53 protein-coding genes and 1 riboswitch (2 of these 54 running past the window's edge) are annotated in these 57671 nt (G+C 49.1%); of the genes, 8 read left to right on the top strand and 45 right to left on the bottom strand.

What is annotated here, in order from left to right; translation table 11 throughout:
* On the top strand, positions 1-224 hold the 3' portion of the coding sequence (locus DYE26_RS30150; protein WP_036620222.1) for a sensor histidine kinase. 1525 nt of this gene lie to the left of the window's left edge; only the last 224 of its 1749 coding nucleotides appear in the window; its start codon lies beyond the left edge, outside the window; its stop codon occupies positions 222-224.
* Positions 221-1852, top strand: a complete 1632-nt coding sequence (locus DYE26_RS30145; protein WP_036620219.1) for a response regulator transcription factor — start codon at positions 221-223, stop codon at positions 1850-1852. Before DYE26_RS30150 ends, DYE26_RS30145 begins: the two co-directional genes overlap by 4 nt.
* A gap of 845 nt (positions 1853-2697) precedes the next feature.
* Here the strand turns inward: DYE26_RS30145 and DYE26_RS30135 are convergent.
* The gene (locus DYE26_RS30135) at positions 2698-3195 is read right to left on the bottom strand and encodes a PTS sugar transporter subunit IIA (protein ID WP_036620218.1); all 498 of its coding nucleotides are present in this window, start codon (positions 3193-3195) and stop codon (positions 2698-2700) included.
* Positions 3196-3285: 90 nt separating this feature from the next.
* On the opposite strand from DYE26_RS30135, the gene DYE26_RS30130 reads away from it, so the two are divergent.
* Positions 3286-3993: a GntR family transcriptional regulator gene (locus tag DYE26_RS30130; protein ID WP_036620216.1), complete on the top strand. Its 708-nt coding sequence runs from the start codon at positions 3286-3288 to the stop codon at positions 3991-3993.
* Positions 3994-4006: 13 nt separating this feature from the next.
* Here DYE26_RS30130 and DYE26_RS30125 read toward each other — a convergent pair whose 3' ends face one another.
* Positions 4007-5206, bottom strand: a complete 1200-nt coding sequence (locus tag DYE26_RS30125) for an enolase C-terminal domain-like protein (protein WP_036620214.1) — start codon at positions 5204-5206, stop codon at positions 4007-4009.
* Between the two features lie 252 nt (positions 5207-5458).
* Here DYE26_RS30125 and DYE26_RS30120 point away from each other — a divergent pair, with 252 nt between their 5' ends.
* Complete coding sequence (locus tag DYE26_RS30120) at positions 5459-6835, top strand: PTS transporter subunit EIIC (protein WP_036620212.1); 1377 nt, start codon at positions 5459-5461, stop codon at positions 6833-6835.
* A gap of 418 nt (positions 6836-7253) precedes the next feature.
* Here the strand turns inward: DYE26_RS30120 and DYE26_RS30115 are convergent, their stop codons facing one another.
* The 25 genes from DYE26_RS30115 to DYE26_RS29990 form a co-directional block, all read right to left on the bottom strand.
* Positions 7254-8006: a hypothetical protein gene (locus DYE26_RS30115; protein WP_036620210.1), complete on the bottom strand. Its 753-nt coding sequence runs from the start codon at positions 8004-8006 to the stop codon at positions 7254-7256.
* Between the two features lie 49 nt (positions 8007-8055).
* Positions 8056-8517: a GNAT family N-acetyltransferase gene (locus DYE26_RS30110; RefSeq protein ID WP_082207692.1), complete on the bottom strand. Its 462-nt coding sequence runs from the start codon at positions 8515-8517 to the stop codon at positions 8056-8058.
* Between the two features lie 9 nt (positions 8518-8526).
* Positions 8527-8988: an 8-oxo-dGTP diphosphatase gene (locus DYE26_RS30105; RefSeq protein ID WP_036620208.1), complete on the bottom strand. Its 462-nt coding sequence runs from the start codon at positions 8986-8988 to the stop codon at positions 8527-8529.
* A 38-nt stretch (positions 8989-9026) separates the two neighbouring features.
* Positions 9027-9560, bottom strand: coding sequence for an AAA family ATPase (locus DYE26_RS30100; protein ID WP_036620206.1), 534 nt, complete (start codon positions 9558-9560; stop codon positions 9027-9029).
* 42 nt (positions 9561-9602) lie between these two features.
* Complete coding sequence (locus DYE26_RS30095; RefSeq protein WP_082207691.1) at positions 9603-9767, bottom strand: alanine acetyltransferase; 165 nt, start codon at positions 9765-9767, stop codon at positions 9603-9605.
* 4 nt (positions 9768-9771) lie between these two features.
* Positions 9772-10254 carry a tetratricopeptide repeat protein gene (locus DYE26_RS30090; protein ID WP_036620204.1) on the bottom strand — a complete coding sequence of 161 codons (483 nt, stop codon included), beginning with the start codon at positions 10252-10254 and terminating at the stop codon, positions 9772-9774.
* Between the two features lie 45 nt (positions 10255-10299).
* Positions 10300-10722, bottom strand: coding sequence for a hypothetical protein (locus DYE26_RS30085; RefSeq protein ID WP_036620201.1), 423 nt, complete (start codon positions 10720-10722; stop codon positions 10300-10302).
* Positions 10723-10735: 13 nt separating this feature from the next.
* Complete coding sequence (locus tag DYE26_RS30080) at positions 10736-11299, bottom strand: hypothetical protein (protein ID WP_155619621.1); 564 nt, start codon at positions 11297-11299, stop codon at positions 10736-10738.
* A complete protein-coding gene (locus DYE26_RS30075) occupies positions 11290-11859 on the bottom strand; it encodes a histidine phosphatase family protein (protein WP_036620199.1) in 570 nt (189 codons plus the stop codon). The genes DYE26_RS30080 and DYE26_RS30075 overlap by 10 nt, the downstream gene beginning before the upstream one ends.
* Positions 11860-11911: 52 nt before the next feature.
* Positions 11912-12211, bottom strand: a complete 300-nt coding sequence (locus DYE26_RS30070) for a GNAT family N-acetyltransferase (protein WP_082207690.1) — start codon at positions 12209-12211, stop codon at positions 11912-11914.
* A gap of 69 nt (positions 12212-12280) precedes the next feature.
* Positions 12281-12610, bottom strand: coding sequence for a hypothetical protein (locus DYE26_RS30065; RefSeq protein WP_051985295.1), 330 nt, complete (start codon positions 12608-12610; stop codon positions 12281-12283).
* Positions 12611-12658: 48 nt separating this feature from the next.
* Positions 12659-13009 (bottom strand): VOC family protein, encoded by a 351-nt coding sequence (locus tag DYE26_RS30060; RefSeq protein WP_036620197.1) that lies wholly within the window; start codon positions 13007-13009, stop codon positions 12659-12661.
* A 375-nt stretch (positions 13010-13384) separates the two neighbouring features.
* A complete protein-coding gene (locus DYE26_RS30050) occupies positions 13385-13852 on the bottom strand; it encodes a hypothetical protein (RefSeq protein ID WP_051985294.1) in 468 nt (155 codons plus the stop codon).
* 387 nt (positions 13853-14239) lie between these two features.
* Entirely contained in the window at positions 14240-14887 is a 648-nt protein-coding gene (locus tag DYE26_RS30045) for a FusB/FusC family EF-G-binding protein (protein WP_036620192.1), read from the bottom strand.
* 506 nt (positions 14888-15393) lie between these two features.
* Entirely contained in the window at positions 15394-15720 is a 327-nt protein-coding gene (locus tag DYE26_RS30040) for a DUF6933 domain-containing protein (RefSeq protein WP_051985293.1), read from the bottom strand.
* 205 nt (positions 15721-15925) lie between these two features.
* Positions 15926-16132: a hypothetical protein gene (locus DYE26_RS30035; RefSeq protein ID WP_127463431.1), complete on the bottom strand. Its 207-nt coding sequence runs from the start codon at positions 16130-16132 to the stop codon at positions 15926-15928.
* 583 nt (positions 16133-16715) lie between these two features.
* Positions 16716-17771, bottom strand: coding sequence for an NAD(P)-dependent alcohol dehydrogenase (locus DYE26_RS30030; protein WP_036620190.1), 1056 nt, complete (start codon positions 17769-17771; stop codon positions 16716-16718).
* Between the two features lie 41 nt (positions 17772-17812).
* Positions 17813-19435: a glycoside hydrolase family 43 protein gene (locus tag DYE26_RS30025; RefSeq protein WP_036620188.1), complete on the bottom strand. Its 1623-nt coding sequence runs from the start codon at positions 19433-19435 to the stop codon at positions 17813-17815.
* A 24-nt stretch (positions 19436-19459) separates the two neighbouring features.
* Positions 19460-22915 (bottom strand): glycoside hydrolase family 2 TIM barrel-domain containing protein, encoded by a 3456-nt coding sequence (locus DYE26_RS30020; protein WP_036620186.1) that lies wholly within the window; start codon positions 22913-22915, stop codon positions 19460-19462.
* Between the two features lie 41 nt (positions 22916-22956).
* The gene (locus DYE26_RS30015) at positions 22957-25029 is read right to left on the bottom strand and encodes an alpha-glucuronidase family glycosyl hydrolase (RefSeq protein WP_036620184.1); all 2073 of its coding nucleotides are present in this window, start codon (positions 25027-25029) and stop codon (positions 22957-22959) included.
* A gap of 19 nt (positions 25030-25048) precedes the next feature.
* Positions 25049-26587 carry an extracellular solute-binding protein gene (locus DYE26_RS30010; RefSeq protein WP_036620183.1) on the bottom strand — a complete coding sequence of 513 codons (1539 nt, stop codon included), beginning with the start codon at positions 26585-26587 and terminating at the stop codon, positions 25049-25051.
* A 257-nt stretch (positions 26588-26844) separates the two neighbouring features.
* On the bottom strand, positions 26845-27699 hold the full coding sequence (locus DYE26_RS30005; protein ID WP_036620182.1) for a carbohydrate ABC transporter permease: 855 nt from the start codon (positions 27697-27699) through the stop codon (positions 26845-26847).
* 16 nt (positions 27700-27715) lie between these two features.
* A complete protein-coding gene (locus DYE26_RS30000) occupies positions 27716-28669 on the bottom strand; it encodes an ABC transporter permease (RefSeq protein ID WP_036620181.1) in 954 nt (317 codons plus the stop codon).
* Positions 28670-28726: 57 nt separating this feature from the next.
* Entirely contained in the window at positions 28727-29482 is a 756-nt protein-coding gene (locus DYE26_RS29995) for a response regulator transcription factor (protein WP_036620180.1), read from the bottom strand.
* On the bottom strand, positions 29475-31277 hold the full coding sequence (locus tag DYE26_RS29990) for a sensor histidine kinase (RefSeq protein ID WP_036620179.1): 1803 nt from the start codon (positions 31275-31277) through the stop codon (positions 29475-29477). The genes DYE26_RS29995 and DYE26_RS29990 overlap by 8 nt, the downstream gene beginning before the upstream one ends.
* 338 nt (positions 31278-31615) lie before the next feature.
* Between DYE26_RS29990 and DYE26_RS34740 the strand changes: the two genes are divergently transcribed.
* Both DYE26_RS34740 and DYE26_RS29980 read left to right on the top strand, forming a co-directional pair.
* Positions 31616-31990 (top strand): hypothetical protein, encoded by a 375-nt coding sequence (locus DYE26_RS34740; RefSeq protein WP_082207688.1) that lies wholly within the window; start codon positions 31616-31618, stop codon positions 31988-31990.
* Positions 31991-32411: 421 nt separating this feature from the next.
* Complete coding sequence (locus tag DYE26_RS29980) at positions 32412-33677, top strand: MFS transporter (protein ID WP_036620177.1); 1266 nt, start codon at positions 32412-32414, stop codon at positions 33675-33677.
* A gap of 237 nt (positions 33678-33914) precedes the next feature.
* Here DYE26_RS29980 and DYE26_RS33220 read toward each other — a convergent pair whose 3' ends face one another.
* From DYE26_RS33220 to kdpF, 17 genes are all read right to left on the bottom strand, one after another.
* Positions 33915-34298, bottom strand: coding sequence for a hypothetical protein (locus tag DYE26_RS33220; RefSeq protein ID WP_127463432.1), 384 nt, complete (start codon positions 34296-34298; stop codon positions 33915-33917).
* A gap of 8 nt (positions 34299-34306) precedes the next feature.
* Positions 34307-34645 (bottom strand): DUF3024 domain-containing protein, encoded by a 339-nt coding sequence (locus DYE26_RS29975; RefSeq protein WP_082207687.1) that lies wholly within the window; start codon positions 34643-34645, stop codon positions 34307-34309.
* A gap of 298 nt (positions 34646-34943) precedes the next feature.
* Entirely contained in the window at positions 34944-35120 is a 177-nt protein-coding gene (locus tag DYE26_RS34620; RefSeq protein ID WP_255310070.1) for a nucleotidyltransferase family protein, read from the bottom strand.
* A gap of 73 nt (positions 35121-35193) precedes the next feature.
* Positions 35194-35460: a nucleotidyltransferase family protein gene (locus DYE26_RS34615; protein ID WP_051985291.1), complete on the bottom strand. Its 267-nt coding sequence runs from the start codon at positions 35458-35460 to the stop codon at positions 35194-35196.
* A gap of 359 nt (positions 35461-35819) precedes the next feature.
* On the bottom strand, positions 35820-35984 hold the full coding sequence (locus DYE26_RS33680) for a hypothetical protein (protein WP_164815234.1): 165 nt from the start codon (positions 35982-35984) through the stop codon (positions 35820-35822).
* Positions 35985-36079: 95 nt separating this feature from the next.
* The gene (locus DYE26_RS29955) at positions 36080-36325 is read right to left on the bottom strand and encodes a hypothetical protein (RefSeq protein ID WP_036620169.1); all 246 of its coding nucleotides are present in this window, start codon (positions 36323-36325) and stop codon (positions 36080-36082) included.
* Between the two features lie 277 nt (positions 36326-36602).
* Positions 36603-37226, bottom strand: a complete 624-nt coding sequence (locus DYE26_RS29950) for a P-loop nucleotide/nucleoside kinase family protein (protein WP_036620167.1) — start codon at positions 37224-37226, stop codon at positions 36603-36605.
* Positions 37227-37231: 5 nt separating this feature from the next.
* The gene (locus DYE26_RS29945; RefSeq protein ID WP_036620166.1) at positions 37232-38098 is read right to left on the bottom strand and encodes a class II fructose-bisphosphate aldolase; all 867 of its coding nucleotides are present in this window, start codon (positions 38096-38098) and stop codon (positions 37232-37234) included.
* A gap of 20 nt (positions 38099-38118) precedes the next feature.
* A complete protein-coding gene (locus DYE26_RS29940) occupies positions 38119-38517 on the bottom strand; it encodes a hypothetical protein (RefSeq protein ID WP_036620164.1) in 399 nt (132 codons plus the stop codon).
* Positions 38518-38550: 33 nt separating this feature from the next.
* On the bottom strand, positions 38551-39840 hold the full coding sequence (locus tag DYE26_RS29935; protein WP_036620162.1) for a PTS sugar transporter subunit IIC: 1290 nt from the start codon (positions 39838-39840) through the stop codon (positions 38551-38553).
* 27 nt (positions 39841-39867) lie between these two features.
* Complete coding sequence (locus DYE26_RS29930) at positions 39868-40176, bottom strand: PTS sugar transporter subunit IIB (RefSeq protein ID WP_036620156.1); 309 nt, start codon at positions 40174-40176, stop codon at positions 39868-39870.
* Positions 40177-40198: 22 nt separating this feature from the next.
* On the bottom strand, positions 40199-42313 hold the full coding sequence (locus DYE26_RS29925) for a BglG family transcription antiterminator (protein ID WP_036620155.1): 2115 nt from the start codon (positions 42311-42313) through the stop codon (positions 40199-40201).
* A 183-nt stretch (positions 42314-42496) separates the two neighbouring features.
* A complete protein-coding gene (locus DYE26_RS29920) occupies positions 42497-44833 on the bottom strand; it encodes a histidine kinase (protein WP_036620154.1) in 2337 nt (778 codons plus the stop codon).
* Positions 44834-44899: 66 nt separating this feature from the next.
* Entirely contained in the window at positions 44900-45514 is a 615-nt protein-coding gene (kdpC, locus tag DYE26_RS29915; RefSeq protein WP_036620153.1) for a potassium-transporting ATPase subunit KdpC, read from the bottom strand.
* A gap of 47 nt (positions 45515-45561) precedes the next feature.
* Positions 45562-47595 carry a potassium-transporting ATPase subunit KdpB gene (gene kdpB, locus DYE26_RS29910; protein ID WP_036620151.1) on the bottom strand — a complete coding sequence of 678 codons (2034 nt, stop codon included), beginning with the start codon at positions 47593-47595 and terminating at the stop codon, positions 45562-45564.
* 24 nt (positions 47596-47619) lie between these two features.
* Positions 47620-49299 (bottom strand): potassium-transporting ATPase subunit KdpA, encoded by a 1680-nt coding sequence (gene kdpA / locus DYE26_RS29905; protein WP_036620150.1) that lies wholly within the window; start codon positions 49297-49299, stop codon positions 47620-47622.
* A 76-nt stretch (positions 49300-49375) separates the two neighbouring features.
* Positions 49376-49453 (bottom strand): K(+)-transporting ATPase subunit F, encoded by a 78-nt coding sequence (gene kdpF, locus DYE26_RS35025; protein WP_082208019.1) that lies wholly within the window; start codon positions 49451-49453, stop codon positions 49376-49378.
* A gap of 255 nt (positions 49454-49708) precedes the next feature.
* Positions 49709-49874: riboswitch (cyclic di-AMP (ydaO/yuaA leader) on the bottom strand.
* A 363-nt stretch (positions 49875-50237) separates the two neighbouring features.
* Here kdpF and DYE26_RS29895 point away from each other — a divergent pair.
* Complete coding sequence (locus DYE26_RS29895; protein WP_036620149.1) at positions 50238-51791, top strand: ATP-binding protein; 1554 nt, start codon at positions 50238-50240, stop codon at positions 51789-51791.
* Positions 51778-52479 (top strand): response regulator, encoded by a 702-nt coding sequence (locus DYE26_RS29890; protein WP_036620148.1) that lies wholly within the window; start codon positions 51778-51780, stop codon positions 52477-52479. The genes DYE26_RS29895 and DYE26_RS29890 overlap by 14 nt, the downstream gene beginning before the upstream one ends.
* An 83-nt stretch (positions 52480-52562) precedes the next feature.
* Here DYE26_RS29890 and DYE26_RS29885 read toward each other — a convergent pair whose 3' ends face one another.
* Positions 52563-57671: the 3' portion of an S-layer homology domain-containing protein gene (locus DYE26_RS29885; protein ID WP_036620147.1), read on the bottom strand. The gene runs 810 nt beyond the window's last position; the window shows 5109 of its 5919 coding nt (coding positions 811-5919); the start codon falls outside the window, past its right edge; it ends in the stop codon at positions 52563-52565.

Genomic DNA, 57671 nt, shown 5'->3' with positions numbered 1-57671 from the left:
CCGGGTTCCCGCCGGATATTCTGGAGAAATTGCAAAGCGGGGTTTCCTTGGAACAAACGGCGGGCACCCGTATCGGGATCATGAACACGCTGCAGAGACTGGACTCCCTTTACGATAAACAAGCGGCAGTATCGTTCTTCAACAAGGAGGACGGCGGCGCCTGCGTAATTTTATCCCTCCCGGCCAACGTGGCGGCGGGAACGAACAGGAGTGTGGCCTTATGAACGCGTTGGTTGTGGACGACGACTATTATGTCGTTACTGCCTTGGAGAAGAAAATCGACTGGGGGGCGCTGGGCATCGAAACCGTATATACGGCGAACAACGTGGCCCAGGCGCGGGAAATTTTGCAAGAGCACCCAGTGCAAATTCTCATTTCCGACATCGAAATGCCGCAGGGCAGCGGGCTGGAACTGCTGGCGTGGATCCGGGAGGAGCAATACGCCGTTCAGGCCATTTTTCTGACCAATTACGCCGATTTCAACTATGCGCAAAAAGCGATCGAACTGCAGAGCTTCGAATATTTTCTCAAGCCGATCGAGTTCGACAAGCTGATGCTGATCATTCAGAAGGCGGCGGCCCGGGCGAAGGAGCAGCAGAACCAGGAAAAAGCGATTCAGGAGGGATACTTCTGGCAGAAAAACCAGGCCAAAATCGTCGAGTATTTCTGGCGCAAGCTGGTAAGCTTAAGCGTACCCGCACCCGTCAAGCCGGCGGCCGTGGCCCAGGCGATGGAGGAGCAGCCTCTCTCCTACCGTATGACCGATCTCTTTCAGCCGGTGTTGATCCAGCTGTTTCCCTTTAGCGGCAGCATGGGCCGGGAGGAGAAAGGGCTGTTCGATTTCGCCCTGCTTAATGTGCTGTATGAGCTGCTGCAGGATGATCCGCGTTTTTCCGTCGAAACTATTTTGGAATACAAAGACTACAACTGGATCGCCATCCTGAAATGGAACCGGCCGCCGGAAACGGCGGCGCTGGAGCGGTTGTGCGCTTGCTTGATTCAACGGGCCGGCCAATATCTGAAATGCGACGCTTGCTGCTGCCTTGGGTTGTCCGGGAAGTTGGAGGGTATCGGCCCGGTCCTGCATCAACTTGTGGCGATGAACGAAAATCTGGCCAAAACCCGCAATCAAATCTACCTGGCCGAACGCGATTATGCGCCAAGCAGGCCGGAATATGCTCCGCCGGATTTAGCGCGTTTGGAGCAGCTGCTTGACCAAAATGATCCCGCCGCGTTTCTGGAGGAAACGTCCCGGTATCTCCGGGACCGGCTGAATCACAGGAAGCTGGACACCGCCAGCCTGAGTTTGTTCCGGCTCGATATCGTGCAGCTGGTGTATGCTTTTCTTAAGATGAAAGGCATCGAAGCGCATAAATTGTACGCCGGGCGGGCCAATGATCAATTGCTGGCGCAATCCCTGCACTCGCTTGAGGACATGGAGGAATATGTGAAGTATTTGGTCAACACCGCCATGGCCTACCGCAATTTCGCCGCCGAGCCGAAAACCGTGGCCGAGGAAATCAAGCAGTATATTCACGCCCATTACGGGGATGAGCTGACCCGGAGCGACCTGGCGGAAGTCGTCTACCTTAACCCGGATTACCTGGCCCGGCTGTTCAAGAAAGAAACGGGCGTTTCGCTGGGAAGCTATGTCATCCAGGTCCGCATTTCGGCAGCCAAGCAGCTGCTCAAAACGACCAATCTGTCCGTTTATGCGGTGGCGAACAAGGTGGGCTACGCCAACTACTCGTATTTTTCCAAGCTGTTTAAGCAAGAAGTGGGGGTTACGCCAAATGAGTACAAGAAGAAGCCCCGGGGTTCGGAGCTGCAAGCGGCGGCGGAGCGGGGGTGATGTGCGCGCAAGAAACGTCTACCGGCGTACTTTCAAGGAAGCCGGGCAAGGCCGCTTGACAGGGAGGGCCGGTAACCGATCGTGGCAAGAAATATCGGCAGATCAATATCTGCTGTCCGGACGCTTTGCACGATTATCCCGTTTGATCCGGAAGCAGATAGGAAGGTAAATTCAGGAGAAGAAAATAGGTTTGGGAGCAGCAGACATGTTCGAGATCATTAGTTCCAGATCGTTAGACAGGTTTGTGAGAAGGAGGTTTGGAGAAGTGAAGCAGACCTGACGGGAGAAATGGGGCGAGACACCGGGAAAAATGATTGGGCCGTGATTAGCCCCCTCTCCCCCCTGAACAAGAGGGATAATCGTGCAAAGCAGCATGCAGGGATACCAAGACACGAACGCTATAGAATGAAAATTTAGAGAAAATGAAATGCACTGATTTGCACTTAAGCAAGTGTTTGGCTACATATCCGGATAAGTAAATGCATATTTTACGCAGATTCCTTGTACTCATAAATACAAAAACCCACCCTCGGTTCGAAAACCTTGGAGTGGGTTTTGACTTGCTATACTTCAAATGTGCTTTCAAAGTAGGGGCCTCTGACTTGATTTGCGTAGTTTTTAATCACTTTCCGGATGGGAGCGGGCAAAAGATGATGTAATTCCATATCATCGATAGGAATCCAATAAAATTAAATTCAACATGCCCTCCCGGCAAGAATTATTATCCATCCCGATACAATGAGCAACCAGCAAATAATTATGGGATAAGATAATTCCTCTCGCTAACACATGGTATTTTTCAGCCTCACCCATGTTCATCCCGCCCCATCCCTTCCAGGGTTAATTTAGAAATGAATCCGCAGAACCGTTTCCTCCAGCGAACCTTGAGCGATATCAATCTGTTCGATGCTCTTGACGGCCTCTTGTCCCGCGGGAACGACAACGGGCGTAATGACGGAGTATCCCTCCCGGCGGATCAAATCGATATCGAACTCAAGCAGGAGCTGTCCTTTTTTCACCCGATCGCCGCTCTTTACATGGGCTTTAAATCCCTCTCCTTTCAGCGCCACGGTATTCATGCCGACATGAATTAACAGTTGAACTCCGGATTCATGCTCAAGCAAAACGGCGTGTTTGCTTTTCTCCATGATATGGGCGATTTTGCCCGCAAATGGAGCGGCAACCTTGCCCGAATCGGGAAGAATGGCGAACCCTTCGCCCATCGCTTTGCTGGAAAAAGCTTCATCCTCCACTTGATCCAAAGGTATGATTTTCCCCGGCAGAGGGGATGGAATATCCAGGTACGGCAGGTTTTCCTCTTTTTTCTTGCGTTTAAAAAACATCTGTTTTACCTCCTGATCTAATCTATGAATCTGAGTTATACTTGAGGGGAAATCAACAGCCTTGATTCATGCGTTTAGGAGGAGCCCTTCATGAACAAGAAAGAATTTGTCATTAACGATTTGCTGAGCAAAATCTACCAGAACTATTATCCCGATTGGAAACTGCCAACCGAGCGGGAACTGGCGGCACAATACAAGGTTTCCAGATATACGATCCAAGAATCGATTAAAAAGCTTAAAGACATGGGCATGGTGAATGTCATTCAAGGCTCGGGTATTTTTTTGAATAAAAATCTGCAAACCAGTCCGTTAATTTACAATTCTTTGACCGAAAACCCCTACTCTAGTATAAAATCCAAAGTCATCGAATTGCAAAAACAACCGGCCAGTCCCGAAGACCAGCAAATTTTCGGAATTACCGGCAATGATGAAGTATGGGTGTACTGCAGGTTAAGAATCGTGAATTATCGCGCCATGCAAATTGAGAGATCCAGATTGCCGGTCGCGCTGTTCCCCACCCTTACGCCTCAGGATGCCGAACAATCGATCCAATCGTATGTGTTAAAGCACAAATATACCATCTCCCACTATCTCAACACTTACGAGGCCATCGCGCTAAATAAAGAACAAGCCATGCTCTTGCAGCAAAAAAGAAAAAGCCCGGCCATGAAAATCTCAAGCCGCGGCATCTTAAGCAACGGCAAAATTTTTGAAACCAGCGAAATTGTCGCCATCGATTATAGATGCACCTATTTTACGGCGTTTAACAATGAGCATCATAAAAGAAGAACGCAATAAGAACGGGCGCTCATCAAGGTGTCACGATCGTCCCGTCCGGTATTCTCGCCTGCGTCCATTCATGCATTCTATACTCGACGGGATATTTTCCGACCATCGGTTCATTGAAATCCACTCCGATACCCGGCAAATCGATCGGATAGATATAACCGTCTCTGGCATCAAAAATCGGCGAAAAAAGGCTGCGCGTACGCTCCTTGATCGGAATATTTTCCTGGATGGCCGCGCTGTGCAGGTGTATATTAAGATGCGTATTGACAGCGGCGCCAATCGGAGATATATCCGACGGAGTGTGCCAAGCGATCCGGACGCCGAAAGCCTCACATAAGGCTCCGAGCTTCAGCGCGGGCGTAATTCCGCCGATTTGCGAGACATGGCAGCGAAGAAAATCGATCTGCCGGTTGACAATCAGGCTTTTCCATTCCAAAGGATTGTTAAACAATTCCCCGGTGGCAATCGGCGTTGAAGTTTGCGTCCGAATCTGGCTCAGCCATTCGTTCTGATCGGGCGGCAACAGGTCCTCGATAAAGTAAGGCTTGTACCGCTCAACTTCCTTGGCAAATTGCACCGCTTGGTTAGGAAAAAGGCGCTCATGCACATCATGCAAAATGTGGAACTGATTGCCGTATTTTTGCCTTAGCAATGAAAACATCTTTATCGTTGTTTCCATATACTCGTCTTGATCAAAATAAGACCCTTCCGTGCAATTTTCCGGGACGTGCAGACGTGTCGGATTCCCTCCGTAGAAGCCAAGCTGGCAGCGGATATGTTTATACCCTTGTTCCAAGAGGCCGTCGATCTCTATATACAAGTCTTCGATGTTATCGGCAACCGCATGCGTATAAGCGGGAATCGCGTCCCTGGATTTTCCGCCAAACAGCTGGTATAAAGGCATGCCGGCAAGCTTCCCCTTGATATCCCACAAGGCCATATCCACGCCGGAAATGGCATTATTGGTGACCGGTCCATTGCGCCAATACCCGTTAACCATCATCATATGCCATAAATCCTCAATATGATTAGCGTCTTTCCCCACTAGTATGGGTTTGAGGTACTCTTCTACCATCACTTGAACGGCTTTGGGACGCTGTTGAAAAGTCGCGCAGCCATATCCGGTTATGTTTCTATCCGTGGTTACCTTAACAACTACGAGATTATGCCGGTCGGGTTTAACCACAAAACATTCAACATCGGTAATTAGGGAAGGGATCATGCTATTCCTCTTTTCTGTAATTTCTTAGTCCATTGAAACATGTTTAAAGCGGGGAATCAATTTGGTCGGCAAAAAGCGTTCAAAAATAAAATAAACCAGTCCAATTTTAATATTTACATCACAAAAACCTTGTCAAATCAACGTTTATTAGAAAAATTATTGAATTTTGGACTGCTTTTATCCAAAGAATGTTTGTGTTACTATTCAGGTTGTAAACGGAACCAAAACTTATTCCAGACAGGAGAATTTTGCATGAGTAAAGAACAAGTCGTACAGGATATCATTTCCAGGGTCGGCGGGGAGGGCAATATTGACAACGCTTGGCATTGCATGACCAGGCTCCGGTTTACTTTAAAAGATAAAAGCAAAGTGGACATCGAGAAAATCAAAGAGCTGGATCCCGTCTTGGGCGCGCAATTTAACAACGATCAATTCCAGATCGTGCTGGGTCCCAAAGTCAGCGAATATTTTAATGTTCTGGCCGGTGATTTAAAGATTTCCGACAAGGACCCCGCCGAAGCCGGACAAGCCGGAAAGAAACAAGATTTCGTTACGGTATTTATGAATATCGTATCGGGAGTGTTTGGTCCGATCGTGCCTGCGATCGCCGGGGCCGGTATGATCAAAGGGCTGCTTGCCGGATTGTCGGCGCTGGGGATCATATCGGATCAAAGCCAAACCGTGCAAATTATCAACATGATGGCCAGCGGCGTGTTTACCTTTTTACCGTTCTTCCTGGCGGCATCGGCAGCTAAAATTTTTAAAACCAATGAATATTTGGCGATCGCCATCGCCGCCACCATCATGTTCCCAACGATGGTGGACGCGGCCAAAGCCGGCGAAATATCGCAATTTCTTTTTATGGGCTTCATCCCGATCCCTGTTTTTAATTACACAGGTACGGTCATTCCGATTATTTTTGCGGTATGGTTGATGAGTTATGTTCATAAAATCGTAAACAAATTTATCCCGGAAGTGCTCAAAACGGTTGTTACGCCTACTTTGACGCTGTTTATTTCCGGTTTTCTGGCCTTGTCGGTAATCGGTCCCATCGGAATCTATTTGGGGAACGGGTTAGCTTGGGTCGTTCAAGGATTGTTTGATATCTCGCCTATTGTGGCCGGGGTTGTTGTGGGGGCGATTCGTCCGCTGGCCGTATTTACGGGGATGCACCATGCCATGACTCCCATCGCTCTGCAAAATTTCGCCACCCAGGGCTACGATATGCTGATGCCCATGATGTGTATGGCCAACTTCTCCATTGTAGGCGCTACCTTCGCCGTGTACTTCAAAGTCAATACGCCAAAAGAGAAGTCAATTATCGTCTCGGCCGCGATTTCCGGACTGCTGGGCATCACGGAGCCCGCCCTGTTCGGGGTTTTGGCAAAATATAAAAAAGCGTTTCTATCAGCAATCATCGCCAGTTCCGTCGCTTCGGCATTTATCAGTTTCTTTGGCGTCAGATTGTATGGATACGTACTTTCGAGCATCTTTAGCATTCCGGCTTACATCGGGCCATATTTCGTATATGCCATCTCCGGCATGATCATTGCGATTGTCTTGTCATTTACGTTGTGCTACCTGCTCCTAAGAAAAAGCGGTACTGGTACTGCTGCGCAATCCGCTTAATGGATTTCGGCTCGGGGAGAGTGGGGCCGCGGTTGGCTGCGGTTGGACTCCAGTTGGACTGCGGCGGATGTTGCTTGATCGCCTAACATGCAAAAACCGGACACCTTCGTCCGGTTTTTTGGCATTTTAGCCCCGGTGGACCATGGAGCGGATGACAGGCTACTCTAAACGGCAGATCCGGCCGCATGGGCGAGGCTAACGGACAGGAGCGACCTTATTTGCCTGAAAAATCGCCGCTCTGATTTCTAACGGACTGGGGAGGCGCTATTTGCTCGAAAATGGCCGGATACGTGCTCAAAAATGCCGAATAAGGTCTGTGGTGTCCGTTACACTTTGAAAACTGTTGATTTCATCGAAATAGCGGCGCTGGAGTCCGTTAGGATTCGCTTTACGGTTGCACCTGCACACTAGTGTCTCCCTAATCCCCATTTACAGAAACCAAACGTCTTAATGGATGACAATGGGGCGCGTTATTTTCGCAAAATTCAACCATACGGCGGTATTGCTCCAGTTCATTTCTCTCGTGATATCCATTCACTAACCCCCATGCGACAATCAAAGCGGGAATAAGCGGCAGCTTCTGCTGCTTTGCCTCCAAACTATGTAACATTTCGTCATGACATATCCCGGCAAGGATTTGCCCGATTTGTATGTACGCCTCATAGGTATCGATACTTTTTTGAGCCCCCGGAAACGCTGATGTCGTGGCTAAAGCTCTCGCTTGACGGGCTTCGGACAGCCCTAAATGAATGTTGCCGCTAAACAAGTGAATTAAACTCTTAATACTCCGGTCCAATGATTGAAACATCGGCTCTTTGGAGGCCCAATCCACCCTGCTCATCACGTCTTCGGCCTGCTTGTATTCTCCGTATAATACATATGAGATAGCCGTATTGTAAGCCATCAAACATTCCGCTGTTTTCTTTTGAGAATTGGAAGATTTCAATGGTTTTACGATCGTGTCTATTAACCTGGATGGATCTTCATGTTGAAGCGCTTTGGCCACACCATTTTTACTCCTAATTTTAAGTACCATAAATACAATCGCGACAACAACGGGGATCAGGATAATACCAAAATTTCCGCTTGCGAAAATACTATATATGGCTAACAAGCCGATAATAATTGCCGGTATCCAAAGCTTGATCAGATATTTATCATTTGGCTTCAAATCTTAAGTCTCCTCATTAAGGTTTATTGACATCATTTTAGCGCCAGTATCAAATCTCCATCCGCAAACGGATCATATCCCTGCACTGGATCCCGTTTTCATAAATCTCTTCATCATAATGTCTTACAAAAAAATCGCGATCCACCCCAACGATTCGAAAACCGTACTTCTGATACAAGGCCAGCTGTGAAACACTTGAATTGCCCGTGCCGATCTCAACCGTTTTGATGTTCATCTCTTTGGCGATTTGTATGGCGTGCGACAACATTTTTTTACCTAGTCCCTGACCTTGATAGTTCTCTTTCACTGCTATATTTACAATTTCAATCGTATCCGGCCGAGTCCTCAAAATAACGAATACACCAACTACCTCATCCTCTAACGAAGCCGTATAGCAAATACCTCTCGATAAATAATCATCAACTATAGCTTTAGAGGGATCTGCGAGCAACAATAAATCATAGGGCGCGGATAATTTATCTGATAGTTTTTCAATGGATACTTCCATAATATCCTCCTTCTATTGCCATTTCATCTCACTTGCAGCCTTATTCCATAGTCCGAATCCCTCGGAATATTTCTTGTCATTAAACATGGGCAGCCTTTCTCTAAACCCTTCCGCAAGGGGAAGCGAGGGTAACTCCTTAACATCTACCCAACTTAATCGGCCTTCTTCCGTTTCAGCCAATAAATCACCGCTATATTTCTCCGTTCGATAACAAAAAACCAGATACTTATCGCCGGTTTCATCATTAAACCAATGAATGATTCCGCATAGCTCCAAATCACTGATCGATAACCCTGTCTCTTCTTTAACTTCTCTGATTGTAGAATCTATAATACTTTCGCCGTCTTCGATATGTCCGCCCGGAAAAGCTATCCCCTTCCATGACTTAACTCTATTCTGTACTAAAACCTTGCCTTTGTCTTTATCGTAAATCATGCACATATTTGTCATTTCAACTTTGGACAACTTCGTCATCTCCTAAAGAATGCTCGCAAAATCACTTATTTTTCAATTTATTCTTTCCAAATGAGGTTTCCCAAAATTTCATCAACGGTTTCTTCGGGTGTTAAGTTAGAGGAATCTAACCACATTCCGGTTCGCAGAGTTTCCTTCCGCAGTACGTTATCTAATGCTTCTACGGTCCAAATTCCATATCCTTTCTTCGTTCGCGCAGCTTCCCTTTGTGCCACAACTGATTTATTGGGGCAAAGAACAACCACATCCAAAGGACGGTTACGGACAAATGATATAAACTCTTGCAGCATGGGGCCAATGATAACATCTTGAACAATCACGGTAAACCCTGCTTCAAAATAAAGATCGGCAGCTTGGGCCGTTAGCCTATGCCGGAGCAGCAATTGTTCTATTTCACCTTCTTCCGGGTTCGGCGTTACCTCACTGCGGTTATTGACAATCATTTTTCGAAACATATCCCCGCGTAAATGGACCGACTTTCCAAACCGTTCAGCAAGCAGTTGAGCCACCGTCGATTTTCCGCTCGCCATAATCCCCGTAATTAAAATGATCCGAGGATGTTCCGTTATCATATATAACGTCCCCCTATTTCTTTTTAGATTTATGCAATAACGTCATCTTATTTCAATTTCATGAATAACGCCGAACATTCCCGTCATTCCGTCATGTTTATGGAAACCATATTTATTGTAGAATGGCTCTTTACCTTGGGATGCAAATAAGCCTACAAATGATTTTTCCGGTGCATTGTCCTGCAAGTATTCCCTAATGGCTGCCATGATCCTATTCCCACACCTGATCTAACTTGTTTGAATAAAATTGAATGGCTCTCCTATAGGTTTGAATCCCTTTATCGCTGCTTGTTTCAGCCAATAAACTTAATAAAATTTCCATTGCAGCATTGTGTTCCTTAAGATTGTATTTAACCATTGCCAGGAAGACTTGATACTCTTTTGATTCCGGATATTCTTTTATCGCTTCTTCAAATATTTTCTCGGACTGTTGGTACATTCCAAGTGTTCGATACGTACTTCCCAAACCCAATAATGCTCCTTGTCTTTCCTCTCCTTGGAGTCCCAACTCCAAGGCTTTCTGGTAAAACGGGACCGCTTCCCTTTCTTGTCCCGCAGCATCATGTACCCAAGCACACTGGTACCAAACGGACGGATTCTTAGGATCTTGCGCTATCAAATCAAGCAGCAATGACTTGGCTTCTTCCAATTTTCCGCTTTGCCTGAGTTCTATGGCTTTTTCCAACTCGTTCATTAATGTTCATCCTCTACGATTATTTTCCCCTTTAGTCCGGCAAGTTCAAACAATCGTTGCACAGTATCCTGTTTCTTTGCCCTTTTTAACCGCCTCGACATAACCATTAAAGTAAAAAGGGATATTATCTTCTGTTCCATTTAGAATTCTTCCCCTCACTTTATCAAAAGCTAATAATGAAATTGAAAAATCCGGTTCACCCGTAATTAGAATCGGTTGTTTTCGATCTTGCACCCAATAGTACTTCCCGCCGCAGTTCCTTCTAGCAACTTCGAAAATATAACATCCTACCATAGAAGAGACTGAATCCAAATGTTCTTCATCCAATTCAAAATCGCATAGTTCATCAAGAAGATCATCTACATCATGTAGGCTTTCAATGCTAAAATTGAAATTTCCTTTATCTTCAAAATTTTTGGTGAAGCTTTCTGATGTTGATATTATGTCTTGCTCTAATGTATTTGGCATAGATTTCTCCTTTTCACATACCGTTTTTCTTAATGTACTTTTGTATTATTTCTTCATCCCAAAGCTGAACCTCGATATACCTTTCCGGTCCCTTACTGCCATCCTTATTCCATTGCTGGGGATACCCGTACTGTTCAATAATCAAAAATATCTCACGTTTCGTATATACTTGTTCCCGGTATGGCTTCCCATCCAGAAACCTCATGGTTGGAAACAAATCACCATAGGTGAAACTAATAGTATCCTCATCGATATCATCCAATGGGATTATTACTTCTTTGGCCTCGTTATACCAACTTTTAAGCCATTCACATGGACCTAACGTCAAATAATGGGGAAAACGGCTCCTGGGTTTTCCGCCTTTCTGAATAAACATCTTGCGAGCCCTATTCTCTAAATCTCTCCTAACTGTTAAATAATCCTCCGACCTTTGGCTCGCGAATACGCCCTTCTCTTTAAGGTTTCGCATGACATCTTCAGCATCTTCCATACTTAACCCTGACAAATTCCTGAACGGTCCGTGACTTGATTCAAAATAATGATATAAGAACAACTCCACCCGGTTCCTCAATTCCATATTCTCTTTACTTCCATTAAACTGCCCTCTTCAAACTCCATCCGGTAGATATCCGGTTTCGTTGTGCTTAACAAAAAATCGAAATCGTACTTACTGTTGAAATATCTCATCATTAATGTCATGACCAGTCCATGTGTGCCAATTACGATCTTTTTTCCTTGGTTTTCCTCTATTATCTTCTTCAAAACACCAATAGCCCGGTTCATACACATCGCACTGGACTCTCCTCCAGGCAATGAATAGTCGGGATCACCGATCATCTTATTTACTTCGGGATATAATTCCTGATCAGTCATTATCCGATTTTCGTTTGAAAATTCCAATTCCCTTAACTCTTCAAAAAGTAATATTTCTTTATCATAACACTTCGCTAATTCCTCGATGGTTAACACGGCTCTCCTATAAGGACTCGATACAAATACATCTATTCCTTCATTTTTAAGTATTTCCGTGATTCTTTTTGCATCAGACCATCCTTTGTCCGTCAGCCCGCGAGTTCTCTCATTATTTTCCGTTTTTGGGGACTCTCCATGTCTCACCATATAAATATATGTTTTCATACAACCTCCGACTTGAAATATTTGAAATATCTTCTTCACTTAAACGTACCCTTTAAGAAAAATGTTTTCTATATCCTTCAACCTTTTCATCTTTAAATCCTAATTTCTCATAAAAAGCATGTGCTTCTTTTCTATGTCCACCAGACACAAAAATTATATAATAACAGCTTCTTTCCTTAGCTATTGTTTCAATATTTGTCATCAATTTTTTCCCGATTCCTTGTTTACGAACACGATTGGAAACTACGACATTCTCAATTACCATAAAAGGTCTGCATTCCCCTGCTATATCCTGGAAAATAATCCCCATAACTGACCCTACTAATTCATTTTTTTTAAAAGCTCCAAGTATATAATAATTATCGTTACAATCATCCTAATGTCAGTATCGTTTCTGCCAATAAACTTGTTTTCATCTACATTATAATACTGATTGCGCCGACATCGTCAAACAATCATAGTCCACAATATAAAGTTTGTTGTCTGTTACTTTTATGTATCCTTCTGCCTTCCTGAAGCACTCTTCATCGGCTATTTCCGTTTCCGGACCTATGATTACATCTATATTCCATGAATGTTCAATTCCTTCGTTTGTCATTTGGTACACTAATATATTTTCGTTTATCATTTCACTACTAAAATGCTGCAGCAGTTCTACCAACTCCCAGTCTTCATTTACAAAGGACTTGTAATTCTGAGCGTTGACTAACCCTATAAAGCTTGTATCACCGTACTCTAAGTAAATATTCATAAGGGCACCCTCCCTAGTTCTTTGATTTTTAATGCTCAAATGCTCAAATCACCGATGGGCAAGAATATTTACTAATTTCCCAAATGGGTCTCGAACATAAAATCGCCTAACCCCCCAGGGCTCATCCGCAGGCCCATACTCTATTGGAAATCCAGATTCCTTCATTCGTTTATATGCAAAATCGACATCATCAACTTCAATGGATAAATCAGGTGTAGGAGTCTTAGAACCTCCCTCTGAAGCAAAAGAGATTTGTACTTTCATTGCTTCATCAGATCCGTATGTGGCAATCCAACCCTGATCCATTAATAAATTTAGTCCCAATACTTCCTGATAAAAGTACTTAGCTTTTTCAATCTGCTCTGTATGGATGTTGGTCACTATTCTTTTGACTATCATCGTCATTAGCCTCCATTTACATTTATAAGCTTTTTAAATAGTCTGTAGTCCCTGTTAATTCCGACCATCTAGCCGAAAGAAATTTTGCATAGTTTAAAGGGCTGATGCCATAAGTTCCAAGAGAATGCCCGTCGCTCGACCAATTTCATATCTCTCTCCCACCCGAAAGAAGTGAAGTCTTCATTAGCGATAAATGCATTTACATTGTAGAAATCCCCATTCTTGTCTGCCTGTATATACGCTCTCATTATATTGATACCTCACAATTCTCCATAAAACTAATCAAATACAAAATACATATGAACGGCACTATTTTTTCATTCTTTAGTTGTGCTTGCCGGAAAAATATTCTTTAGAAGCAACTGTGTTATTTTATTATATTCCAAAGTGTATAACACATTGATTAGTTTCTAAGGCGGTGTCTATTACCTCTATTAATTTGCTTAATGATTCGATTAATTCATTTCGCGTAACTGATATCTTTTCGTAGCGCCCTTCATCTGACCCTGCTTCCCAACCGTAATTTCCGGTAATAATAAACTCTGGAGGAGCGTTCAAAAAAAGTTCCTTCCAAGATGAAATAATATTCCTAAAAGTATTCAGATTCTCTTTATCCCGGATAATCGTATATCCATATACATCCAATCCAAATCCATGAAAGGCATCACTCGGCCCCCTAGATTTAATCCATGCGAGAGTATCACTAATATAATTAATAAAATCATCATTTATTGAAACCTGAGGCAAAACTTCAATTCCATTAATAACAATTTTGTTTTTATCCCATGTCACATTTTCTAAAGGTGCTCGTTCATCCCCAACTATAAATTCATGATATGGCATGAAATTATTCCTCCTTTCAGATTATTAATTCTCGTAATCTTATTCTTGTACAAACCAATTCTTCATTAAATGATTCATTAAACGAGTCCTTTAAAGATCAATCCAAAGATCCAAAGCAATCCCGTTATAAAGAAATAAATGGGTCAAAAACAGTTCAACATCGGATTCATCACTTTGCCCAGATAATATTAAAACGCTTTATATTCAATCTTTTCACTTATCCATGTAGGACACTCAATACTCGGTTCGACAATTACAGCTTTGGTGAATAATTTATTAATAAGGTTTCACTTCCTTTCTGCATGCTGTAAGCACAATGCCTTAGATTCACTCATTACTAACACAATAGGCTGCCTTAAACGGCAGCCTATTTCTGGTTATGGCAATTTATTTACTTGCGGAGAGAATGAACTTCTCCAGTGATCCTGTATCGGTAATACTGTGATTGCATGCCTGGTTGTCCATACATACGTAGTTGCCCATAAGCGAAATATTATCCGGCGAAACGTTGGCAGGCTTGGTTTTGACCGAAAAGAAGGCAAGTTCCTGATGCCGATTACAGAACAGGCAGTACCCCTTCTTATTGATCGGCGTAATTCTCCCCTCGATGCCGACGAACCGTCCTTCGTACGGATATACTATGAATAACTTGTTCGTGGCGATATCCACCCAACTCAGATACGTCACAAATCGAAAGTCGATGGACTGTAAATCCGGCACTTTCAGCTTCTTATTTTTAGGGAATAGCTTCTGAATTTGCTTCGGCGTAATCGGCGGAAAAGGCTCCACGTATGCTTCCAGGGCGCTAAGGTATCTCTGGAAATCATAGGCCGTCTCGAAGGTCGAGATTTGTCCCAGCATCTTCTGCTGCTCCTCCGTCAGAACCGGAAATGCTTCAACAATGTTTGCTACGGCACTATACCTTACGGTTTCCAAGACACTCCGATCCGCAACGGTTCGCAAAGTTTTCTGAAGAAATTCCGCTTGTTTCTTAATCACGTTAAATTGGTGGTTTCTAATAAATGGTGTACTCATAGCTTTCAGCCCCTTATTTATTTTGAAAGATGATCAATAAGGTGCAACGCCTGTTATTAGAAACGATAAAGTTTAAGTTTGGGCGATCCAATTCATCCTATCACGCCCCACGCAAAGTATCGCCCCAAATCAGGCTTTGCATGAGGACTCCCTAGCTAATGAGCAATTCAGTATTGCCACCGGTCCTACCCCCAATCACATATCATACGCAAAGTATAGCAGCAAGTCCCGGGAGGCGCAATTTTTTTCGGTGGATGGATTAAATGTATCTCCTCAGACCAACATTCTTCCTAATTTCACAATAACCTGATCTTTAGAAGTGTGGTAAACCAAGGTTTTATCTGTACTATTTTGACCGGCCGTGTCATGAGTACTTTCTTTCTAGTGCATCCTTGAATACTTTAATGGGTTTTTGATAATCAATGGGCTTGTAGCCAGGCACTCAGGTCAAAAGTGTGATCAAACTCTGCATTTCTGCTATAGCGTGACATTTCTGTCATCGTCCCCTAAACACTCTTATCATTGGTAATTCCTATACTAACCTCCCCGGCTTCAAATAAATATTGTTCAACCACACTTTTCTTTATCCCCTCTAGCTGTAAATATTCTTTAAGTTCGGACTTGAATTTTTCCTGCAGTTTGCTTAATTGCGAACTCCGAATCCCATCGAGGATCAAACATAATCGACTTGAGTTATTGACAAAGATGATATGTTTTCTTTTTAGCTGCAATATATTAACATGCCAACAAAATAGCGGATCAACCTCACCTATGTCAACTGGATCTACCTTCATATCTTTTAAAAGTTTTTGAGTGAATCTAAACGCAAGCACAACGTTCCCTCCTCGTTAATTTGAACCGGTATCCCATAACGTTGTTGCATTCCCGATACATCTATCAATAAGTTCATTCCATTCATTCAATAATCAGTTTGATGAGTTCTTCTTCTTCAAACATCTTCAATACTCTTTCGCGATTTCTTTGATCCTTGAAATCATACCATCTTTTCAACAAATCATCGTCCTCCGATAAAGTGTCCTAAAACCTTCTAAAAACGCCCCTTCCCCCACTTAGAGCACGTTCAAGCGAGTTCTTCATTCTCTTGTCTGTCATGGTTTCAGTGAATTCTTCCATATCCTCGAACGATTGCCATGATTCAATTTGTGGCACTCTGATATAGCGCTCTCCAAATTCTTCCTCAATTCTTTCTTCAAGCTCAGGATCATTGTCAATGTAATCTCCCAACATCTCTACTTCCCCGGCCTACAAATCAAAATAATATTTCATTTCATGTCCCGTATGCTCACTGGCAAAGACTATTTCTTCAAACTGATGCGCTGTTAATTTGATTTCTCTCACTTCAAATCTCCACCTTAGTTCTCGCCCCCGATTCTTTTTTTCAAAAAATAATGATCAGGCCAACCGCTATAACCGTCTGTAACTTTTGATCCCATCGAACCTTCCTTCTTCCCATGAAAAACGAGCAAACTATTGAAACTGATTCATGAAGTCGCTGTCAAAGTCGGGAAGTTTTCCACTCTGACACAACGTTCTGATTGGAAATATCCAATTGAATTGGAAACTCAATGGCAGATACGGAAGTTAGATTGGAAATTTCCAATTGATCTGGCTCTGCACCGTGCAAAATAGGCGATTGGAGCAAATTCTATTGGATATTCTCCAATGAGAGTACCAAATTGCGATTGATACCGTCAATCTATTGGATTTTTTCCAATGAGAGGTGGCATCATGCATATGACGATCCGGTATTCACAAAACACCCCAGCCCTAGATAACTCTTATCTTAGGTTGGGGTATTATACATTGCTTAAGACATATTCGGATAGATCATCACCTTTATACTGGTCTCTTTCGCCGTACGCGCCGTTTCCACCGCTTCTTTAATGTCCGTAAGCGCATAGCGGTGGGTGATGATTTTCTCCATCTCGGCGGAGGAATGCTGCAGCGCCTGAATCGCCGGCTTGTACGTGTTGGCGTAGCGGAAAACGCCGTAGGCATCGATCTCGCCGTCGATCAGTTGGCCCATATCCATCGGCACCGTGTCCGAAGCGGGCAAGCCGACGAAGACGATTCTTCCGCCGCGCCGTACCAGCTTGATCGTATCGGCCATCGCTTTGGCATTGCCCGACGATTCGACGATGAGGGTGATCCCCTCTCCTCCCGTCAGCTCGGCAAGCCGCTCCCGTACATCCTCGCCGGCCGGATCAAGCGCTGCGGTAAAGCCCAGGTCGAGGGCCATTTGCCGCCGCAGCGGCACCATATCCGTTCCGTAGATTTCGGATACGCCGAACAGCTTCGCCGCCTGCCCCGCAAGCAGGCCGATCGGGCCGAGGCCGGTGATCAGCAGCCGGTCAAACGGCTTGGCCCGGCCGCGAAGCAAGGCGTGAAAGCCGACGGACAGCGGCTCAAGCAGCGCGCCCTCCTCGTAGCTCATCGTATCCGGCAGCTTAAACAGGTAATCGCTGGGCATCACAATGTATTCCGCCCACGCGCCGTTCACGGGAGGCGTCGCCAGGAAAGCGACATCCGGGCACAAATTGTAGCGCCCGCTTTTGCAATAATCGCAATGGCCGCAGGCCACCCCCGGCTCCACCGCCACCCGGTCGCCCACCGCTACATTCGTTACGTTAACGCCTACTTCCACCACCTCGCCGGCCAATTCATGGCCCAGCACGATCGGCTCCTTGACCACGTAACGGCCGATTTTGCCGTGCTCGTAATAATGCACGTCCGATCCGCATATGCCGATGCAATACACTTTGATCAGCGCTTCGTTTTCCTTGGGAACGGGAATTTCCATCTCCTTGACGGCGATGGACAACGGTTTGTCCATGATCGCCGCTTTCATTGTACCTGCCGCCATAAGTGCTCACCTCTTATACAATAGTGGGATATATGCCGAACTCAATCTCCAAACTCCCGGTACGCAAAATAATCAAAATCCCCATGGAGCCTGCGCCCGCTTAAATCGTGCACACAAACGCCGATAAACGCGCCGGTGAACCCCTGATCCAGCAAGACGCCCCCGCGCTTTGTCTCCGCGTTCTCGTCAGACATGCGTCCGGCATCCAGCACCGGCCCGGCAGCGGTCCAAGCGGAACCGTCAAGCGAGTAGTAAAATTGAGCCTGCTCATAATGAAGCGTTAGCTTCAGATAAACCCGTTCGCATCCGTCCACGGATATTTCCTGATCCAGCGGCTCATCGTATACCCCCTGGTCGCTCGTCAGGATAGCGAGGCTTTTGCCCAACGTTTCGTCCCAGCTGATTCGCAAATAATACCAGTTCCGGGCGTTATAATAGTAGACCAGCCCGGCCATTTGCTGATACGTCTCGGGCTCGAACTCTACCGCTGTCTCCGCTTCCGCGGTGAACGCCTGCTGCCGGCGGGCCACCAGGCTCTGGCCATGGGCGGAAGAGAAGGACTCTCGTCCGCGAAGGCGCAGATACCCCGGCCGCTCCCGCAGCGTAAGCCACGATTCGTCCGCCGGTACGCGCAGGGTATTGAAATGGACGGCAAGCGTCTCGCCATCAAAATGATCGATGCCCGTACCGTGCGGCGGCTGCTCGGGAAAAGGATGCTCCGGCAAATCCGCAGGGGCGGCGGCCGTAAGCTCCGGCTCACAACCTCCGCTCACCGGCCGCAGCCAGCCATCCTCCGTCCACTCCACTTGCTGAATCGCCGTCTCCCGGCCCAGATTACACATACGGGACGTCTTTAAGGGCCGGCCGCATAAATGAACCATATACCATTCGCCCGCGGCCGTTTCCACCAGATCCGCGTGTCCCGCCCGCTGCAGCGGGAGCCCGGGATTAAACCTTGAGGTCAGAATCGGATTCGCCGGATCGACCTCATACGGTCCCAGGATGGACTCCGAACGGGCCATCGTAACGGCATGCTCATAGCGGGTGCCGCCTTCCGCGGTCAGCAGATAATAATAGCGGCCGCGGCGGTAAAGATGCGGTCCCTCCGTCAGGCCAAGCGAAGTCCCGCGGAAAATGTTATGCACCGGCCCAACCAGCTTTCGCTGCCGCTCATCGTACTCCTGGATCACGATCCCGCCGAAGCGATTTCGTCCTTTCCGGTGGTCCCACACCATGTTGAGCAGCCATTTCCGGCCGTCCGTGTCGTGGAATAACGACGGATCAAAGCCGCTGCTGTTCAGATAGACCGGCTCCGACCACGGCCCCTTAATATCGGAAGCATACACCAGATAATTGTGCGAATCCTTAAACGGTCCGATATGGCTTTTTACATCGGTATATACGAGATAAAAGATCCCGTCGCTGTAACTTAGACACGGCGCCCACACGCCGCCGGAGCTGGGATTGCCCAGCATGTTCAACTGGCTGGTCCGCGTCAGCGGATGCGGCAATAACCGCCAGTGCTTGAGATCGCGGGAATGGTGAAGCTGAACGCCGGGAAACCATTCAAACGTTGACGTGGCGATATAATAATCGTCACCGGCGCGGATGATCGAAGGATCGGGATTAAAACCGGGCAAGATCGGGTTAACAATCGTCTTCATTTTTGGAGCTCTCTCCTCTCCGAATTACCGTTCAAACCGGAACCAGCCAAAGTCGAAACGGCTCCCCGGCAAAAAGATAAACGTCACATTCTGCACGCCGGTCACCTTGTCCAAAGGAAACTCCTTCACCTCGTAACCGTCGGTGTGCGCAAACTCGATCAGCTGCTGCCGGCTTTCGCCGTCCTGACCGGAGAACCGCACGTGAAGCGTATTTTTATCGATCGGCGAATGTCCGTAAACGGCCAGCTTTGCGGCGCCTTCCGCCGTAAAGTCCATCTCCTTGATCTCCAGGGAGACATTATTGCCGATGCCTTCGACGCGGCTGTCCACGATCTTGAAGGAATCGCCATAGATGTGATCGCAGTCCGCGGCGGCGTTTTGCGCAAAGGCCCGATTCTGACGGGTAAAATAAAAACCTTTGATATGAACCTTCTGCCTGAGCACAAAACAAATCGAAGTAATGCCGCGGAGCCGCTTGTTTAGGCGGAACGTTTCCTCCTGGTACACGTTCCATTTCGTTTCTTTTTGGTACACGGCATCGGCCAGCAGCTCGCTGCCCGCTTCGCCCGGCATGCCTTCCCAAATCTGCAGCGGGTAAGGTTCGCTGGTTAAGGCAAAGATGGGGATGGTAATCTCATTCGAGCCATGGGAACCGAAATCGAGATTCCGGAATCCGACCCGGGTTTCCCCATCCCTGCTGGTGGCTACGCCTCTTTCGTTGCCGTTGCCGAGTTCGCCTTGGCTGTAGTCGTACAGCCCGGCGGAGATAAAGCCGTAAGGGTCCTTACCCGCCATGCCTAGTCCGGAGGCCGTAAACTCCAGCTCGGAGATCAGCTTGATTTTGTCGCTGCCGTTTTTGCTGGTGCACCGAACGCGAAAATTTCCATCCCCTAACGCCGTAATTCGCGCCATATGGCCATTGTCCTCCATTTGCGCCAGATTGTAAGGAATGCCGGCATCGTTGACCACGCTCCATTCCACTTCCGTATAGGTAGTGTTGTGAGGGTACAGTTTCGCTTCAACCTCAACCATCGATTTCGTATCGTCCAAATGCTGTCCCGAGCGGCTGAGCAATTCGATTTTACGCAGCGGAATTTCGTCCGGGTTTCCCATAACGATAGGCAGTTCCCGATTACTCTGTTGAGCGGAGATTCCCCGCAGCTCCTCTTCCGCACAAGGCAGGGCGGCAAACTCCAGCGTCCGGCTGTCCATGCCGATTGAACTCACCTTCATCCGGATTGTGCCCGGCTCAGTACCGGCCGCAACGATCGCCATCAATTTTCCGCTGAACAATCTTCGGCTTAACCCTTTGTACGGATCGTAATCCGTGCTGTCTCCGTTATCGAGCCCCACCAGCCGGCCCGCTCCCGTAACTTCAACGAACACCCGGTTGTTCGCGTTCTCCACGGGCCGCCCGTCCTCATCCTCCATCGTAATTTCCACGAAAATAAGATCCGTTCCGTTTGCGATCAGAGATTCCTTATCCGGCTTCAGCTTGATTTGTCTCGCGTCTTTGAAAGAGGTGCGGACGTCGGCCGCAATCACCCGGCCGTGCTCATCATAAGCGATGGCTTTGATCTCCCCTTCACGATAAGGGATCTTCCACCATCCGGCCAGCTCTTGCCCATGCTTGTGGTCGATCTCGCGGCTCCCCACGGTCACGCCATTGCAGAACAGTTCCACTCGGGGGGCGTTCGAGCAGACGCGGACATCGATCATTTGCCCGGGATTGAAATCCCAGTACGGAAAAAGATGCACCATCGGCCGCTCTTTGTAATTCGTCCATTCCGCCTGATAGATGTAATACGAGTCTTTGGGGAACGTAGCCGTGTCAATTTGCCCAAAATAGGCGTTTTTCGTATGATACGGGGTCGGCTCCCCGATATAGTCAAACCCGGTCCAAATGAACTGCCCCAAGGAGAACGGAGTATCCCTTTCCGCCAAAATGCAAGCTTCCGCCGACTTCGCCCCCCAGCTGGTGGAGCTGTTCCCGAGCGCCGAGCACTGCTCATCGTCATCGGCCAGAATGGACTGCTCGAACGGGAAATGGTACACGCCCCGGCTCTGCACGACCGAAGCCGTTTCACTGCCGTAGATGATCCAGTCCGGATGCTCGGCATGATGCTGGCGGTAGTATTTTTCCGCATAATTGTAGCCTGCGACCTTGACGAGATCCGCGCATTTCCGGGCATTTTTCCAAGGCATGTAATTGGAGCCGATCGTCACCCGGGCGTTCTGCTTCGGATCGGATTTGCGCACTTCCGCCATCAGCAGCCTGGTGATTTCCTGCCCTCTTTCATCTGCATGAGTATCATAGATTTCATTCCCGATGCTCCACAGCAAAAGGCTGGGGTGGTTGCGGTCCCGCCTGACCCAGCTCTTTACGTCCACAGCGGCCCAATCTTTGAAAAAGCGTGCGTAATCGTAAGCGGTTTTTGGTCTTTCCCACATGTCAAAAGCTTCGGACACGACCAGCAACCCCATCTCATCCGCCAAATCCATCAGCTCAGGCGCCGGCATATTGTGGGCCGTCCGGATCGCATTGACGCCCATCTCCCGCAAAATCCGCAATCTCCGCCGCAAGGCTTCTTTGTTGAACGCCGCTCCCAAAGCGCCGAGATCGTGGTGTTCGCAAACGCCGTTCAATTTCATGTGTTTCCCGTTCAAAAAGAAACCTGCGTTCGGATCAAGGCGGATCTCCCGGAATCCGACGGATTGGGCAACGGTTTCAATAACCGGGCCGCCGGCGGAGCCGCCCGCTCCCGCCGCAGCCGGCCGCAGCTCGGTCACGAGCGTATACAAATGCGGCGCTTCCGTGCTCCAAAGCTGCGGGTCAGGAACCGTCAGCTTTTGCAGGTTCAGAATGACGGCGGAATCGTTGTGTCCTGCCCCTGGCGAGACCTGTTCCGCACTGGACTGAATGATCTCCCCTTTGTACAAAAGCGTATGAGTGAGCACCGCATCCCGATCAAGCTTTAACTCGGTTTCGATATCCGCCTGCCATTCGTCTCCGTCCCGCGCGGCTGAAACATAGATCCCATTCGTGACAATATGGCTGCGGCCCCGCGTTTTCAGCCACACATTGCGGTAAATCCCGGCGCCGGAATACCACCTGCTGTTGGGACTTCGAAACACAACCTTGAGCACAATTTCGTTTTCCCCGGCTGCCAGCGCCTCCGTGATTTCATGCTCGAAGGAGGAATAGCCGTATTTCCACTCCCCGATCTGCTGCCCGTTCACATACAAAGTAGAGTCCATGTAAACCCCGTCGAAGGCCAACAATACCTGCTCATCGCTGCCTGTATACGTGAACGTTTTCCTATACCAGCCGATGCTGTTTTCGTACAGATCCAGCGTATTGTAGATCAGCCAGTCATGAGGAATATCGACCGGTTTAAAGCTCAGTTCGCCCGGACTTGCGGTCTCCAGACCGCTTTTGGCAAATTCCCAACCGTCGTTAAACCGTCTCTTCTTATTCATCGCCTCTCGCCCTCTTTCCGTTCCTAATAATAGTGCGACCTCTAATAGATCGTACGCCCGTGTTCGTCGGCAATACCGGACTTACGGAAAAAATACGTATTGATTTGATCCCGCCATTCCAAGGCGTGCTGTGCTTGTTGCTGAAGACGGCCGCGCACATTCTCGAACTGCCGGGCGTCCATGCTTCCTTCCAGGGTCAGCCACGATTCCAGAAAGTCCGCCGCCTGCTCCGCCCCGGCAAAATGCGTGTCGTAAATATGTTGAATAACCGTTTTGCCGGAATGCAGCTTATGGGTATACGGAACATGGTGGAAAAACAGCAGCAATTCGTCCGGGCACGTATCCGGCGATTCATAACGGTCCGCATGCGGTTTATAATATTGGGCGGCGTATCCGGTTCCCGTCTTCACGGTCCGGTCCACGCCGATGCCGTCCCTGTCGGCAAAATGATAGGTGCCCCACCTGGAATATTCGTAGCCATCCACGTTCGGCCCGTAATGATGATCCGGATTCACCATCCAGCCGACGCCAAGCGGGGCGGTGTAGTTTTCATAGGCCCGCCAGGAGTTTAAGAGGATGTTCAGAATGGTCTCCACCAGCCTCGGCTCGGTGCCGAACGTTAAATAAATCCACTCTCTGGCAATCTGTTCCGCGGTCAGCCGCGGGTTCCAGCTCAAACGGCCAAATCCGTATAAATTCGCCTGGGCCAAAACATGTCCCGTCCAGTTCGCGTCGTTCCCGATATTGGATACGGCCGCGATCCCGCCAAGCCTTCGGCCAAACAGCGAGCCGGACACTGCCTTGGCCACGGTGGAGCCTTCGCCGCGGGCAAACGTGTCGAACTCAAGCGCTTCCTTCCACTGCGGCACCAGATAGCAGACATGCCTCGCTTGCCCCGTATATTCCTGAGCGATTTGCAGCTCCAGCACTTGGTTCGTCGAAGGCAAAGCCCCGAACAATGGCGATACCGGCTCGCGGACCTGAAAATCCAGCGGCCCGTTTTTGATCTGCAAAATCACATTGTCGTGGAAATGACCGTCGAGCGGCGTGAAATGATCGTAGGCGGCTCGGGCCCGGTCCGTGCTGCGATCGCGCCAGTCCTGCTGACAGTTGTAAACGAAGCAGCGCCATATCACGGTGCCGCCGTAAGGCCGCAGCGCTTCCGCCAGCATGTTCGCCCCGTCGACATGGTTGCGGCCGTACGTGAACGGCCCGGGGCGGGATTCGGAATCCGCCTTGACCAGGAACCCGCCGAAATCGGGAATAGCCCGGTAAATTTCCTTGGCCGCATTTTTCCACCACGCTCTGACCCCCTCATCAAGCGGATCGGCTGTGGGCAAATCTCCAACCTGCATCGGGCTTGCAAAATTAATGCTTAGAAACGTCGCGATGCCATACCTGCGCAGTACCTCGGCAACCCGGACCACTTCGGACAACTGCGGCTGCGTGATGAGCAGCGATTCGTGTTGATGAACATTGACGTTGTTGATGGATATCGCGTTGATTCCCGTAGAGGACAGCAGCCGGGCATAATCCTTGATTCGGGAAAGATCGCCGACGATACGGTTATTTTCGTAAAAGATCGATTGCCCCGCGTACCCGCGTTCAATGCTGCCGTCCATGTTGTCCCACTGGTTGATCATCCTTAGTCCGTCCATGGGAGCTTCCTGAATATCCAGGTCCTCGAGCGCGCTTCCCATTTGCATAAGCCTAAGCAGATGAAAAGCCGCGTATAAAGTTCCGCGGTCCGATCGCCCGGCGGCGAGCAGGCACTTCCGCCCGTCCAAAGGCAAAGTTTTGAGTATGTAACTATCCGCGGATGAAGTGGATAGCGAGGATAAAGCTTCGTCGATCGCATCCGACTGCCCCCAGGTGCCCAGCAAAATATAATGGGCTGCGGTGGGGGACTGTCGATCCTGCGGACTCGAACCGGTTATCGCGAGAATGCCAAGGTGAAGCTCCTCAATTGCCGATTCAAGCACGATGCCGGCGGCGGCCGGGGAGACAAGCTCCCCGCACCACTTTCGGTATTCATTCAGTTTTTCCGGATCGTTGACCGCCGGGTACCGCAGCCAGCATTTGTAAACCTCACTGTGATGGCTTAGCCGTTGCATGGAAATACCTCCGCTTTTGCTATTTCGATTTGGCCAATGCGGCGGCATACTCTTCGGCCACCTTGTCGCCGCCCGCTTGCTTAAATTTCTCCAGCTGCTGCTTCCAGCCGTTCTCATCCAACTTGCCCATGATAAATTTCACTTTGGCGTCAATCAGGATTTGCGTCAGTTCCGCGCCGCGTTCCGCCCATGTATCGGAGACCAGGCTCATCGTAGGGTCCTTGACCGCGAATTGCTCGTTTTCCTTCTCGACCTGAAGCACTTTCTCGGAGATCGGATCAAGGTCGCCCGGCGTTTTGATCGCAGTTAAAGGCACCGTCACAAGAGGTTTGTTGTAGGGGAAGGAAACCTCATTATCGTAAAGCTCCTGGTTGAGGCGAACCGCCTTCCCGTCTTTGATTTCGTAGTGCTTGCCTGCGATCCCCCACTCCAGCAGGTCCGCCATTTCCTTGTCGGCCAGCTTGTCAAAGAAAGCCAGCAGCTGCTTCAGCTCCGCTTCGCTTTTCACGCTCGATTTCGGGAACATGAGAATGCCGTTGGAGCCGCGGTCCGCCGCCACCCGCCGTCCCTGCGGCCCTTCCAGGGCGCTGACGAAATCCAGCTTCGCCGCGGGGTTCACTTTCTCGACGCGGGTTTGAAAGCCGAGCACGTTGTTGGTCGTGGCGTTAATCACGCCGGCTTTGCCGTTCTCCAGGTTGCCTTCGTTTTGTCCGACATCGATCGAGGCAAAATCTTTGTTCATCAGCCCTTCATCGTAGAGCTTTTTCATAAATTTGAGATATTCCAGGTATTCCGGCGTCTCCTCCGCTTTCACGAATTTTCCGTCCGTTTCGCTCCAATTGTTGGGCGCGCCGAAAGCGGAGCTAAGGTCAAAGGAGATATTGTTGTTGCTGATCATGATCGTAACCCCTACGGTATCGTTTTTGCCGTTTTTGTCGGGGTCCTGCTCTGTAAACGCTTTTAACATTTGGTATAGATCATCAAGCGTTTGAGGCGGCTGCATGCCGAGATGATCGAGCCAGTCCTGACGGTAAACCGAAGTATACCGGGAGACGGGACGGAACCGCGGAATCCCGTAAACCCTACCTTCGATGGATACGTTGTCGTAGACAAGCTGAGGCATGGAGGCCAGATTTTTATAATCTTTGATCAGATCCGTAATATCCCAGAAGGCCCCGTTTTTGGCGGCCGTGATCAGATAGGACTGATTGGGCGCGCCGCAGCTCGCCAGCACCTGCGGCAGCTCGCCGGAGGCGATCATGACCGGCAGCTTGGTGCAGAAGTCGTTGCTGGAGATGTGGGTAAGATCAAGTTCGGTGTTCGTGTATTGCTCCATCGCCCGCTCGACTTCGTTATCTTTTTGCGGAACTTCCTTTCCGTCAAAATTCAAGGTCATCTTGATTTTAAGCGGCTGATTAGCCGAACCGGAACCGGAGTCCGCGCCGGAGCCTGCTTGGTTTGCCTTGTCGGAGCCGCACCCGGCCAGCAGCGAGCCGGCCAGAACCAAAATGAGCGCTGCGGCTCCCGACTTTTTCCATAATCTATTTCTACGTTTCATACCTAATGCCTCCCTTTTTAGAGGTTGTTCAAAAAGTCGTCTCCCCATGACGAAGTAGTTCAGGGACTGGATCGGGCGTCGAATCTTGAATTCAGCCGGGCCAAGCATATGCTTTCGGAGCATGTTTCCTTCGGAAACATTTCCGTTGCTCACGTAGATCTGTCTACGCTCCGCTACTCAGTCCCTAGCTTCATTCAACCTTCTCGGTCCTGAAAACCCAACTTTTTGAACACGCACTTTTAAATAAAACAATCTCGTCAACCTTTCACGGAGCCCATCAAAGCGCCTTTGGCGAAATGCTTTTGCAGAAACGGGTAGACGATCATAATCGGCAGCGTGGAAACGACGATCACGGCCATTTTGACCCCTTGCCCATAGTAGGCCACGCTCTCTCCACCGTCTCCCGAACCGAGTCCGGCGGAAGCCAGGATCACGATTTGTCTGAGGATCACCTGGACCGGCCATAAATCCGGTTTATTGATATACAGGATCGCGTTGAAATACTGGTTCCAGATACCCACCGCGTAAAATAATCCAAACGCGGCCAGAGCCGGAAGCGACAGCGGAAATACGATCCGGAGCAATACCGTCAGTTCATGGGCGCCGTCGATTTTCGCGGATTCGAGCAGTTCGGGCGGTACGCTGGAGAAGAAATCGCGCATCACGATCAAATAGAACGCGCTGATCATCCCCGGAATGATCAGGGACCAGGTCGTATCCAGCATGTGCAGGTTCTTGACGACGAAATACGTAGGAATCATCCCTCCCTGGAACACCATCGTGAACAGGACCATCAGGAGGATGCCGCTCCGCCCGGGCAGAACCTTGTAGGACAGCGAATACGCCATCAGCGCGGTTGTCAGCAAGCTGAGAAACGTTCCCACCAGCGTAATGTATACGGATACTCCGATGCTCTGCATGAAAGTATGGGTGGAGAAAATATACCGGTAGGGCTCCAGGGAAAATTCCGTGGGCCACACGGTGTTCTGATTCGAAAATGAAGTGATCACCACATAAACAAACGGTAAAAACATGGCCAACCCCACAAGGCTCAGCAGCACATAGTTAAAGGCGTCAAACAGCCGGCTTAATAGGGTAGAATGCGTATGCATGGGCCGCCCCTCCTTTCTAGTAGATCCCCTCTTCGCCAAACATTTTGGCGATTTTATTGGCGAAAATGACCAAGATAAAACCGATCGCGGATTTGAACAGGCCCACGGCGGTGCTGTAGCTGAATTGTCCCTGCAGCAGCCCTACCCGGTACACATACGTATCAAACACCTCGCCGACCTCGCGGTTGATCGCGTTCAGCATCAGGAAGATCTGTTCAAAGCCAAGATCCAGGAAGGTGCCCATCCGGAGAATAAACAGCACCACAATCACGCTGCGAATGGACGGGAGCGTAATATGCCACAGCAGCCTGAACCGGCTGGCGCCGTCCATTCTGGCCGCTTCATACAGCTGCGTGTTCACGCCCGCAAGCGCCGCCAGAAAAATAATCGTTCCCCATCCGGCATCTTTCCAAATGAGCTGAAGGATAATGAGCGGGCGGAACCATGCGGTGCTGGTCAGAAACTCAACCGGCTGCCCGCTCAGAGCCGTAATTCCGCTGTTGATGATACCGTTTTCAGTGGACAGCAGCACATAGGAGATCCCGGCGATCACGACCCATGACAGGAAATGCGGCACATAAACGAGCGTTTGCACGACTCTTTTGAAGGCCTCTTTTCTTATTTCGTTCAAAAGCAGGGCGAGCACAATCGTGATCGGGAAGTAGATAATCGTGTTGTATAACCCGAGCAGGAGCGTATTCCGAAACAATTGCCAGAATTCATCCATGCCGAAGAAACGCTGGAAATGCGCGAATCCCACCCACTCGCTTCCCATAAGCCCCGCGTAAGGCTGGTAATTTTTGAAGGCCATAATCAAGCCCCAAAGCGGAACATACTTAAAAATAATAAAATAGAGGATGCCCGGAAGCATAAACGCATACAGCCAGCGGTATTTCCAGACGGCAGCGAAGCGGGGACGTGTTCCCAGTTCAGGCTTTGCCGCCCTCGCCGCGATTTTCGCTACGTTCACAAACCACACCCCTTACGGTTTAAATAAAATGCGAGTTCATAAAGCCGGGTTTTCGGCTCAATCTTTCATATTCCGGTAGTCTCCGGGGGTAACCCCGCTTTCTTGTTTAAACACTTTGTAGAAATGCGCCTGGCTCCTAAAGCCTATCGCCTTCGCGACCTGTTCCAGCGGAAGATTCGGCAGCTCGCGCAAGAGCTTTTTGCCTTTGTTGATCCGAAATCCGCGTAAATATTGCACAAAGGTTTGATGGGTCTCCCGCTTCAGCAGACTGCACACATAGCTCGGATGCAGGTTCAAATAGTCGGCCACATCTTCCAGCGAAATGTCTCTCATATAGTTGCCGTGAATAAAATCTTTGAATCTACGAATGTTATGATTGCTGTCTTGATCCTCAGGAGGCTCTTCCGCATCCGTTGCCGCTTGCCCCCGGCTTCGCTCCTCTACAATCTCCATCGACAACCGGTTCAGCAGGCCGGATAACTCCTGCGGGTCCACCGGCTTGAGCAAATAATCCGCAACCTGAAGACGTATCGCCTTCCTCGCATAATCAAACGTTTCGTAACCGGTCAAAATAATAAATTTGGAAGCGGCTTTCTTTTCCGAAACCGATTGGATTAAATCCAGTCCGCTCAGCTCCGGCATTTGAATATCCGTAATCAACAGATCCGGCTTGAATTCCTCGGCCATGCGCAGCGCCTCCACACTGTCGCTGACCCCGACGATATCCGTAAACGGCGTCTTCATCCTGCGGATGACATGCTGCAATCCTTTGACAATGATGGCTTCGTCGTCAACGATCATAAGCTTAAGCATGGCGGCGCCCTCCTTTGGCCAGATAAGACGTTATCACGGTTCCCTGTCCTTCGATGCTTTGGACATTCAATTTTGCCTCGCTGCCAAAAAAAGCCTTAAGCCGTTCATTCACATTGTGCAACCCAATCCCCCCGGAGGCTGAGATTTCCGCCAAGGGCAGCCGCCCTTCGAGCACCTCGCGGATCATGGTCAGCCGCTCAGCCGGAATGCCGGACCCGCTGTCGGATACCCTCAGCAGAACCCCCGACTCCTCGGCCAGCAGCTCCAGCCGCAACTCCGCCGGTCCGCGAACGTTCTTGAATCCGTGAAGAATGCTGTTCTCCACAAGCGGTTGAAGGATAAACCTCGGGCAAGGAAGCAGCAGCGTTTCCTCATGGATCATAAAATCGGCGATCAGCTTATCGCCCATCCGGACCCGGTGGATATCGAGGTAATGCCTGACGTTTTCGAGCTCTGCGCCCAGCGTGCTTTCATCTTTGGTTTTGGACAAGCTGTACCTGAGCAGCTTCCCCAGCTTCCAGCCGATGTCGGCGACTTCGTTGTCGTCGTTCATGGCCGCCAGCATGCACATCGTTTCCAGCGTGTTGTACAAGAAATGCGGGTTGATTTGCGCTTGCAGCATTTTGATCTCGGCTTCTTTCTTAAGCAGCTCCGTTTGCGTAACCACCTGCTTCAATTCGTCAACCCGGCGGATCATTGAGTTGTATGCCGAAATCAGATAGCCAATTTCATCGGCGCCGCCTTCGTCGACCGGGTAAATCGCGTTTTTCGGATCATCGACCCTTCTCATATGGCGCGAAAAACGCACAATCCGCAATGTGATCGACGAAGCGATCGTAAAATAGAGGACGGACAACAGCGTCAGCAGCAGCAGGCCAATACCGACGGCTAACCCGGCTTCTTTTCCGATATTCAGCGCATCCCGCGTTTTGTAAACCTCCACCAGCGTAAGGTTAAAGCGTTCGATTCGCGCCGCGCCGATCAGATAACGACGGTCCTTGGTGTAAAAGCTGGCCATGCCGGCCTGGGGAACCCGGGACAGAAGTTCGCTTTTGGCTTGTTCATCAAGCTCCACAGCCGGGTCCTCGTACAGTACACGGCCGCTGGCGTCCGCAACCATCCGCCATACCTCATCCTTGCTTTGCTGTGTATTAAAAAACTGCTTGATCAGCCCGTCGTTCAAGGTCAATTGCAGCAAGCCGACGGTGCGCGTGTAGCTGGTGTTATACATTTTGTGCAAGTAGCGAATGGACGGCAAAAGATCGCGGTCGCCGGACGCTCCGTACACCCACAGCCCCTTGTTCGGAGGCAGCCCATCCACGGCCTCCGCTTCCGCGTGCTGCTGATCCGAAAATCTGGCGATATCCTCCACTTCGGGAGCAAGGATAGGCACTTTGGGATCGGCTTTATACATCGTTATCTTATCGACTAGCTGATTGGATATATAAGCAAATGAAAAAGTAGGGCCGATTTCTTTTTTATAAATGTACGCCTGGTCCCAATCCCCGGCGCTGAAGCCTCCCAAATAGTCAATGAGACTGGTGTTGTTTTGAAACAGCGGGTACATCGCCTCAATTTTGGTAAGATCCACCTCCAGATTCCGGTAGGCCTGCTCCATCATTTGCGTTTTGCCGCTTTTAAAGTGATCCAACTGGTTCATGTACATTTGTCTGTAGAAGACGAACCCAAACACGGCAAAAGGAATACAAATGAGCAGGATATATCCGATAAACAGTTTGTGAACAAGACGCAGACTTCGAAGACGCGTTGCAATCGCTCGCAAAATAGAATTCATAGCTCACACCTTCAGGCTTCAAAATGGGATTCGGCTATTTATTATAGCACGTTGTTTTGGAAGCCATCGGCATTTTGTATTCGCTTTCAAAAGCTTAATTTAATTATAGGAGCGCCCTCTCGAATTCGATACTTATGATTTATAATGTTTGACTCCTCATTTTTAAGGGGAGGTTCCCTCCCCCTGCGATACGCATCTACCACGCGGCAATTAACGAAAGGCTAGATTTAGATTCACGTTGAGTTGGTAAAATTCAAACTACTCCCCTGCTCTATTTGTCTATACCATTCTTAAAAACTGCAATACACTATATCAACCTTAAAAAAGGAGTGATATAGTTGGCAAACAGTGATGTACGCCTTGCACTTTGGTCAGGTACCAATTTTTCTGGCCGCCGGATCCTTTTCAGACGTGGAGGGGTTGCGGTTCGTGATCTTGGAGCGTTTCGGTTTGACAATGCGCTTTCAAGCTTCCGGCTCAGAAATGTTGTGCAAAGCACCCAAGTAACACTTGTACTGTTTTCGGGAATTAACTTTCAGGGGTCATTCCGAGTGTTCCGTGGCAGTCAAAATGTGGCTAACTTGGGTAATTTCAATTTCAACAACGTCACATCTTCTCTAATTTTGGTAGGCCGCAATCTTACTAACACCGAAATATCGCAAATTCAAAGAACTGGAAGACCGCCTCGCGACATTCTTATTATTAGACAATAGGCTAAATAAAATGGTCTTTTGTAAATAAGGAAACGATAGTCTGCTAAACCAGCGGCAGCCTAGGACTTATTTATCGTCCAAGGCTGCCGGATTTATTTAATGCAACAAAGGACCTGGGTTGCTTTTTCTACGCCCCAAGCCTTTCTTCAAACCGACTATGTTATTTTCTCCGAATTACATATCGATAAGTAACAAGCGTCTTCGGGGCGCTTATTACGGTGAAACGGACGTTAAATGAGTCTTTATCAAGTTTCTAAGTTCAACTTTCGAAATAATAGTTGACCAAGTCAACTATATATTTTATATTATGGATAGGTCGGCGATTTGTGGAAAGATTGGTACTTCATATGGAAGTTCATGAAAAGTTCGAAAAGCGCAGGAACCGACTTTGTATAAAAACGCTGCCGTGAAGGAGTTTGCTATGAAGCCGAAACTACAAATCCACTATGCGTGGGTCATCGTCTCGATCACATTTTTAACATTATTGGCCGTACAGGGGGTCCGCCTGTCCTTTGGCGCTTTTATTGAACCTTGGGAACAAGATTTTGCAATGGATCGGGGAACCGTTTCGCTTATATCTACTCTAAGCTTTATTATTTATGGAGTATCCCAACCCATCGCGGGGAAGCTGATCGATCGCTGGGGCGCCCGGATGATTTTGTCCGTCAGCACTTTCCTTGTTGGAATCTGCATCTTCCTCACCGCTTTTATCCAATATTCATGGCAGCTGTTTATTCTGTACGGCTTGATCTCCGTTGGTGTAGGGGGAGCGTCCAATGTGGCGGCAACGGTTGTCGTGACGAATTGGTTCAATGAAAAACGGGGATTTGCTTTCGGGTTGATGGAAGCAGGCTTCGGGGCCGGTCAGATGCTGCTTGTCCCTGGTTCGCTGATGCTGATTCATTGGTTGGATTGGAAGTCGGCCGTCATTATTCTGGGGGCTTTCTTAGTCGTTGTTGTCTTCCCTACCGTAGGTTTGTTCTTGCGGAACCGTCCCCAAGAGAAAGGGATGACCCCGCTTGGCAGATCGGGGAAAGAAGAAGGCGCAGCCGATGAAAACAAGCCTTCCGCCACGTTTTCTATATGGACGGCTTTCCGGATGAGGAAGTTTTGGCTGCTGATTTTGCCGTTTGCTATCTGCGGTTTTACTACAACAGGCTTGATGGACACCCATCTGATTCCGATCGCTCATGATCACGGATTTTCAACGACCGTTACAAGCGCTGCCGTCAGTATACTTGCAGGCTTTAACATCATCGGTATTTTGATATCCGGCGTAGTCGCCGATCACTGGAGCAGCCGCAAAATGCTGTTCATCTTATATGCCGTGCGGGCAATATCGATTGGTATACTCTTGTTTAGCCATAACACGGTGCTGCTGCTCATCTTTGCCGTCTTGTTCGGATTGGTCGATTTTGCGACCGTCGCACCGACGCAACTCTTGGCCACGAAGTATTTTAAAAATTATTCCGTCGGCCTTATTCTTGGCTGGTTATTCCTGAGCCACCAAATCGGCTCTGCCCTGGGAGCTTATTTGCCCGGATTGTTTTATAGCGAAACGGGAAATTACAGTCCGTCGTTCTATCTTTCGCTCGTTCTTTTGGCCGGAGCGGCCGTCTTCACCTTAATGCTTCCTGAATCCGAGAGACCGCATCGCTCGCCGGTTGCTAGCAGCGCTGATATATGAAAAAACTTGCCCTGAAAAAAAGAGCGGGAGCTCAGTTCACGCATGTTGTGCATTCCTAAACAACGGCATCTTCCTTAATTACTAAAGAATATTTTTCTTCGCACTTATAACTCAACTTTCGCAGCAAAAAATCGGCAGACAAGCCTTGATGTAGCTGGGGAAAGCAGCAATCCATTGCCGGAGTTGACGCTGAATCAAAGGCGGACAGTGTCTTCCCGGCTTTTTTGGGCTGCTTCGTTAAGGAAGCGTCAACGATGTAGAGGCGCCACGATCCGGCGGGGTCAGCGTATCTACCTTTTGCACCGTAGCCGTTTCGATCCGTGTCCCAAATCGACGCCAGGTGAGGGAGTTGTCTAAAGAGGTTGTGTCGTGGTGTCCCTGCCTGCTGCCTGCCTTTGCACGATTATCCCCTTCGTTAAGGAGCAGAGAGCAGGGGTGGGGGCTAGAGCAAGGATTCAAAAAAAGAGGGAAGAAAAAAACAAAAAAGATGAGGAAAAAATAAGGCGGTTCGGGTGTGATTTTTAGCTTGATTAGAGAACGTGTGTTTGGCTTATTGCTTGAAAACCTAGCACCAAAAACAATGATGGCAACAATAAATAACCAAAATAAAGTTTCGGACACAGTTGTAGTCACATCCAAAAATATCCATATTCGTTTCTATCAAGCATTTTTAATTGCTTTTCAAAGTCTTCAATCGGTTTTATATCTTCCACGAAATGCCACTTATCTTTACTGTCCTTCCAATAGATCTTCCACTTGTTTTCTTCATATCTAAATTGAGCAATCGGTAATTCAATGCGTTGTCCGGGCCTAAACGAGGGTCTATCTTGTGAAAGAGTAACCGTGTTCCCTCTAAATTTATAAATGATCTTAAATTCACCCTTGAGGTGTTGGGGGATTTTTTCCTCAATATATCGATCGAGAATTTTTTCCAGCCTCTTCTTTGTAAAAGCATCAAATCCAGCCATATCGATCCGCTCCATTGTTTTAGATTGTTTTAGATTTTTTTGGTTTTGCATTGCTTGATTAGGTTTTAGTCAGCAAACTTTTTTATGAAATTTTTTTGATCCTTTGTAAAAGTATTCTCTATAATGATTTGAATCTTCTTTTTTACTTTCTCTTCGGAAAATAGGTGCAAATTCGGATTAAAATCTTGATTAAGCAAATAAATATCATGATAATCAGTTGCCTTAATTTCCCTGACATTGTTCCCCAGCACACCTAAACGCCTCTTTTCGCTATAGAATCTGCCTAATCGTTGAGTATCTACCAAGGTATAACTTTTAATTCAGGCCATTTTCTTTTCCATTTATCACATTTGTTTTTATAAATATACTGTGTAATTAGTTTTTTATTAGCTCTTACTTTTAATTGAAAAAGATCCTCAAGACCGTAAGGTGAATAAACTTTCCAACCTGCATTCTCATCAAGTCTAACTCCTATAGAAGTGCTGGTTGTTGGCCATGAATCAATAGCGTCCTCTAATGTTAAATACGGTTTAAGGTCAATTCCAAATTTATCTTTCTTGACCTAATTTTATGACTCCATCTTCTTTTTGATAGGTTAGGTCAATATCGAAATATACAATATCAATATCTTTAATCGCATATTCTAAAGGGTTCCCTATCAAATAGTTCCATACTGTCTGTGCAATACAGCCGGCACCTATGTAATACTCCCTTAAATTTAATTTATGATTCAGTTCAAATACCTCGACTAAAATCGGAGATAATTTGATGATTTCTATTAACCTCTTTTCGAGAGTGGATAAATCCATAGTCATTTATATTGCTCCTAAGTTTTATCAGTATTGTTTACATTCTATTCTGACAGTTAACTTACTGGCTCCTTCCGCCACTCATTATCGAATTCAGTCAATCATCAGCTAAAAAATCATCTGCCAAAAAGCCTGCTCAACATGCCTTGTCTGCCTTCTTCCTCCCTTACTTCTTCAATCGTTATGTACTTCTTGCCATATGTGTTTTGAATACTGTGGATCCCCATCTCCAATGACTTCAAAAGAACTTTTGATTCGGCCGAACCTTTATTTCTATACAATGCGTCAACAATACACTTCAACATTCTTTGGATCACCTTTGTAGGCTAATTTTCCATGTCCTCGCAAAACTTTATTGGGCGAGACTATGATTTTGTAATCGGTAATGTCCCACAATTCCCTGTACCACGAAGATCGTACACTTGAACACTAATATTTGACGGTGCATCAATTCTCTTAAAATACATAAAACCCCAAGCGACATTAGAAATAATAAAGATTGCCGATAATAAAAAGATTATTTTTTTCATTTTTCACTCCTTAAATCCGGCACTCATTATTTGCACGAATTTCAACATAAAGTTCCCGCGTCTACGACGCGACCCGGCCTTAGACAGTGCTAATCTTAGGTCGGGTCGTGTGTTGATTGAATATTCTTCTTTGTCTTACTTGTATGTGCCACATAAAGTTCTCGATTTGGCTCTTTCTTATGGATTAATTTATATTCTTGTAAGGCCTTTTTACCTTCATCATAGGTATTAATTACCGATACACGATCAACAATTCTTTTTCCATCGGTCGAATGAACTTCTATGGCTTCCAATAAAACCCACTGGTCCGGAAACTTGTTTCTAACTGTCGCCCAATTCATAAAAACACCTCATTTCATGAGCTTTTAATGAAAGTATATCATAGTTCCTATACTTTATTTCTTTGTGAATTTTCGTATAAACGTATTAAGTAGAATCTCGAACAATAAGTTCAAAATTGAGATTTTGCGACACAAAAATATTTCTCAATCGTTTTCCAATCTATCAAACGTCTCAAAATCATGATTCCGCTGTTAGCTCGTTGCGATAAAAAGCAGCGGGCTTTTTTCGCCAACCAGCCAGCCAATTACAAAAAGGACACGTACCTTTGTACGTGCCTTAATTAAAGCTTCTCTCGGACTCTTCCCACCGTTTTATATCTTCCAGCAACTTCGAATAATTCACTTTCGTATAATCCGTTACGTCTACTTCATATAACTTCCCCAGTTCAAACGTGTCATATCCTCTTGTCGTACATCTTTTTATAAATTCTTCATAAGTCAGTAAATGATCCGCTTTGCTTCTATCGGCCAGATGCTGCCCCTTTTTGTATGAAGTTACAATATGGCTTAAATGCCTGGCCGGGTCCAAGTCCCGCTTTTTTTGGCGTTCATACAAAACATCCAGATCGGCAGTCAATCGAATGGTCAGCACCCTGTAACCGTATCCTTCCGCCAATTTCTGAATATGGGGTTTCTGCTTCCGGCTAAAAGGATAATCAGAGATGATATTGCTTCCTGCTTGCATTTGCTGTTCCATGATTTCATAGTAGTTTGCCCAGGCTGTCCGTTCTACTTCCCGCTTTTCTTCTAAATTATGAAAGCCAAGCAAATCGGAGTAATATTCCTTCAGACCATCCTGGGAAAGCAGATAAAATGAACCAAAGAAATTTTGCAAGATATGGCTGAGATAGGTTTTTCCCGTTCCCGGCAGTCCCGCCAATAAGATCAGAACCCTATCCATACCGATCACCTCATTGTATTGAGATGACCCTCTTTATTCATAAAGATACCTATTTTATGTTTTACAATTTCTTTCACCGCCTGATTGCACGGGATAATATTGTGACGCAATGACTTATTGACTTTCGTGTCTCTAAAAGTTTCCTTTGCCGTTTGCGTCCATGTTACCAACAACTCGGTACCTACATTAAATTTACGGATTCCATTATCGATTAATTCGTGAATATCCTTTTCGTCAACCCCCGTACCCCCATGAATAACCAGAGGCACATCGACTGCCGCATGGATCTCTTTTAACAGCGGTATATTTACTTCGGTTTTGGATTTATATTGACCGTGATTAGTACCGATGGCAATGGCCAAGGCATCCACCCCTGTTGCTTTAACAAACTCTGCGGCATCTTTGGGATCCGTATAAATCTGCTTATCTTCATCTACATGGATTCCTTCTTCAGTACCGCCAATCGTCCCTAATTCACCCTCTACCGACACACCATATCGGTGCGCATAATCCACTACCGCCCTGGTTTTCATAATATTCTCTTTAAAGGGCAAATGAGAACCATCGTACATCACCGATGTATACCCTTTGTCAATGGCCTCTTTAATATCATTGAAATCTCTTGCGTGGTCCAAGTGCAGCACCACATCCACCATTTCTGTTGTGGCCATGGACTTGCATACGGCAACGAAATTTTCATGACCGACATATTTCGCGGTATCTATGCTGGTTTGAATAATAATAGGGGCCCCTTGCTCTTTGGCCGCACGGATCATATCGGGCAACATCTCTAAATTATGGGCGTTAAATGCGCCAACCGTGTAATTTAATGCTTCCGCTCTGCGTGTCGCTTCTTTTAATGTGATATACATAAATCGTTTTCCTCCCCATCTTATCGCAAACCGCGCGCAACATCTTTGGAAAGCTGCATCATTTGATCCATCTTCTTTAAATAGATCTGCAACGATGCCTCATCATTTGCTTTTGCCGCTTCCGCACGTTTCTTGTTATATAGCTTCAATAAAATCTTATAACCGTCTCCAACCGATTTTTTCGCTTGCAAACTTTTTTCCAACGCCTCCATCGCCTGATCCTCTTCACCAAGCTCATGAAAGGCTAAGCCGATCTCTTCATAAACTTTTGCTTGTTGCTCTCCGGTGATTCGATTGACTTCTTCCTTCTTCAAGGAGATAGTGCGCAATAATTCTTCCTTACGTTCCGCGGTTAATACCGCTTCTGCCGCCACTGCTTTTTTCGGTTCTTTATCCTTCTTTTTGCCAAATCCAAACATCACGCAAACCTCCCGCTGTCTCTTGCTCGAATCCTAAAATGCTTTTAGAATCGGACCAATGATCCAGGCATATAGTAAAGCAGCCGCTACGGTATCCACATCTGTCGCCGTTGCATTGACAAAGCCCATATTATTGAAAATGGTAACCAACAGCGCCGGCAGCAGCGTAATGAAGAAACCATGGACAATACCGCCAATAATCGCCCCGCGGCGTCCGCCGCTTAAGTTGCCGAAGATCCCGGCGGTACCGCCCGCGAAGAAGTTCGTTAGTATACCCGGCAAGATCATAGCCCAGCCAAAGACCGGCAATACGAACATGGCAATAATTGAACCTATCGTAGTTGTAATGAACCCTACAATAACTGCATTAGGGCTGTACGGAAACAATACCGGGCAATCCAGCGCAGGCACCGCATTGGGAACCAGGCGCATGGCGATCCCTCTAAATGCCGGAACAATTTCACCCAGCAATAAGCGAACCCCGGCTAATAAGACGTACACCCCTACTACGAACTGAATGGACTGTAAGAACGCAAACATGAGATAGTTGGTACTTCCCGATAAGGTAGAACCAAATTCTTGACCCGCAAACGCTGCCGTAATGATATAAAGAGGAACCATCACTACCATCAATGACAGATACGTGTCTTGCAAAAACTCGAATTGCGCAGGTAATTTCAAATCTTCAACCGATTTTTTGTTATCGCCTTTTTCACCGAATAGTTTCGCTACACCGGCTTCCAGCACATAACCAATCGTACAAAAATGCCCCAGAGCAATTTCATCCATCCCGGTAATCTTGCGAACAAACGGTTGTGCGATCGCCGGCATAGCTACGGCAAAGACGCCCCCAATGAAGCCGCCGACCAATATCAATGCGGCGCCGCGCAAACCTGCAAAGTAACCAAACACCGTTGTCATCGTCGACATCCAAAGAATCGCCTGACCGGTTAAAAAGATATATTTCCATTTCGTAAACCGGGCAATTAAAATGTTAAATACAAAGATCGCCAAAAAGGTTAATGCGATATCCCGACCTAGGCCTAATTCATTCATCGCTTGACCGTTAATCGCTTCAATCGAAGGAATTATCCCTTGCATGTGGAAGCCTTTGGTAAAAATCTTGCCAAAATAGGTTAAGCTTACGACGATAATGCTGGAACCCGCCGACAGTACCATAAACCCTAACAACGTCTTTAACGAACCTGAAATCACTTGTCCTACCGACTTCTTTTGCAAAATCAACCCTAACATGGCAATCAACGCCACGGTGATGGATGCTTGTGTCAAAATATTCTGGATAATAAAGTTGACTACTCCCATATTCCCCCTCCTTCTTTTTGGAATGGATTAAGCTAAAGCACCCTTTTCCTGTAATACCGGGGTGATTTTTTCTTCAATTTCCTGTTTGGATACAATATTTTTCAAATAAATAATTGTCGTCTGTTTGGGATCAATGGAGAATTTCTCAAATTGAGTTTGGAAGTTTTGCGCGGTCATGATAATATCCGGTTTCATCGATACGGCGGACGAGATATCGCTATGATCCAGCTTGGCGTCAACCCCCAACTTTCTTAAAACGTCCTCAGCCGCCATTTGACAAGCAAAACTGCTTCCCAAGCCTGCTCCACAGACAAACAAAATATTTACTTTTTGCATTCCGCTCTCCCCTTTTTTCAAATCATTTTGGCTGCTGTATATCCTGAATTGGGGTATCCCCATGCAGCGCCTGATTAAATGTCTTCACATCTTTTGCGGCAAATAACTTGTCTAATTTTTCTGTATCGTCAATCAACTCAACCAAACTTTTCATCACTTTTATATGCGAATGAGAATTCACTGCGGCTAAGCAAAAAACGATTTTCACAGGGTCATTATCCGGATGGCCGAAATTCACCGGTTCCTTTAACGTCATGACGCTGATGCCTAATTTATTCACCCCGTCTTCCGGCCGCGCGTGGGCTAACGCTAAGTGCTTCCCTACCACGATATAGGGCCCGAATTCTTCAATAGACTTGATCATGGCGGTTATATATCGTTCTTCAATGATCTCCTCTTTTACTAGAGGCAATGCAACCTTCGTGATCACCTCCTTCCAGTCTTGGCCTTCTTGATTTAATAAGATGTTGGAATCCTTCAAAACATCCTGCAGCATTGGTTGTATCTCCCTTGTATTAATTTTCAAATAATGTTGTTTAAAAGTTTCTTCTACTTTCTGATAGCTTTCAGGAGTTATCGTGCCGCCGCTGTCTACAATCAACTCCAGAACATCCTGCATCAGCTTCGTAGCATCCAGTTTATTGGAAATTGTTCTTCTTTTATCCTTATATTCAAATAAAAACGCTTTCACTTCTTTCTTGTCACTTTCCCTTAAAATCGGGTTCAGCAGCAAAACCGGTTTTTTGGGGTACTCAATCGGAATCGAAGTAAAGATCAAATCTACATCCAACTTGTCAATAAAAGCTAATTCATACGAACTCAAAACCGCGACAATCTCGATATTGAATTGCTTTTTTAAATTTGCGGCCAACAACTTTCCGGTTGAAATTCCATGATTGCAAATGACGACCGCCTGATAAACATATTGTTCTTCCTGGTTCATCCGGCTTGCCGAAGTGGAAAAGTATACCGTCAAAAAGCCGATCTCGTCTTCCGATAATGTTTTCTTGGTATAATCCTCTATACGCTTGCTAAAGCAAGCTACTGCATTATAAATGACCGCATAAGACTCTTTAATCGTGTCTTTTAATGGATTAACGACCTGTAAATCATTTTTCGCCCGGCTTAACAACCCTGTGATGTGCTTATACAACCCTTCATACAAATCTTCTTCTTCCTGAGAAAAGGGAATGCCCGTTACTTTCTCCACATGCTCTATTAATTGGATCGTTAACAATTGTGCTGCAACCCAATCCAATGAACTATTCATATCTTTGGGATTAAACGATTCGATCGTGAATGTAATATATTTAATTTCATTTAACGATGGATTTAAGGAAAAATCCGTACAAATCGCATCTACGAAATTTCTTACCGGACCTGCTTCGATCTCCGCTCTTGCTTTTGTTAATTCACTAACGGTACTTCCTTCCCGCACACGTCTTACCCATATCCCTAAAAATAAAATGATCTGGTTACGGTACAGATGATTAATCTCCACTCTGGACTTTTTCAACACTTCATCATAATGCTCCCCAAGAATCCGCAATACCCTTTTGTCCAAATAATCCAATACGAATTTATTTACGGTATCTGTTTCTTTATACCGCATCAGTTGGTCAATATCCGTCATACGATTAATCACATCGTACAGCATAGATCGTACGGACCGCTCATCCCCTTGCAATACTATACCTTGCTTCGGCAAACTCACTACTGAAATGGCATATCGTTTTAAATATTGACGAAGTTTGCGCATATCCTCATCCAACGTGCTTTTGGATACCTGCAGCTTCTCTTCCATTTCGTATAACAGTGTAGTTTTTGCGGTATCCGCAATATCCAAAAGCAAGGCAAGGAAACGTTCATCCGGCCGGTAATAATCTTTTTCCCTGTTGCCGCCGACTTGCGCCAATAACTTTTCGGATTCTTGATCAGGCAGGATCAATTTCATCCCTTTGCCTCTGGCAGTAGTAACCATTGGATATTGATGTTCAGCCAAAAATTCATTAATCAGCGCCAGTTCGTTTCGTAAAGTACGTTCACTAATGCGGAATTCTTTGCTCAAGTCCTCAAAAGTCAAAGGTGTATTTACTCTTAAAAATCTCGCAAATATTCGTTGTGTACGTTCCTTCATGAAATGTAACCCCTTTCGTATTTTGATTATAGTTTTTTGCATTAAAAAAGTTTAGTACATCTTTTTGCAACTTCAATCCGCAAAAATGTAAGCGCTGCAAATTCTATGCGCTATAAGGGCACAGGCGACTCCGTCCGCCTTTTGTTTGGCAGCCGTAATCGCCTGCTGTTTGTCAGCTACACGTTATTGAAGCCCTTCCTCGGAAACCGCCCGCTCAAAATCAGCCACGATCAACATATCGATCCAGCGGGCCCGGCGAAGCATGAAATGGACAACCGTTTCCTTAACCAGCGAATACCATAGGGGCCTGCGGGATTGCCCGATGATCAGTTGGGTGGCCCGCACTTCACCCATTCGTTGCAGCAACGCTTCACCGATATTTCTATGCCTCCCGAGCGCGGACACCTCCATCCTTCCGCCAAGCCGTTCGCATAAATGGCGCAACTTCTCCAACCTCCGGTCATCGGCATCGGATATGGCCGCGCCGCGATGTACATAATGGACGTACCATTCCGCCTTGAGCCGATGGGCGATGCGGAAGCCGCGGCGAATTAATCGTTCAGCTCTTGGACCAGTGTCTACACAGACGAAGATGACCTCCTGCCTATGCCCCGGTCCGCGCTGCGTGGTGTTGCGATCCCATGATTCTAAGCGTTCGTCTACATCGTCGGCGATTTCCCGGAGCGCCAGTTCACGCAAGGCAATCAAATTGCCGATTTTAAAAAACGCCCCCAGCGCCAGACCCACTTTTTCGAAAGCATAGATTTTCCCGTCCCGCATGCGTTGTTGCAGCATTTGCGGCGTCACATCGATCAGTTCGACCTCATCCGCCATTTTCAGTATCGCATCCGGCACCGTCTCCCGCACGCGGACGCCGGTTAACTGCTCCACCGCGTCGTTCAGGCTTTCCAGATGCTGCACGTTAAGCGTAGAAATAACGGAAATACCGCTTTCCAATATACGGATGACATCCTCGTATCTTTTCTTGGTCCGGCTGCCCGGCACGTTCGTATGCGCGAGTTCATCGACCAGCACGACTTCGGGATGGCGGGCGATCACGGCTTCCGTGTCCATCTCCTCCAATTGCGCCGACCGATAGGCGATTTTCGCCCTTGGCACAAGCGGCAATTCACCTATCTGTTCCGCCGTTTCTTTTCGGCCGTGCGTCTCCAATAAGCCGATGACAACGTCGATTCCTTTGCATTGCAAACTGTTGCCTTCTTGCAGCATTTTATAGGTCTTGCCCGCACCTGGAGCGGCACCGATATATATTTTAAACGTTCCGCGGCGGATCGTTTCAATTTTCCTCTCTATCTCTTTGGAGCTAAGTCTGCGGAACGGCTCTGCCCCGCCGCTTGATTTCGCTTTGATCGGCAGTATCCGCTCTCCCTCATGCTTAGCGCGATCCGCCATTAAAAACACGTCCACATTCCGCATCTTTCTCAGCACCCTGCCTGCGATGGAACCTTGCCAGCGCTCCTGCCGGCGGCTTTTCTGGGAATGCCCCATCACAATTCGCGTGACGTTATTTTGAATGGCATAGCGTACGAGCATGGACGGAAGCTTGCGCAGATGCGGCAGGGGAAGTTCTTTGCATCCGGCGTTTATCTTCTCCGCCAGCTTCCGGATCGAACGCTTGAACATTTGCTGATCCTTCGATAATTTCCGTCCGGACAAGACAAACGTAACTACAAGCAAGTCGCCATTCAAGCGTTTGGCGATTTGCTGCCCTCTGCGCACATAAAGCGATCCGTTCCAGTGGTATTGCGCCGAAACAAGGATCCGCTCCGCCGCCCCCGACGGACCGACCAACCCGAGCTCCTGGCGATGCTTCTCAAGCGAATCGTTAACCCCTTCCGCCATCAGCCGCAGCGAAATTTCCCGCAAGATGCCGAGATTGCCGCGCCGGGCCAGCGCCGGAAGCGTTTGATCGCCAAGCACCCCCTCGTCAATCCGCTTCAACATCGTCTCCGGCGAAACATCGATAAGCCGCACTTCATCAGCCAGTTCCAGCGTATCCGCAGGCACCGTTTCTTCCGCCCGAATTCCCGTCCGCTTATAAACAATCTCGTCCACTCCATCCAGCTCATATACGTTAATCGTCGTAATAATGCTGATCCCGCGCTCCATCAAGTAGCGAATGTCTTCCAGGCGCGTCTTAAACTTCGCTTCCTTGCGATTGCGATGAGCGAGGCCGTCAACCAGCAGCACTTCCGGATTGCGGGCCAGGATCGCTTCAAGCGGCAAGTCCTTGAACTCCTTGCCATCCTTCCGCCAGTGGATGCTCGGCACACGCTCCAGCTCCATCGTCTGTTGCACGGTTTCTGATCGCTGCATGGTCGATATCGCGCAAATAACCACATCGAGCCCCTGCTGCTTTAACAGCTTGCCTTCGTTCAGCATATGATACGTTTTGCCCGAACCGCTAACCGGACCGATTATGATTTTGAGCCGTCCCTTCCGCAGCTGCGAAATCGATCGTAAAATTTCTTCCGGCGATTTTCGCCTAAACCCGCTCACTCATTGGCCACCTCCCGAGCTGGGATCAACGACCGCTCCACCATCAATTAATCCTCTGTCGTATCGTTATTTCTTCAGCATCTCTTTCAAAGCCAAGTTTAGTTTGAGCACGTTGACCCGTCTATCGCCGAATACCCCAAGATCGCGATTCTCCGTATATTGGCCCACCAGCGTTTCCAGCTCAGCCGTAGAAATCCCGGTTAGCTTGCTGATCCGCGGCACCTGTACCAGCGCCGATTGCGGTGTAATGTGCGGATCAAGTCCCGAACCCGAGTTGGTGACAAGGGCAATCGGCAATTGATCGATCGGTACATCCGGGTTGTCCCGGCGCCATTGCTCGATTGACGCTTGCGTCCGCGCAAGCATATCCGGATTGGAAGGCGCGTAGTTGTTTGAACCGGACGCCTCCGCCTTGTAATCGATGCTCGATACACGTCCCTGGAAATAACTTGGGTCGGTGAACGGCTGCCCGATCAATTCGGAGCCGACCACGTTGCCGTCCTTATCTTTTAATAAACTGCCGTTCGCCTGATCAGGGAACAGCAGTTGCGCGAGGCCTGTGCTGACAAGCGGATATACGATACCGCAAAGGATGATGAACAACAGACTGGCGCGCAGGGCAATCCAGAAAACCGCTCCCCCGGAGCGCTCGTCCCGCCCCTCTTGCGCAATATTATTCATAGCCGGTTCCTTCTTTCTTCATTAAAGATATTATTCAAAAAGCCATCTTAAATCCACAAATGAACGAGCAAATCAATCAACTTGATGCCGATGAACGGGGCAATAACACCGCCGCAGCCGTATACGAGCAAGTTGCGGCTAAGCAGGCGCGAGGCGCTCATCGGCCGGTAGGCGACGCCCTTCATCGCCAGCGGAACCAGCAGCGGGATGATAACGGCGTTAAAGATTAAAGCCGATAACACCGCCGAAAGCGGCGAGCCAAGCTTCATGATGTTCAAGGCGGCCATTTCCGGAATGGCCAGCATGAACATGGCCGGAATAATCGCAAAATATTTGGCGATGTCGTTGGCGATGCTGAACGTGGTTAAAGCGCCGCGCGTCATGAGCAGCTGCTTGCCGATCGCCACCACCTCGATAATCTTCGACGGGTCGGAATCGAGATCGACCATATTGGCCGCTTCCTTAGCCGCGGTTGTGCCGCTGTTCATCGCCAGCCCGACATCCGCTTGCGCCAATGCCGGCGCATCGTTCGTGCCGTCGCCGGTCATTGCGACCAGCTTGCCTTCGGCCTGCTCGCGGCGGATCACGGCGATTTTATCCTCCGGCTTGCTCTCGGCGATAAAATCGTCGACGCCCGCCTCCCGGGCGATGGTCGCTGCCGTCAGCGGATTGTCGCCGGTGCACATGATCGTCTTGATGCCCATCGCGCGCAGCTGATCGAACCGTTCCCGCATGCCGGGCTTCACCGTGTCCTTCAAATAAATGACGCCGAACACCTGTTTGTCGACCGCCACGGCTAGTGGGGTCCCGCCCTCCGAGGCGATGCGATGGGCCTGTCTCTCCAACTCCTCCGGAATCAATCCGCCTTGGGAAGCCACCCATTTGCGAATGGCGTCAACCGCCCCTTTGCGCACTTGGCGTCCGTCCTTCAGATCGACGCCGCTCATCCGCGTTTCCGCCTTGAATTCAACAAAGCCGCCCCCCTCGCCAAGCGAGGCGTCATAGGACTTCCCGTTTTTCTTCATCCATTCCAGCACCGAGCGGCCTTCCGGGGTTTCGTCCTGCACGGAAGATACCGCCGCCCAGGCAGCCGCCTCATCGATGCCCGCGCCTCCAACCGGTATGATTTCGCTGGCCATCCGGTTCCCGAAGGTAATCGTTCCGGTTTTGTCGAGAATCATCGTGTTGATATCGCCCGCAGCCTCAACCGCTTTGCCGGACAACGCCAGCACATTGAACTGCGTCACCCGGTCCATGCCGGCAATGCCGATGGCCGACAGCAGGCCCCCGATCGTCGTCGGGATCAAACAAACAAGCAAGGCGATCAGTACCGGAATCTCCAAATGAATACCCGCATAAGAAGCGATCGGCCCAAGCGTTACGACGACGATCAGAAAAATAAGCGTCAGGCTGATCAACAGCGTATTTAGGGCGATTTCATTCGGCGTCTTCTGCCGTTTCGCGCCTTCGACAAGCGCAATCATCCGGTCGATGAACGTCTCGCCGGGATCGCTGGTAATTCTCACCTTAATCCGGTCGCTAATGACGCGCGTTCCGCCGGTGACGGAATTGAAATCGCCGCCCGCTTCCTTGATCACCGGCGCCGATTCGCCGGTAATCGCCGACTCGTCGACGGAGGCGAGCCCTTCGATCACTTCGCCGTCGCCGGGAATCATCTCCCCTTGGAAAACGACGACGATATCCCCCTTGCGCAGCTCCGTCGAAGGCACCGTTTTAACGCCATTGCCAACCACTTTGTTCGCGGTAATCTCTTTCTTCGTCCGCTTCAACGTATCGGCTTGCGCCTTGCCCCTGCCCTCCGCCAAGGCTTCGGCGAAATTGGCGAACAGTACCGTAAACAACAAGATCACGAACACGGTGAGATTAAAGCCGATGCGGTCCTTCGCGTCGAAGTAACCGGGAAACACCGTCATCAGCAGTACGATGACCGTGCCGGCCTCGACGACAAACATCACCGGATTTTTCATCATAACGGCCGGATTCAGCTTGATGACGCTGGCCTTCAAAGCTTGTGCGACAAGCGGACCGGAGAACATGCTTTTTTTACGTTTATCGTTCATGGCAGCTTCACCTCATATTCTTACTTAACGAATCGTCAAATGCTCAGCGACTGGCCCTAGGGCAATCACCGGCAGAAAAGTCAGCGCCCCGATCAAAATGACGGTGCCGATCAGCAGGAAGCTGAACAGCGCATTGTCCGTACGGAACGTGCCGATCGTCTCCGGCACCCATTGCTTGCGCGTCAACGATCCGGCGACGGCGAGCATCGCAATCATCGATATATACCGCCCGAAAAACATCACCAGGCCGGTCGTTATGTTCCAAAACGGCGTATTGTCCGCCAGCCCCTCGAAGCCGGAGCCGTTGTTGGCGGCCGCCGATGTATATTCGTACAGCACCTGCGTGATGCCGTGGAAGCCGGGATTCGAAATCGCTCCCTTGCCGAGATCGGTCAGGAAGGCGATCGCCGCCGGCGCCAGGATTATGAACGGGTGCGCCAGAATCGCAATCGCGATCAGCTTCATCTCGCGCGGCTCGATCTTGCGGCCAAGGAACTCCGGCGTACGGCCGACCATCAGTCCGCAGATGAATACGGCGAGTATCGCGTACATCAGCATATTGACCAGCCCGACGCCTTTTCCGCCGAATACGACGTTCAGCATCATCTCCGCCAGCGGCACCAGCCCCCCAAGCGGGGTCAGCGTATCGTGCATATTGTTGACCGTGCCGGTCGTCGCCGCCGTCGTCACGGTAGTGAACAGCGCGGATTGCGCGATGCCGAAGCGCACCTCTTTCCCTTCCATGCTGCCCTGCGAAGCGTCGATGCCAAGCGCGTTCAGCGCCGGATTGCCGCTCTTCTCGGCGGTGTAAGCAACGGTAAGGAACAAAAGGAACAAGACCATCATCGCCGAAAAAATGACCCAACCCTGCTTGCGGCTCTTCGCAAATCTGCCGTACATGAAGGGCAGCGCCGCGGCCAATGACCACATCGACAGGATCTCGATCACATTGGTCAGCGGGCTCGGATTCTCAAACGGATGCGCCGAGTTGGCGCCGAAAAAGCCGCCGCCGTTGGTGCCCAAATGCTTGATCGACTCCAGCGAAGCGACAGGTCCGATCGCAATCTGCTGACTCGCGCCTTCAAGCGTCGTTACCGTCAGCGTAGGATCCAGCGTCTGCGGCACCTGCAGCGCGACCAGCACGAGCGTGACGATCAACGCCAGCGGAAAGAAAATCCGCGTATGCGCCTTGACGAAATCCTCAAAGAAGTTGCCCAAGCTTTTTCCCTTGCTCGTAACGCCCCGGACAAACGCGACCGCGACCGAAAGACCCGTAGCCGCCGACGTAAACATCATCATCATGATCACAGCCATTTGCGAGAAGTACGAAAGCCCCGTCTCGCCGCTGTAATGCTGCAGATTTGTGTTCGTAATAAAGCTGATCACCGTGTTCATCACCAGCGTCGGCTCCATATTGCCGATACCGTTCGGGTTCAACGGCAAGCCGCTCTGCACCCGCAGCAGCAAGTAACTTACCGCGGCGAGCACGAAGTTGGTTGCGATGAAGCTGATCGCGTACCGCTTCCAGCTCATGCCTGCGCGATGCTTCAGCCCGATGACCGCATAAATGGGTTTCTCGGCCCAACAGAATATTTTATCCGTGCGATTGGGCTCGTTAGAGAAAACGTGGTACAAATAATTACCGAGCGGTTTGGCGATCAGCATCAAAATACCGATCACAATTACGATTTGCAGTATATCCATGACCGTTCCTCCCACTATTAGAGGTTGTTCAAAAAGCCATCTTTCCTTTTTGAACTCGCACTATAAACAAAACTCGTTAAAACTTTTCCGGATGAAGCAACGCATAGATTAGATAGACCAGCAATCCACACGTAAAAATCAACACGATGGTCATTCGCGTTCGCCTCCCGTATCCTCCACCGTTTTACCGCACCAAACGACAAATCCAACTATAAGCGCTAAGGCAACGGTCAACGTTAGCACCATCCAAATATCCAGCATCACGACACTCCTCCAACAGTTAATCGGTCGCTTTTCTCCATAAACTGCTCCCCCGGATCAAGGAAGAAGACAGCAAAAAAGAAGCCTTGGAAAAGAGGAACCTTTTCCGCGGCTTCTTGCAGTCGTCCCGACCGGTCCGCGACAAAATGTTGCCTCTCCACACGCTTACGAGGTTAGCTGACGGATTCGGGCGTGAGAGTCGCCCTACGCCCGGCATTTGAAAGTGCCGAGCGATTCACCCCATGAAGCCGGGTTGCGGCTTCCGTTGGTTCCCCCGTTCCTTGTGTCTTTCAAGGATTCAGCGTTATAAGACCGATGATTCCGCTCCAACCGTTCCGATCGGTCTGCTCTCACACAAGCTTCGGCACGTTGGTTTCGTCGATCGGCATATCCATTTAGAATCGAATGGCCATTCAATTCATGGATCGTATCTTACTCCTTAGCTAAATGGTTGTAAAACGACGCAGCCGGCATATCCGTAAAAAAAAGAAACTTTAAGATGAAGTTAGCGCTCTCAAAATATTAGAGCTTCATTTTCCTCGCAAATACTCGTGATTATATGGCATTTCGTGGATTTTTACGGAATTTTTACGCCTATAAACGGTTTATTTTATTCCTTTTTTACATTACCCTGAACTATAGTAGTAACGGGAGCATAGACGGACAGGAGTGGTTTAATGGATAAGTTGAAATCGATGTGGATGCTATGGAAGCCTTATGCAAGCATCACTTTGCTCATCGCCTTCATGACCGGCGCCATGCACCCGTTCGGACTAGCGTTTGATTCGGTCAATATAGCACTTCTCTATCTGCTGCCCGTGCTTTGGAGTTCCGTCGTCTGGGGCCTGCGCCCTGCTCTTTATGCAGCAATGATGGGGGTCCTGGCCTTTGATTTCTTTTTCGTTTCTCCAATTCTGAGTTTTACGATCGCGGACTTGCGCTATCTGATCTCGTTCGGCGTTTTTTTGGCGGTAGCCGCGTTAACGGCCAGCCTGGCGGTAAAGCTGAAACGGCAGTTGCTATACGCCAAGCAGAGGGAGGAGCATACCGCCGCGCTCTACGTGCTCAGCCGGCAAATGAGCGATATCGCGGACATTCACTCCCTGCTCAGTAATGTTTCCCGGCAAGTTTCGCAAACCATCGGTACGGAAATTGCGATTTTTTTGCCGGATCAACGGAATAATTTAGTGCTAGCCCACTGCTCTTCGGTTCATAGCGATTGGGGACAGGGCGAAACGGAAAAAGTGATGGCGAAGCTGGCGTTTGATCATGGCGAAGCGGTCGGCAATGGAACCCGTACCTTAAGAGACTCTCCAGCCCATTACCTGCCGCTGAGAACCGAGGACCGCGTGCATGGGGTATTGGCGCTCAATCTGCAGGATCGGAAAAGCGGGCTCACCGCCGAGCAACAGCGGATGCTGGACGCCCTGGGCGGTTTGGCGGCCACCGCCATCGCCCGCATGAAGCTGGCGGAAGAAGCCAAAATCGCTCATTTGACGGCCGAATCGGAACGGCTTCGCACCGCGATTCTAGATTCTGTTTCTCATGAGTTGCGTACTCCGTTAGCGGCCATTATCGGCTCGGCGACCAGCCTTATTGAAGGCAATTCTCTTTTTTCTTCGGAGGATCGCATGGAATTGCTGCTTACCATTCGGGACGGTGCCCTCCGTATGAATAGATTGGTCAAAAACCTGCTCAGCATGGTGCAATTGGAAAGCGGCATGCTGCGTCTTAGAAAAAATTGGTGCGATGTGGAAGATCTGATCGGCGTCACCTTGGCTCAGGTCAAAGATTTTCAGCAGCATCGAAAGCTGCGGGTAAACCTGCCGGCGTCCGTTCCTATGGTAATGGGGGATGAAGTTTTGCTCGAGCAAGTGCTGGTTAATGTAGTCAGCAACGCGATCAAATACAGTCCGGATTACAGCGAGATTTTCATAACGGTAAGGCCCGAGGACGACAAGCTTGTTATCCTTGTTTCCGATACGGGAATCGGACTTGCCGGTGACGATTACGGCCGGATCTTCGAAAAGTTTTACCGTTCGGCCGCCGCCAAGCAAGTGACGGGCACGGGATTGGGACTTGCCATTTGCAAGGGAATCGTGGAGCTGCACAATGGAACCATTACGGCCAAGCCGAATCAGCCGCAAGGCACCGTCATTACAATTACACTTCCCCTTAGCAAGCCGCGCGAAGGGCATTTTGAAGAAATGGAGGAGGATGACCATAAGTAAGCTTGGAGCTCGTATCCTAATTGTCGATGACGAACCCCAAATTCGCAAGCTGCTGACGGTGACTTTACTGGCTCATCAGTATTCAACTTATGAAGCGTCCACGGGGGAGGAAGGAGTGCTGCAAGCCTCATTGATTCATTCGGACCTGATCGTGCTGGATCTCGGATTGCCGGACATCTCCGGTATGGAGGTGTTGCATCGCATACGAGACTGGTCAAACGTGCCAATCATTGTACTAACGGCTAAAGACAGAGAAGAAGACAAAATCGCGGCCTTGGACAGCGGTGCCGACGATTATGTTACCAAACCGTTCAGCATGGGAGAACTGGTGGCCAGAATTCGCGTGGCGCTGCGCCATGCCGCCAAATCGGCAAACGAACCCGTGCTTCGGATTGGTGGACTAACCATCGATTTGGCACAACGGATTGTGGAAATGAATGGAGAGCGGGTAAAATTGACCCCAACAGAATATGACCTGCTGAAAGTCCTCGCCTCGAATGCCGGGAGGATCGTAACGCAGCGGCAGCTGCTTCAAGAAGTATGGGGCAGCCATCATGATGAGTCCGAAAGTCACTACCTGAGAATCTATATCGGACATTTGCGCAAGAAACTAGAAGAAGATTCGACCCAGCCCAAGTTAATCGTTACGGAGCCGGGAATCGGATATCGCCTGCTTTCCGGGGAATAATTCACCCGTATCTGCCCCTGAAAAAAACAGGAAACGCCCCGCAAGCTACTGGCCTGCAGGGCGTTTCTTCCACTGGAAAAGAGTTATTCCAATGAAATGGCTTCTCTGCTTTTAATAAGATAATTGTAAATGACCTGCGCCGCCATCGCCCGGTTAGTAAAGCGCTGCGGAGAAAGACGGCCGTCGCCGGTTCCCTGCATCAGGCCGGTCCCCAGCATATCGTTGATGGCTGATTGCGCATAATCGGCAATATCTCCGGCATCGCTAAAGCTCCGAGCCGTACTTGGGTTATCCGCCGGCAGCTCGGTTCCCGCCGCTGCCATGATAGAATGAAGAATCACGGCCATATCCTGGCGGGTAATTTTCGCTTCCGGCCTGAACCGGTTATCCCCTGTTCCCTTAACCAGTCCCATGCTCTTTGCAGCCGCCAAATACGGGCTGTAATACCGGTTGCCTGCGTCCGCGAAATTGCTTGCGTCCTCGCCTGCCGCCGGCTCCATTCCGAAAGCGTTCATGGTCATCACGAGAAACTCCGCGCGGCTAATGTCGCTTCGCGGCAGAAAACGTCCTTCCCCGCTTCCCTTGACGACGTCCCTTGCCGACAGGTAATTAACGGCTTGGGCATACCAGCTTGAAGGGCTCACATCCTGATAGGATACCGTCTTGCCCCCAAGGACAAAATGGCCCAACCGGCCGGTATGAAATACTGCCGCCTGCAAATCCTTGTTGTAATGACTGTTCAGCACCGCTTTTGCCGGGCCGCCTGCGTCAATTTCCCACACCGCAAGACCGTCGGTCTGCTCGTGTTCACCAGGAGTATAAGGAACGGACACCGCAACATCCGCCACGCTCCCTTGCCAGTCGATGTCCTTGCCGTCCATGCGCAGCGCCAGCTCGATGGCCGGTCTGCCGCCGATCAGCCCCAGCATTTCCGGCGATAATCCGGCCGGAACGCCGGGACGGACAACCAGTTCCACGATCGGACCGGCCGTACCGGTACGGCTCAGCATCTCCGCGGGCAGAGTCACGCGGGCATGCGGCGTAACAAGCTCAATCCGGCTCCGTCCATCCGTTTCGCTGAAGAAGGCGGACGGAAGCTGCGTGATAATTTCGCCGTCGAAACGGTTGCCGCTGTCGCTCAGTACAACGGACACCTTTTTAACCCCTCTTGCGTCTGCGCCGGCATTGGAAAAGGCTGCGCTGAGCTCCTCTTCAGTGATGGAGACAACAGCCTTGTTTCCGTCGATAGCCGCTTGAGCAATGATCGTGCCGGAGCCGGATGGAGCAGGCTTGACATTGCCCGCTGAGCTAACGGCCCCACCGCTGCCCGTGCTTCCGGAACTTTTTCCGTGATTTCCGTTTCCACTACCGCCGTTGCCTCTGTCGTCATCATCGTCGTCGTCATCATCGTTGTTGCCGCCCGGAACCGTTGGGGTAGTTCCATTATTGACTGTAGTAAAGCGGTAAATCGGGCTGCGCGTCGAGGCGCCGTATTCGTCCGTAATGTCCATGTACCAATAATAGGTTTTGCCTGGCGCAAGCCCGTTCCACGGCACGGAAGCAACATCGCCGGAGATTACTCCCTTTTGCTCCCCGATCAGCGCATCTTTGTACACATTAACCGCAAAATAATCGGTAGCCACCCGTTTTTGGATATCCCTGAACGCAAATGGCTCCGTAAAGTCCTCGGTCGCATCATCGAAGAAATTATAGTCATCCAGATACGGCGAATAGGTATCCACATCCAGCGTACCCGCTGCCGGATCAAACTTCAGAAGCCGGAGATAGCCGTTGCCGCCGTTTGGCCCTCCCTGATAGTCCGCCAGCATCTCGATCACCTGTCTGCTTGTACCGTCCGGATGCGTCACCGTCTTCACGACCCGTTTAGCCGCATGATAATGTCCGCTCAGCACAAGCTGTACATTTTTATTGGGCGCGATCACCTGATCGAATACATTTTGCGCCATATTGGATAAGGTACCGTTGGATTCCAGATAAGCGTGCATGCCGACGACCGCAATCCGGTCCGCATGCTTTCGCAGTACTTCGTTGGCCCACGCCACGGTCTCCGGCGTATCCTCCAAGCCAAAGCCAATGTAAAGGAAAATAAAATCATGGCCGCCGAACGAAAACAGGTCATAGTGATTCCGGTTGTTGTCCATTTCCCCGCCGTACCAAGGATTATCCTTATACCGGTCGGCTCCTGCATATTTGCCGTAATAAGAATAATTGACACCGTCGATGATGACATCGTGATTGCCTGCAAGGACTCCGTACGGCACGCCCGCGTCATCCAGCTTTTTCAGGTTGCGGTCGGCTACCGCCCACTGCCGCTCATCGTTCGCAACGTTGACGATATCGCCCGTATGAATGGCGTAAGCAAAAGTGCCTTTTTTATACTCTTCGGAAATCCAGTCGCCCAGCCTGTCAAAAATTTCGGGGTAGGACTCGGCATAATACTGCGTATCCGTAAACCACAGAATCGTAAAAGGATCGTTGGCGCCCTTGACCTCATCCTGCACCATGGCCTGAATCCGCCCGTCACGGACATACCGTCCGGCCTCAATTTCGGCGGTCAGGATGATATCGGCCCCGGCGTTCTGGCCGGTCTCCGCTTTCAGCGCAGTCCACTTGCCCGCATCGTAATCCCAGGCATACAAGGTTACAATGCGTCCGGGCAGAGTCCGGCCCTTCCAATAGACCTCCACCTTGTCCGCGGGTTGAATCTCTTCCTTCAATTCAATTTCAAAGCGGTGGTACGGAAATCCGGAGTCGGTGTCCGTTACGAGATACTCTCCGTCCGCAAAGGCGATCTCACCGGCCTCGGCCGCTCCGATTTCAGTCTCGCCGTCCGGGTTCAGCACCAACGGAGGCTCACGGTCCGCAACATCGGTATAGCCGCTGATTCCCTCCGGTCTGGCAAAATCGTATTTGTCCCCTTGAAGGAAGCGGACATCCATGGCATCGCCGCCAGGATCGCTGACATTGGCCCGGAGTCTGGCGTTCGTCGGCACTTTGTCCGTAAAGTCAGCCGGCGATACCTCGCCGGGCGCAAGCGGCTTCTCGTCCTCGATTTGGAATGATTTTTCCAGGACGGCCGTGTTCCCCGCTCCATCGTAGACGGTCACCTTCAGCCGGTGCTCGCCTGCGCTCAGCAGAGTCGAGGATGAATCATACGGCAATTCAACGGCTTTTCCGTCAAGTTCGGCTTCAATTTTGCCTACGCCGCTCAAATTGTCCGAAGCCAGCACATTCAGCGTAAACGGCCCCTTGAGAAACATGGAGTTTTCCAGCAGCTGTCCGTCACCGTAAGAAATCCCCTCAATCACCGGCGCCGTGTTGTCCACCATAACCTGAACAGCGTCGATCTCCTGTCCGCCGATCGTCATCGTCAACGGATAAACTCCGTCCTGGACGGCTGCAGTGTCCAATTCGGCATACCGGGCCGTGAATTTGTCGTCCGGGACCGGGAAATGAAAATCGCTGATCATCGGTTTGTTGGGGTTGCTCCCATAATCCGCGTCGCCGAAGCCGTAATACGTGTCTTCTCTGTAATCCACGGTGGTTTGCGTCAGGTTCCCCAAATAGTTCAATACCTTATCGGGCTTAACAACGCTGCCGTCCGGCAGCACCAGGTGAACATTTTTCACCTCAAAGTCATCATGATTGTTGCTGCCGAACACCTTGTCATGATCCTTTAATTGATAAGGCGCGTTTTCGTTGCCGGTATGCACCGAAACGACGGTGCCGGTCACAAACAGATCCGCCGGCATGTCGAACATGGACCAGGCGTCATTGGTGTATTTCGGCAGAATGCGGCTGAAGAAGCTCGGTTCCCCTGCCGGGTCCAGCGCGCTGACCGAAGCCTGATAGATTTGGTCGACGCCGCGGGTCTGCATGCCTAGGCTTGCTTTGCCCGGCAATGTTTTGCGCAGGGGCACCGGCTGGCCGTTAAAAAGGACCTCGATGCTCTCGGCAGCCTGACGGCCGTACGCATAGAAGGAAGCTTTTCCTTTCAGCATGCTTCCGCCCTCTATGGATAAGCCCGGGTCCGGAAGCTCAGTGCCTGTCCCGCTCTCATTTACGGTCAGCATGCCGCCTCTGGAATTATAAGGCACTCTTGTCCGGTTGCCCGCAGCATCCGCCGCATCGATGATATAACGGTAAACGCCCGGCTCATCGAACGACAGACTGCCTTTATAGATATACTTGCCTCCGTCCTCTCCTGTCAGCGTAAGAGGCTGCGTGCCCGTGAACAGCATCGGCTCCTCCGTTGACGCTCCATACAAGATTTGGGCGGAAGCCAGCGGTTCGTCGCTCGTTACCGTAGCGTTGTAGGCCTGGCCTTTTCCCAGATTGTATACGGTCTGCTCGTGCTGCAGCGTAGGCGCGACCATATCCACACCGTCCACGGCCGGCACTTGACCAGGATCAATGCTGCCGGGATTGGCGTACATCCGGTTATCCAACCTCACCATAGCCGTTCCGGTTAGCGGGTACGCATAGCGGATCACCGCATTGCGGACATCGTTTACGAGACGGTCCGGGCTGCCGGTGGCGGTTGAATCATACCAGGCTTCCACTATGTACTGGTCCGGAGCGTCCGGGGATGACAGGGCCAGCCCGCGGTGCGTAGCGTTCGGAAGATTGAAGTCCGAAGGCTGCGAATTGTCGTAAAAAATAATGTCGCTGTCCGCCAGCGTACTGTTGAAATGCAGGTTGAAATCGGCGGTTGTGGTATAGCCTTTGCCGTTGGCCACCGCTTCCTTGGCAAACCAGATGACGGCCGCGCTGTAGGGCTCAATGCTGGTGTGCTGCGGAATGACCCATTTCTTCGGAGCCGTCGTTCCCGGATAAAGGTACCATAGCGTGTAATCTTTCAAGTCAAGAGTTTGAGCGGAATTATTGTATAACTCCAGATACTCGTACTGGTTCCCGCTTCCATACCGGTAATCGCCGGCAGGATTCGGCAGAAGCTCGGTGATCAAAATGCGGGGAATATCCGCATCGGACACTTCTCCGGTAAGGACGGTCTCATATTCCGGAGATCTGGCCCACTCGATGCCGTCGCCCGCCTCCAGCACATAGTACAGCTTGTCCCCTCCAAGGCGGGCCGAAGGAATTTCGCCGGCAAACAAGCCGCTTCCCCGGTCTTCCATCGGCAGCTCGCTGTAAGAACCGTTCGCCGCCGT

Source organism: Paenibacillus macerans (assembly GCF_900454495.1).
Taxonomy (GTDB): Bacteria; Bacillota; Bacilli; order Paenibacillales; family Paenibacillaceae; genus Fontibacillus; species Fontibacillus macerans.
Note: the sequence above shows the minus strand (reverse complement) of the source record. Positions and strands in the feature narration are given on the sequence as shown.

Excerpts from the sequence above, each read along its gene's own strand:
- DYE26_RS30145 (WP_036620219.1), top strand. The coding sequence starts at position 221 with ATGAACGCGTTGGTTGTGGACGACGACTATTATGTCGTTACTGCCTTG.
- DYE26_RS30135 (WP_036620218.1), bottom strand. The coding sequence starts at position 3,195 with ATGTTTTTTAAACGCAAGAAAAAAGAGGAAAACCTGCCGTACCTGGAT.
- DYE26_RS30130 (WP_036620216.1), top strand. The coding sequence starts at position 3,286 with ATGAACAAGAAAGAATTTGTCATTAACGATTTGCTGAGCAAAATCTAC.
- DYE26_RS30125 (WP_036620214.1), bottom strand. The coding sequence starts at position 5,206 with ATGATCCCTTCCCTAATTACCGATGTTGAATGTTTTGTGGTTAAACCC.
- DYE26_RS30120 (WP_036620212.1), top strand. The coding sequence starts at position 5,459 with ATGAGTAAAGAACAAGTCGTACAGGATATCATTTCCAGGGTCGGCGGG.
- DYE26_RS30105 (WP_036620208.1), bottom strand. The coding sequence starts at position 8,988 with ATGACGAAGTTGTCCAAAGTTGAAATGACAAATATGTGCATGATTTAC.
- DYE26_RS30100 (WP_036620206.1), bottom strand. The coding sequence starts at position 9,560 with ATGATAACGGAACATCCTCGGATCATTTTAATTACGGGGATTATGGCG.
- DYE26_RS30095 (WP_082207691.1), bottom strand. The coding sequence starts at position 9,767 with ATGGCAGCCATTAGGGAATACTTGCAGGACAATGCACCGGAAAAATCA.
- DYE26_RS30090 (WP_036620204.1), bottom strand. The coding sequence starts at position 10,254 with ATGAACGAGTTGGAAAAAGCCATAGAACTCAGGCAAAGCGGAAAATTG.
- DYE26_RS30085 (WP_036620201.1), bottom strand. The coding sequence starts at position 10,722 with ATGCCAAATACATTAGAGCAAGACATAATATCAACATCAGAAAGCTTC.
- DYE26_RS30080 (WP_155619621.1), bottom strand. The coding sequence starts at position 11,299 with ATGGAATTGAGGAACCGGGTGGAGTTGTTCTTATATCATTATTTTGAA.
- DYE26_RS30075 (WP_036620199.1), bottom strand. The coding sequence starts at position 11,859 with ATGAAAACATATATTTATATGGTGAGACATGGAGAGTCCCCAAAAACG.
- DYE26_RS30065 (WP_051985295.1), bottom strand. The coding sequence starts at position 12,610 with ATGAATATTTACTTAGAGTACGGTGATACAAGCTTTATAGGGTTAGTC.
- DYE26_RS30060 (WP_036620197.1), bottom strand. The coding sequence starts at position 13,009 with ATGATAGTCAAAAGAATAGTGACCAACATCCATACAGAGCAGATTGAA.
- DYE26_RS30050 (WP_051985294.1), bottom strand. The coding sequence starts at position 13,852 with ATGCCATATCATGAATTTATAGTTGGGGATGAACGAGCACCTTTAGAA.
- DYE26_RS30045 (WP_036620192.1), bottom strand. The coding sequence starts at position 14,887 with ATGAGTACACCATTTATTAGAAACCACCAATTTAACGTGATTAAGAAA.
- DYE26_RS30030 (WP_036620190.1), bottom strand. The coding sequence starts at position 17,771 with ATGGCGGCAGGTACAATGAAAGCGGCGATCATGGACAAACCGTTGTCC.
- DYE26_RS30025 (WP_036620188.1), bottom strand. The coding sequence starts at position 19,435 with ATGAAGACGATTGTTAACCCGATCTTGCCCGGTTTTAATCCCGATCCT.
- DYE26_RS30020 (WP_036620186.1), bottom strand. The coding sequence starts at position 22,915 with ATGAATAAGAAGAGACGGTTTAACGACGGTTGGGAATTTGCCAAAAGC.
- DYE26_RS30015 (WP_036620184.1), bottom strand. The coding sequence starts at position 25,029 with ATGCAACGGCTAAGCCATCACAGTGAGGTTTACAAATGCTGGCTGCGG.
- DYE26_RS30010 (WP_036620183.1), bottom strand. The coding sequence starts at position 26,587 with ATGAAACGTAGAAATAGATTATGGAAAAAGTCGGGAGCCGCAGCGCTC.
- DYE26_RS30005 (WP_036620182.1), bottom strand. The coding sequence starts at position 27,699 with ATGCATACGCATTCTACCCTATTAAGCCGGCTGTTTGACGCCTTTAAC.
- DYE26_RS29995 (WP_036620180.1), bottom strand. The coding sequence starts at position 29,482 with ATGCTTAAGCTTATGATCGTTGACGACGAAGCCATCATTGTCAAAGGA.
- DYE26_RS29990 (WP_036620179.1), bottom strand. The coding sequence starts at position 31,277 with ATGAATTCTATTTTGCGAGCGATTGCAACGCGTCTTCGAAGTCTGCGT.
- DYE26_RS29980 (WP_036620177.1), top strand. The coding sequence starts at position 32,412 with ATGAAGCCGAAACTACAAATCCACTATGCGTGGGTCATCGTCTCGATC.
- DYE26_RS29975 (WP_082207687.1), bottom strand. The coding sequence starts at position 34,645 with ATGGCTGGATTTGATGCTTTTACAAAGAAGAGGCTGGAAAAAATTCTC.
- DYE26_RS34615 (WP_051985291.1), bottom strand. The coding sequence starts at position 35,460 with ATGACTATGGATTTATCCACTCTCGAAAAGAGGTTAATAGAAATCATC.
- DYE26_RS33680 (WP_164815234.1), bottom strand. The coding sequence starts at position 35,984 with ATGAAAAAAATAATCTTTTTATTATCGGCAATCTTTATTATTTCTAAT.
- DYE26_RS29955 (WP_036620169.1), bottom strand. The coding sequence starts at position 36,325 with ATGAATTGGGCGACAGTTAGAAACAAGTTTCCGGACCAGTGGGTTTTA.
- DYE26_RS29950 (WP_036620167.1), bottom strand. The coding sequence starts at position 37,226 with ATGGATAGGGTTCTGATCTTATTGGCGGGACTGCCGGGAACGGGAAAA.
- DYE26_RS29945 (WP_036620166.1), bottom strand. The coding sequence starts at position 38,098 with ATGTATATCACATTAAAAGAAGCGACACGCAGAGCGGAAGCATTAAAT.
- DYE26_RS29940 (WP_036620164.1), bottom strand. The coding sequence starts at position 38,517 with ATGTTTGGATTTGGCAAAAAGAAGGATAAAGAACCGAAAAAAGCAGTG.
- DYE26_RS29935 (WP_036620162.1), bottom strand. The coding sequence starts at position 39,840 with ATGGGAGTAGTCAACTTTATTATCCAGAATATTTTGACACAAGCATCC.
- DYE26_RS29930 (WP_036620156.1), bottom strand. The coding sequence starts at position 40,176 with ATGCAAAAAGTAAATATTTTGTTTGTCTGTGGAGCAGGCTTGGGAAGC.
- DYE26_RS29925 (WP_036620155.1), bottom strand. The coding sequence starts at position 42,313 with ATGAAGGAACGTACACAACGAATATTTGCGAGATTTTTAAGAGTAAAT.
- kdpC (WP_036620153.1), bottom strand. The coding sequence starts at position 45,514 with ATGAATAATATTGCGCAAGAGGGGCGGGACGAGCGCTCCGGGGGAGCG.
- kdpB (WP_036620151.1), bottom strand. The coding sequence starts at position 47,595 with ATGAACGATAAACGTAAAAAAAGCATGTTCTCCGGTCCGCTTGTCGCA.
- kdpA (WP_036620150.1), bottom strand. The coding sequence starts at position 49,299 with ATGGATATACTGCAAATCGTAATTGTGATCGGTATTTTGATGCTGATC.
- kdpF (WP_082208019.1), bottom strand. The coding sequence starts at position 49,453 with ATGACCATCGTGTTGATTTTTACGTGTGGATTGCTGGTCTATCTAATC.
- DYE26_RS29895 (WP_036620149.1), top strand. The coding sequence starts at position 50,238 with ATGGATAAGTTGAAATCGATGTGGATGCTATGGAAGCCTTATGCAAGC.
- DYE26_RS29890 (WP_036620148.1), top strand. The coding sequence starts at position 51,778 with ATGACCATAAGTAAGCTTGGAGCTCGTATCCTAATTGTCGATGACGAA.